At 68.4% G+C, this 55,324-nt stretch carries 53 protein-coding genes, 2 tRNA genes and 2 pseudogenes; 30 read left to right on the top strand and 27 right to left on the bottom strand.

What is annotated here, in order from left to right; genetic code table 11:
- A complete protein-coding gene (locus tag AC07U4_RS01835) occupies nt 1-495 on the bottom strand; it encodes a hypothetical protein (protein WP_495194231.1) in 495 nt (164 codons plus the stop codon).
- A complete protein-coding gene (hisI, locus tag AC07U4_RS01830; protein WP_038659086.1) occupies nt 492-851 on the bottom strand; it encodes a phosphoribosyl-AMP cyclohydrolase in 360 nt (119 codons plus the stop codon). Before hisI ends, AC07U4_RS01835 begins: the two co-directional genes overlap by 4 nt.
- A gap of 107 nt (nt 852-958) precedes the next feature.
- Here hisI and AC07U4_RS01825 point away from each other — a divergent pair, with 107 nt between their 5' ends.
- The 3 genes from AC07U4_RS01825 to AC07U4_RS01815 are packed head-to-tail and all read left to right on the top strand — an operon-like array spanning nt 959 to nt 4,535.
- On the top strand, nt 959-2,233 hold the full coding sequence (locus tag AC07U4_RS01825) for an MFS transporter (protein ID WP_038659083.1): 1,275 nt from the start codon (nt 959-961) through the stop codon (nt 2,231-2,233).
- Complete coding sequence (gene cysK / locus AC07U4_RS01820) at nt 2,230-3,150, top strand: cysteine synthase A (protein ID WP_038659080.1); 921 nt, start codon at nt 2,230-2,232, stop codon at nt 3,148-3,150. Before AC07U4_RS01825 ends, cysK begins: the two co-directional genes overlap by 4 nt.
- Nucleotides 3,151-3,176: 26 nt before the next feature.
- Nucleotides 3,177-4,535 (top strand): cell wall hydrolase, encoded by a 1,359-nt coding sequence (locus tag AC07U4_RS01815; protein ID WP_495194995.1) that lies wholly within the window; start codon nt 3,177-3,179, stop codon nt 4,533-4,535.
- A 166-nt stretch (nt 4,536-4,701) separates the two neighbouring features.
- Here the strand turns inward: AC07U4_RS01815 and AC07U4_RS01810 are convergent, their stop codons facing one another.
- Nucleotides 4,702-4,953, bottom strand: a complete 252-nt coding sequence (locus tag AC07U4_RS01810) for a DUF7218 family protein (RefSeq protein WP_495194230.1) — start codon at nt 4,951-4,953, stop codon at nt 4,702-4,704.
- 125 nt (nt 4,954-5,078) lie between these two features.
- Here AC07U4_RS01810 and purF point away from each other — a divergent pair, with 125 nt between their 5' ends.
- Together purF and AC07U4_RS01800 are read left to right on the top strand one after the other, a co-directional pair.
- Nucleotides 5,079-6,536, top strand: a complete 1,458-nt coding sequence (gene purF, locus AC07U4_RS01805) for an amidophosphoribosyltransferase (RefSeq protein ID WP_038659073.1) — start codon at nt 5,079-5,081, stop codon at nt 6,534-6,536.
- A 3-nt stretch (nt 6,537-6,539) separates the two neighbouring features.
- Nucleotides 6,540-7,247 carry an SDR family NAD(P)-dependent oxidoreductase gene (locus AC07U4_RS01800; protein ID WP_495194229.1) on the top strand — a complete coding sequence of 236 codons (708 nt, stop codon included), beginning with the start codon at nt 6,540-6,542 and terminating at the stop codon, nt 7,245-7,247.
- A gap of 146 nt (nt 7,248-7,393) precedes the next feature.
- On the opposite strand, the gene AC07U4_RS01795 is transcribed toward AC07U4_RS01800, so the two are convergent.
- Both AC07U4_RS01795 and AC07U4_RS01790 read right to left on the bottom strand, forming a co-directional pair.
- Nucleotides 7,394-8,599 (bottom strand): class I SAM-dependent methyltransferase, encoded by a 1,206-nt coding sequence (locus AC07U4_RS01795; RefSeq protein WP_495194228.1) that lies wholly within the window; start codon nt 8,597-8,599, stop codon nt 7,394-7,396.
- 27 nt (nt 8,600-8,626) lie between these two features.
- A complete protein-coding gene (locus tag AC07U4_RS01790) occupies nt 8,627-9,523 on the bottom strand; it encodes a histone deacetylase family protein (RefSeq protein ID WP_495194227.1) in 897 nt (298 codons plus the stop codon).
- 54 nt (nt 9,524-9,577) lie between these two features.
- Here AC07U4_RS01790 and AC07U4_RS01785 point away from each other — a divergent pair, with 54 nt between their 5' ends.
- The 10 genes from AC07U4_RS01785 (at nt 9,578) to AC07U4_RS01740 (ending at nt 18,656) form a co-directional block, all read left to right on the top strand.
- The gene (locus tag AC07U4_RS01785) at nt 9,578-9,742 is read left to right on the top strand and encodes a hypothetical protein (protein WP_156143762.1); all 165 of its coding nucleotides are present in this window, start codon (nt 9,578-9,580) and stop codon (nt 9,740-9,742) included.
- The gene (locus tag AC07U4_RS01780; protein ID WP_495194226.1) at nt 9,739-10,239 is read left to right on the top strand and encodes an RNA pyrophosphohydrolase; all 501 of its coding nucleotides are present in this window, start codon (nt 9,739-9,741) and stop codon (nt 10,237-10,239) included. The genes AC07U4_RS01785 and AC07U4_RS01780 overlap by 4 nt, the downstream gene beginning before the upstream one ends.
- A 49-nt stretch (nt 10,240-10,288) precedes the next feature.
- Nucleotides 10,289-11,221 carry a DUF481 domain-containing protein gene (locus AC07U4_RS01775; protein ID WP_495194225.1) on the top strand — a complete coding sequence of 311 codons (933 nt, stop codon included), beginning with the start codon at nt 10,289-10,291 and terminating at the stop codon, nt 11,219-11,221.
- A 54-nt stretch (nt 11,222-11,275) separates the two neighbouring features.
- Nucleotides 11,276-12,481 carry a hydrolase gene (locus AC07U4_RS01770; RefSeq protein WP_495194224.1) on the top strand — a complete coding sequence of 402 codons (1,206 nt, stop codon included), beginning with the start codon at nt 11,276-11,278 and terminating at the stop codon, nt 12,479-12,481.
- On the top strand, nt 12,478-13,494 hold the full coding sequence (locus AC07U4_RS01765; protein WP_495194223.1) for an arginine N-succinyltransferase: 1,017 nt from the start codon (nt 12,478-12,480) through the stop codon (nt 13,492-13,494). Before AC07U4_RS01770 ends, AC07U4_RS01765 begins: the two co-directional genes overlap by 4 nt.
- Nucleotides 13,488-14,726 (top strand): N-succinylarginine dihydrolase, encoded by a 1,239-nt coding sequence (locus tag AC07U4_RS01760; protein WP_495194222.1) that lies wholly within the window; start codon nt 13,488-13,490, stop codon nt 14,724-14,726. Before AC07U4_RS01765 ends, AC07U4_RS01760 begins: the two co-directional genes overlap by 7 nt.
- 94 nt (nt 14,727-14,820) lie before the next feature.
- On the top strand, nt 14,821-15,039 hold the full coding sequence (locus tag AC07U4_RS01755; protein WP_495194221.1) for a hypothetical protein: 219 nt from the start codon (nt 14,821-14,823) through the stop codon (nt 15,037-15,039).
- A gap of 58 nt (nt 15,040-15,097) precedes the next feature.
- The gene (gene cysD / locus AC07U4_RS01750; RefSeq protein WP_495194220.1) at nt 15,098-15,997 is read left to right on the top strand and encodes a sulfate adenylyltransferase subunit CysD; all 900 of its coding nucleotides are present in this window, start codon (nt 15,098-15,100) and stop codon (nt 15,995-15,997) included.
- Nucleotides 15,997-17,910 (top strand): sulfate adenylyltransferase subunit CysN, encoded by a 1,914-nt coding sequence (gene cysN, locus AC07U4_RS01745; RefSeq protein ID WP_495194219.1) that lies wholly within the window; start codon nt 15,997-15,999, stop codon nt 17,908-17,910. Before cysD ends, cysN begins: the two co-directional genes overlap by 1 nt.
- Nucleotides 17,907-18,656 (top strand): 3'(2'),5'-bisphosphate nucleotidase CysQ, encoded by a 750-nt coding sequence (locus tag AC07U4_RS01740; RefSeq protein ID WP_038659040.1) that lies wholly within the window; start codon nt 17,907-17,909, stop codon nt 18,654-18,656. The genes cysN and AC07U4_RS01740 overlap by 4 nt, the downstream gene beginning before the upstream one ends.
- On the opposite strand, the gene AC07U4_RS01735 is transcribed toward AC07U4_RS01740, so the two are convergent.
- A complete protein-coding gene (locus AC07U4_RS01735; protein ID WP_495194218.1) occupies nt 18,646-19,641 on the bottom strand; it encodes a bile acid:sodium symporter family protein in 996 nt (331 codons plus the stop codon). The two genes, AC07U4_RS01740 and AC07U4_RS01735, sit on opposite strands and share 11 nt — an antisense overlap.
- Nucleotides 19,642-19,743: 102 nt before the next feature.
- Nucleotides 19,744-19,820: transfer RNA gene (locus tag AC07U4_RS01730), tRNA-Arg, on the bottom strand.
- 82 nt (nt 19,821-19,902) lie between these two features.
- Between AC07U4_RS01730 and AC07U4_RS01725 the strand changes: the two genes are divergently transcribed.
- Entirely contained in the window at nt 19,903-20,406 is a 504-nt protein-coding gene (locus tag AC07U4_RS01725) for a hypothetical protein (RefSeq protein ID WP_495194217.1), read from the top strand.
- Here AC07U4_RS01725 and AC07U4_RS01720 read toward each other — a convergent pair.
- Nucleotides 20,403-22,613 carry a hypothetical protein gene (locus tag AC07U4_RS01720; protein WP_495194216.1) on the bottom strand — a complete coding sequence of 737 codons (2,211 nt, stop codon included), beginning with the start codon at nt 22,611-22,613 and terminating at the stop codon, nt 20,403-20,405. The two genes, AC07U4_RS01725 and AC07U4_RS01720, sit on opposite strands and share 4 nt — an antisense overlap.
- Nucleotides 22,606-23,598, bottom strand: a complete 993-nt coding sequence (hemB, locus tag AC07U4_RS01715; RefSeq protein WP_038659025.1) for a porphobilinogen synthase — start codon at nt 23,596-23,598, stop codon at nt 22,606-22,608. Before hemB ends, AC07U4_RS01720 begins: the two co-directional genes overlap by 8 nt.
- A gap of 88 nt (nt 23,599-23,686) precedes the next feature.
- Between hemB and AC07U4_RS01710 the strand changes: the two genes are divergently transcribed.
- On the top strand, nt 23,687-24,571 hold the full coding sequence (locus AC07U4_RS01710) for a diacylglycerol/lipid kinase family protein (protein WP_495194215.1): 885 nt from the start codon (nt 23,687-23,689) through the stop codon (nt 24,569-24,571).
- Between the two features lie 121 nt (nt 24,572-24,692).
- Here AC07U4_RS01710 and AC07U4_RS01705 read toward each other — a convergent pair whose 3' ends face one another.
- The 8 genes from AC07U4_RS01705 to AC07U4_RS01670 form a co-directional block, all read right to left on the bottom strand.
- Complete coding sequence (locus tag AC07U4_RS01705) at nt 24,693-26,126, bottom strand: MATE family efflux transporter (protein ID WP_495194214.1); 1,434 nt, start codon at nt 26,124-26,126, stop codon at nt 24,693-24,695.
- Nucleotides 26,127-26,371: 245 nt separating this feature from the next.
- Nucleotides 26,372-29,062 carry a valine--tRNA ligase gene (locus AC07U4_RS01700; protein WP_495194213.1) on the bottom strand — a complete coding sequence of 897 codons (2,691 nt, stop codon included), beginning with the start codon at nt 29,060-29,062 and terminating at the stop codon, nt 26,372-26,374.
- 22 nt (nt 29,063-29,084) lie between these two features.
- Nucleotides 29,085-29,696: an ATPase gene (locus AC07U4_RS01695; protein ID WP_495194212.1), complete on the bottom strand. Its 612-nt coding sequence runs from the start codon at nt 29,694-29,696 to the stop codon at nt 29,085-29,087.
- Nucleotides 29,693-29,902, bottom strand: a complete 210-nt coding sequence (locus AC07U4_RS01690) for a hypothetical protein (protein ID WP_495194211.1) — start codon at nt 29,900-29,902, stop codon at nt 29,693-29,695. Before AC07U4_RS01690 ends, AC07U4_RS01695 begins: the two co-directional genes overlap by 4 nt.
- Nucleotides 29,903-29,952: 50 nt before the next feature.
- Nucleotides 29,953-31,989 (bottom strand): prolyl oligopeptidase family serine peptidase, encoded by a 2,037-nt coding sequence (locus tag AC07U4_RS01685; protein ID WP_495194210.1) that lies wholly within the window; start codon nt 31,987-31,989, stop codon nt 29,953-29,955.
- Between the two features lie 118 nt (nt 31,990-32,107).
- Nucleotides 32,108-32,653: a DUF2497 domain-containing protein gene (locus tag AC07U4_RS01680; RefSeq protein WP_495194994.1), complete on the bottom strand. Its 546-nt coding sequence runs from the start codon at nt 32,651-32,653 to the stop codon at nt 32,108-32,110.
- 40 nt (nt 32,654-32,693) lie between these two features.
- Entirely contained in the window at nt 32,694-34,199 is a 1,506-nt protein-coding gene (locus tag AC07U4_RS01675; protein WP_495194209.1) for a TolC family outer membrane protein, read from the bottom strand.
- Between the two features lie 18 nt (nt 34,200-34,217).
- Nucleotides 34,218-34,898: a protein-L-isoaspartate O-methyltransferase family protein gene (locus tag AC07U4_RS01670; protein ID WP_495194208.1), complete on the bottom strand. Its 681-nt coding sequence runs from the start codon at nt 34,896-34,898 to the stop codon at nt 34,218-34,220.
- Between the two features lie 156 nt (nt 34,899-35,054).
- On the opposite strand from AC07U4_RS01670, the gene AC07U4_RS01665 reads away from it, so the two are divergent.
- A complete protein-coding gene (locus AC07U4_RS01665; protein WP_137897860.1) occupies nt 35,055-35,399 on the top strand; it encodes a hypothetical protein in 345 nt (114 codons plus the stop codon).
- Nucleotides 35,400-35,406: 7 nt separating this feature from the next.
- Here the strand turns inward: AC07U4_RS01665 and AC07U4_RS01660 are convergent.
- Nucleotides 35,407-35,480 (bottom strand) — tRNA-Cys (locus AC07U4_RS01660).
- A 42-nt stretch (nt 35,481-35,522) separates the two neighbouring features.
- Nucleotides 35,523-35,969 carry a (deoxy)nucleoside triphosphate pyrophosphohydrolase gene (locus tag AC07U4_RS01655; protein WP_495194207.1) on the bottom strand — a complete coding sequence of 149 codons (447 nt, stop codon included), beginning with the start codon at nt 35,967-35,969 and terminating at the stop codon, nt 35,523-35,525.
- Between the two features lie 31 nt (nt 35,970-36,000).
- Here AC07U4_RS01655 and AC07U4_RS01650 point away from each other — a divergent pair, with 31 nt between their 5' ends.
- Both AC07U4_RS01650 and AC07U4_RS01645 read left to right on the top strand, forming a co-directional pair.
- Nucleotides 36,001-36,201 carry a Flp family type IVb pilin gene (locus tag AC07U4_RS01650; protein ID WP_495194206.1) on the top strand — a complete coding sequence of 67 codons (201 nt, stop codon included), beginning with the start codon at nt 36,001-36,003 and terminating at the stop codon, nt 36,199-36,201.
- A gap of 123 nt (nt 36,202-36,324) precedes the next feature.
- Complete coding sequence (locus tag AC07U4_RS01645; RefSeq protein WP_038666264.1) at nt 36,325-36,492, top strand: Flp family type IVb pilin; 168 nt, start codon at nt 36,325-36,327, stop codon at nt 36,490-36,492.
- A gap of 71 nt (nt 36,493-36,563) precedes the next feature.
- Here the strand turns inward: AC07U4_RS01645 and AC07U4_RS01640 are convergent, their stop codons facing one another.
- The 4 genes from AC07U4_RS01640 to AC07U4_RS01625 all read right to left on the bottom strand — a co-directional run bounded on the left by AC07U4_RS01640 (nt 36,564) and on the right by AC07U4_RS01625 (nt 40,571).
- Nucleotides 36,564-37,511: an acetyl-CoA carboxylase carboxyltransferase subunit alpha gene (locus tag AC07U4_RS01640; protein WP_495194993.1), complete on the bottom strand. Its 948-nt coding sequence runs from the start codon at nt 37,509-37,511 to the stop codon at nt 36,564-36,566.
- Nucleotides 37,512-37,521: 10 nt separating this feature from the next.
- The gene (locus AC07U4_RS01635; RefSeq protein WP_495194205.1) at nt 37,522-38,439 is read right to left on the bottom strand and encodes a tyrosine-type recombinase/integrase; all 918 of its coding nucleotides are present in this window, start codon (nt 38,437-38,439) and stop codon (nt 37,522-37,524) included.
- A complete protein-coding gene (locus AC07U4_RS01630; RefSeq protein WP_495194204.1) occupies nt 38,436-40,298 on the bottom strand; it encodes a hypothetical protein in 1,863 nt (620 codons plus the stop codon). The genes AC07U4_RS01635 and AC07U4_RS01630 overlap by 4 nt, the downstream gene beginning before the upstream one ends.
- Before the next feature lie 138 nt (nt 40,299-40,436).
- Nucleotides 40,437-40,571 (bottom strand): hypothetical protein, encoded by a 135-nt coding sequence (locus tag AC07U4_RS01625; protein ID WP_281177479.1) that lies wholly within the window; start codon nt 40,569-40,571, stop codon nt 40,437-40,439.
- A gap of 76 nt (nt 40,572-40,647) precedes the next feature.
- On the opposite strand from AC07U4_RS01625, the gene AC07U4_RS01620 reads away from it, so the two are divergent.
- The 3 genes from AC07U4_RS01620 to AC07U4_RS01610 are packed head-to-tail and all read left to right on the top strand — an operon-like array spanning nt 40,648 to nt 42,454.
- The gene (locus AC07U4_RS01620) at nt 40,648-41,217 is read left to right on the top strand and encodes a shikimate kinase (RefSeq protein WP_081974304.1); all 570 of its coding nucleotides are present in this window, start codon (nt 40,648-40,650) and stop codon (nt 41,215-41,217) included.
- Entirely contained in the window at nt 41,214-42,314 is a 1,101-nt protein-coding gene (gene aroB / locus AC07U4_RS01615) for a 3-dehydroquinate synthase (protein ID WP_495194203.1), read from the top strand. Before AC07U4_RS01620 ends, aroB begins: the two co-directional genes overlap by 4 nt.
- On the top strand, nt 42,314-42,454 hold the full coding sequence (locus AC07U4_RS01610; protein ID WP_495180340.1) for a DUF2256 domain-containing protein: 141 nt from the start codon (nt 42,314-42,316) through the stop codon (nt 42,452-42,454). Before aroB ends, AC07U4_RS01610 begins: the two co-directional genes overlap by 1 nt.
- Nucleotides 42,455-42,530: 76 nt before the next feature.
- Here AC07U4_RS01610 and AC07U4_RS01605 read toward each other — a convergent pair whose 3' ends face one another.
- Both AC07U4_RS01605 and AC07U4_RS01600 read right to left on the bottom strand, forming a co-directional pair.
- Nucleotides 42,531-42,881, bottom strand: coding sequence for a hypothetical protein (locus AC07U4_RS01605; protein ID WP_495194202.1), 351 nt, complete (start codon nt 42,879-42,881; stop codon nt 42,531-42,533).
- Nucleotides 42,882-42,976: 95 nt separating this feature from the next.
- Nucleotides 42,977-45,031 carry a putative bifunctional diguanylate cyclase/phosphodiesterase gene (locus AC07U4_RS01600; protein WP_495194992.1) on the bottom strand — a complete coding sequence of 685 codons (2,055 nt, stop codon included), beginning with the start codon at nt 45,029-45,031 and terminating at the stop codon, nt 42,977-42,979.
- On the opposite strand from AC07U4_RS01600, the pseudogene AC07U4_RS01595 reads away from it, so the two are divergent.
- Nucleotides 45,016-45,135: pseudogene (locus tag AC07U4_RS01595) on the top strand (hypothetical protein); the annotation flags it as partial. The gene AC07U4_RS01600 and the pseudogene AC07U4_RS01595 overlap by 16 nt on opposite strands.
- Here the strand turns inward: AC07U4_RS01595 and AC07U4_RS01590 are convergent.
- Nucleotides 45,079-45,537 (bottom strand): annotated as a pseudogene (locus AC07U4_RS01590) (GAF domain-containing protein); the annotation flags it as partial. The pseudogenes AC07U4_RS01595 and AC07U4_RS01590 sit on opposite strands and share 57 nt — an antisense overlap.
- A 248-nt stretch (nt 45,538-45,785) precedes the next feature.
- Between AC07U4_RS01590 and AC07U4_RS01585 the strand changes: the two are divergent.
- The 3 genes from AC07U4_RS01585 to AC07U4_RS01575 all read left to right on the top strand — a co-directional run bounded on the left by AC07U4_RS01585 (nt 45,786) and on the right by AC07U4_RS01575 (nt 48,073).
- Nucleotides 45,786-47,006, top strand: a complete 1,221-nt coding sequence (locus AC07U4_RS01585) for an alginate export family protein (protein ID WP_495194201.1) — start codon at nt 45,786-45,788, stop codon at nt 47,004-47,006.
- A gap of 24 nt (nt 47,007-47,030) precedes the next feature.
- Nucleotides 47,031-47,660 carry a LysE family translocator gene (locus AC07U4_RS01580; protein ID WP_038658979.1) on the top strand — a complete coding sequence of 210 codons (630 nt, stop codon included), beginning with the start codon at nt 47,031-47,033 and terminating at the stop codon, nt 47,658-47,660.
- A gap of 122 nt (nt 47,661-47,782) precedes the next feature.
- Nucleotides 47,783-48,073 (top strand): hypothetical protein, encoded by a 291-nt coding sequence (locus tag AC07U4_RS01575; protein ID WP_495180343.1) that lies wholly within the window; start codon nt 47,783-47,785, stop codon nt 48,071-48,073.
- A gap of 139 nt (nt 48,074-48,212) precedes the next feature.
- Here AC07U4_RS01575 and AC07U4_RS01570 read toward each other — a convergent pair whose 3' ends face one another.
- Nucleotides 48,213-50,387 carry a TonB-dependent siderophore receptor gene (locus AC07U4_RS01570; RefSeq protein WP_495194200.1) on the bottom strand — a complete coding sequence of 725 codons (2,175 nt, stop codon included), beginning with the start codon at nt 50,385-50,387 and terminating at the stop codon, nt 48,213-48,215.
- Nucleotides 50,388-50,606: 219 nt separating this feature from the next.
- On the opposite strand from AC07U4_RS01570, the gene AC07U4_RS01565 reads away from it, so the two are divergent.
- Genes AC07U4_RS01565 through AC07U4_RS01555 form a run of 3 tightly spaced genes read left to right on the top strand, consistent with a single transcriptional unit; the run spans nt 50,607 to nt 55,274 of the window.
- Nucleotides 50,607-53,138 (top strand): TonB-dependent receptor, encoded by a 2,532-nt coding sequence (locus tag AC07U4_RS01565; protein WP_495194199.1) that lies wholly within the window; start codon nt 50,607-50,609, stop codon nt 53,136-53,138.
- Between the two features lie 2 nt (nt 53,139-53,140).
- Nucleotides 53,141-54,283: a YdcF family protein gene (locus tag AC07U4_RS01560; protein ID WP_495194991.1), complete on the top strand. Its 1,143-nt coding sequence runs from the start codon at nt 53,141-53,143 to the stop codon at nt 54,281-54,283.
- A gap of 16 nt (nt 54,284-54,299) precedes the next feature.
- Nucleotides 54,300-55,274: a phospholipase C/P1 nuclease family protein gene (locus tag AC07U4_RS01555; RefSeq protein ID WP_495194198.1), complete on the top strand. Its 975-nt coding sequence runs from the start codon at nt 54,300-54,302 to the stop codon at nt 55,272-55,274.
- The last annotated feature ends 50 nt before the right edge of the window (nt 55,275-55,324 follow it).

Genomic DNA, 55,324 nt, shown 5'->3' with positions numbered 1-55,324 from the left:
CTACTCACCCGCACTGCATAGCCGTTTTCCAGACGGCGCGCGCAGCGTCGCCGCCTCGGCCACCGCGCCGCTGAGCCGCTCGACGGTCAGCGAATCGAGCGAGGCGCGGCCGGTGCAGTACCGATCGCAATCGGCGGGCATTGCGGCGGGGAAGACGATGCGTTCACCGTCGAAATGCGCATCGAAGCGGCAGGGGCCGAAGGCGACCGCGACGGTCTCGCCGCGCCGGCGGGCGGTGCCGGCAGCGGCGCAGCCCTGCCCCTCGCCGTAATCGATCAATGCGCCGATCCGGAAGAGGTCGCGGCCGGCGGGGACGATGCAGAGCCGGTCGGTGTCGGCGGCCCACGATCCGGCGAGGCCGGCGCGCGCGGGATCGCCGACGAGGCCGGCACGCAGCGCCGCGCGCTCCAACCGGCTGCCCGGCGTATCCTGCGGCGCCGGCGGCGGCGATCCGCAGCCGGCGAGCAGCAGCGCCGCGAGCAGCGCGCGCCTCATCCGATCGCCTGCAACCGATCGCCGTCGACGCGGCGGTAGAAACAGCTCGCCGCGCCGGTATGGCAGGCGGGCCCGGCGGGATCGGCGATGATCCACAGCGCATCCTGATCGCAGTCGATGCGCATCTCGACGACGCGCAGCACGTTGCCCGACGTCTCGCCCTTCTTCCACAGCCGCGCGCGGCTGCGCGACCAGAAGGTCGCCTCGCCGCTCGCCTGCGTCGCGGCGAGCGCCTCGGCATTCATGTGCGCGACCATCAGCAGCGCGCCGTCGCGGGTGGTGACGACCGCGGTGATCAGCCCGGCGGCGTCGTATTTGGGATCGAGGACGAGTTCGGTTTCGCGGGGATCGGCCATGCCAGCGTCTATAGCGGGTGCGGAGGCGGCGTCATCCTCCCGTGCATCCGCTGAAAAGCGCAACTATGTTGCCCTTCGGTTGCGCACGCGGCAAAGCTGCGCGCCAGATGGCAACCCACCCCTTCCGCATCGCCAATTTTCGCAGCTATTGGCTGTCGCGCCTGTCCGGCACGATCGCGCAGACCGCCTTGGCGATCGTCATCGGCTGGCAGGTCTATGGCCTCGCCCGCGAAACCATGGACGTGCGGCAGGCGGCGTTCCTGCTCGGCATGATCGGCGCGGCGCAGTTCGTGCCTTTGTTCCTGCTCACCCCCGTCACCGGCCTTGTCGCCGACAGCGTCGACCGGCGCTGGATCGTCCGCGCGACGACGGCGGTGATCGCGCTGGTCGCGGCGTTTCTCGGGGTGCTGACCTGGCTCGGCGAGCTGACGCTGCCGGCCTTGTTTTTCGCGGCAGTGGTGATCGGCGTCGTGCGTGCCTTCACCGGCCCGGCCTATTCGGCGCTCGCCCCCAATCTGGTGCCGCGCGAGAGCCTGCCGACCGCGATCGCGATCTCGTCGATCGCGTGGCAGGTCGGCTCGATCGCCGGGCCGAGCGTCGGCGGGCTGCTTTATGCGATCCATCCCGACGTCGCCTATGCGACGATCACCGGACTGTTCGTTCTGGCGCTGGCGACCATGTTCCTGATCGGCCCCGTGCCGCAACCGCCGGCGCAGACCGACAAACACCCGCTCACCCGCATCCTCGACGGTTTCCAGTACGTCCGCAACAACCGGCTGGTGCTCGCCACGATCACGCTCGACCTGTTCGTCGTGCTGCTCGCCGGCGCGACCGCGCTGCTGCCGATCTACGCACGCGATATCCTGCACGTCGGCGCGCAGGGGCTGGGCGTGCTCGCCGCCGGCATGGGGATCGGCGCGGCGGTGACCGCGGTATGGTTCTCGGTGCGGCCGATGGACAGCAACGTCGGCACCAAGATGCTGATCGCGGTGGTCGTCTTCGCCGTGGCGGTGCTGACCTTCGGCCTGTCGACCTCCTTCCCGCTCAGCCTCGCCGCGCTCATCGTCGCGGGCGGCGCCGACATGGTGTCGGTCTACGTCCGCCAGTCGCTGATCCAGCTTCACACGCCCGACGAGATGCGCGGCCGGGTGAGCGCGGTGTCGCAGCTCACCATCTCGGCATCGAACGAACTGGGCGAGGCGGAAAGCGGGCTGATGGCGTCGCTGCTCGGTCCGGTCGGCGCGGTCGCGTTCGGCGGGATCGCGGCGATCGTCGTCACGTTGCTCTGGGCGCGGCTGTTCCCCGAACTGCGCGCCGCACGGACCTTCGACCCGCCAGACATGTTACAGATCGAACCGCAGCACGGAGAAGCCAAGCCATGAAGGCCAACACCATCCTGGAAACGATCGGCAACACGCCGCACATCCGCGTCGCCAAGCTGTTTCCCGATTCGGAAGTCTGGATCAAATCCGAACGCTCCAATCCGGGCGGCTCGATCAAGGATCGCATCGCGCTGGCGATGATCGAGGCGGCGGAAGCCAATGGCGATCTCAAGCCCGGCGGCACGATCATCGAGCCGACCAGCGGCAACACCGGCGTCGGCCTGGCGATGGTCGCCGCGGTGAAGGGCTACAAGCTCGTCCTCGTCATGCCCGAATCGATGTCGCTCGAGCGGCGGCGGCTGATGCTCGCTTATGGCGCGACCTTCGACCTGACCCCGCGCGAGAAGGGGATGAAGGGGGCGATCGAGCGCGCGATCGAGCTGGTCCATGCGACGCCGGGCGCGTGGATGCCGCAGCAATTCGAAAACGGCGCCAACATCGATGTCCACACCCGCACGACGGCGCAGGAGATCCTCAACGATTTCCGCGACTCGCCGATCGACGTCATCATCACCGGCGTCGGCACCGGCGGCCATATCACCGGCGTCGCCGAGACGCTGAAGAAGCATTGGCCGAACCTCAAGGTCTTCGCGGTCGAACCCGCCGCCTCGCCGGTCATCGCCGGCGGCCAGCCGGGGCCGCATCCGATCCAGGGGATCGGCGCCGGCTTCATCCCGCGCAACCTGCACACGCAGGCGCTCGACGGGGTGATCGAGGTCGACGCCGCGGTCGCCAAGGACATGGCGCGCCGCTCGGCGACCGAAGAGGGTATCCTCGTTGGTATCTCGTCGGGTGCGACGCTCGCCGCGATCCTCCAGAAGCTGCCCGATCTGCCGGACGGCGTCCGCGTGCTCGGCTTCAACTATGACACGGGCGAGCGCTATCTGTCGGTGCCGGACTTCCTGCCCGAACAGTGACGGTTCCTTCCCAAGCGCGCAGCCCGATGTGGCTGCGCGCGGTGCTGGCGGCGACTGCGATCGTCGCGGTCGCCGTCCCCGCCCTCGTCGTCACCCATCCGCCCGCGATGCCGCAGCCGCACAAGCGTGTCGTGCTGCAACGGCGGGTCGTGCCGCCCGCCGAACTGCCGCCGGTCGAACCGGTGACGTTCATCGATCTGACGCCGGAGGACGCCAAGGCGTTCAACGCCGGCGTACCCTTCTCCGATTTGCCCAATCCGGCGGCGCGGCCGTTCCGCTTCGCCGGCGGCGCGGAGGATCGCGCGCGGGCGACCGACTGTATGGCGGCGGGCGTGCTCTACGAGGCGGGCGACGATACCGAAGGCGAGCGCGCGGTCGCGCAGGTGGTGCTCAACCGGCTGCGCCATCCCGCCTTCCCCAAGACCGTCTGCGGCGTGATCTTCGAGGGGCAGGAGCGCAGCACAGGCTGCCAGTTCAGCTTCGCCTGCGACCATGCGCTGACCCGCTGGACGCCGACCGCCGACGCCTGGCGGCGGGCACGCGAGGTGGCGACGATGGCGCTGGGCGGCGCGGTCTATCGCCCGGTCGGCTATGCGACGCATTACCACACCGACTGGGTGGTGCCCTATTGGCAGGCGAGCCTCGACAAGGTCGTCGCGGTGCACAGCCATCTGTTCTTCCGCTGGACCGGCTGGTGGGGGACGCCGCCCGCGTTCAACCGGCAGGTGAGTTCGAGCGAGCCGGTGATCGCGCAGCTCGCGCCGATCTCCGACGCGCACAAGATGGGCGGCGCGCTCGCCGAGGCGGATGCGGCATTGCTCGAGGCGTCGGCGGCACTCGGACTGATCGCGCCGGACGGCGTGGCGGGCGAGACGGCGCCGTTCACCGCCTCGGCGGCCGATGGCGACAGTTTTTTCGTGACCTTGCCGTGGGGGGTACAGCCCGAATTGTATCCGACGATCGCCGCCAAGGCGTGCGGCGACCGCAAGGCGTGCCGCTTCTCGGCGTGGAGCGACGCGGCAAAGACGCCGATCGCCGCGCCCCTGACCGCCGATCAGGTCGCGGCGATGGCGTTCAGCTATATCCGCGACCGCGATGCCGGGCTGGAGAGGACGCTATGGAATTGCGCCAAATACCCGCGGCCCGACCGGCGGCAGTGCATGAAGCAGCAGGTGTTGCTGACCGTCGTGCCGGTCGCGGCAGCGACGCCGACGCTGACGCCCGTCGCAGCGCCGTTAGCGGAGCTGGGCGGCGTACGGCGCAAGGGGGATACGATAGCCCGCGGTATCGAGGTGCAGGAAGCCACCGGCGCAAAACGGCCAGCGTCCGCCTTCCCGTCGGCTTCGTCTTCCGCGCGTCGCCTTCCGATGACGAGCGAGCGGTAAGCGCCGTCGACGTCCTGCCAGCCACCCCGTCACCCCGGACTTGTTCCGGGGTCCACTCCGCGGCGAGGGGCGCGGCTTGAGGGGATATCGTTCCCCGTCGGCCCGGTGGATCCCGGAACAAGTCCGGGGTGACAGGTGGTTGACGCGCCGTTCCGCGCCACGACGCTTATTTATGCCCGCGGATCGCCTTCACCAGCGCCGCCTTGTCCATCTTCGAACGGCCCTCGATGCCGATCTCGCGTGCTTCCTTCAGCAGGTCGGCCTTGCTGCGCTCCTCCAGCGTGCCGCCGGGATGGTCGAGCGTGTCGGCCGCCTTCGCATTGGCGATCCGCGCCGCCTTCTCCTTGGAATTGCCCTGTTTCAGCAGTTCCTCGTAGAGCGCGTCATCCTTGATCTGCGCGCCGTGGTCCTTGGCCATCACCCTCTCCTTCCGCGCCCGAAACGCGCATCGCGACAATCGGTTCGTTTTGCGAATTACAAATACGCGACAAACGCGGAATGCGCTCCTATATGGCCACCCGCACGATGTGAGCCCCCGCCACCATGCTGACGACCCATCCGTTTGAAGACGACAAGCTGCGCGAAGAGTGCGGCGTATTTGGTGTATCCGGCAGCGACAGCGCCGCGGCGCTCGTTGCGCTCGGTCTGCACGCGCTGCAGCACCGCGGCCAGGAGGCGGCTGGCATCAGCAGCTTCGACGGCCATCACTTCCACACCCATCGCGCGATGGGCCATGTCGCCGGCAATTTCGACCGCGACGACGTGATCCGCGCGCTGCCCGGCGATTATGCGGTCGGCCACGTCCGCTATTCGACGACCGGCGAGACGGCGCTGCGCAACGTCCAGCCGCTCTATGCCGAACTCGCCAGCGGCGGCTTCGCCGTCGCGCATAACGGCAATATTTCCAACGCGATGAAGCTGCGACGCGAGCTGATCCGGCGCGGCTCGATCTTCCAGTCGACCAGCGACACCGAGACGATCATCCATCTCGTCGCGACCTCCAACTATCGCACCCTGCTCGACCGCTTCATCGATGCGCTCAAGCAGATCGAAGGCGCCTACAGCCTCGTCGTGATGACACCCGAGGGGATGATCGCCTGCCGCGACCCGCTCGGCATCCGGCCGCTGGTGATGGGCAAGCTCGACGGCGCGGTGATCTTCGCCTCCGAAACGGTGGCGCTCGACGTCTGCGGCGCGACCTTCGAACGGCAGGTCGAGCCGGGCGAGCTGGTGATCGTCCAGAACGGCGAGATTCGGTCGATTCGCCCGTTCGCGCCGATGGCGCCGCGGCCGTGCATCTTCGAATGGGTCTATTTCAGCCGCCCCGATTCGATCGCCGGCGACCAGTCGGTCTATACGGTGCGCAAGGAGATCGGCGCACAGCTCGCGATCGAGACGCCGGTCGAGGCCGACCTCGTCATTCCGGTGCCCGATTCGGGCGTGCCGGCGGCGATCGGCTATGCGCAGCAATCGGGCATTCCGTTCGAGCTCGGCATCATCCGCTCGCATTACGTCGGCCGCACCTTCATCCAGCCGGGCGACAAGGTCCGCCACCTCGGCGTCAAGCTCAAGCACAACGCGAATCGCGCGCTAATCAAGGGCAAACGGATCATCCTCGTCGACGATTCGATCGTCCGCGGCACCACCAGCCTCAAGATCGTGCAGATGATGCGCGATGCCGGCGCGGCCGAGGTGCATATGCGCATCGCCAGCCCGCCGACGCGGCATAGCTGCTTCTACGGCGTCGACACGCCCGAGCGTGCCAAATTGCTCGCCGCCAAGCTCGACCTCGGCGGGATGACCGACTTTATCCATGCCGACAGCCTGTCGTTCGTCTCGATCGACGGTCTCTACAAGGCGCTCGGCGAGGCGAAGCGCGCCGACATCCGGCCGAAATATTGCGACGCCTGCTTCACCGGCGACTATCCGACGACGCTGACCGACCAGGATGACAGCGTCGCGGTCGACCAGTTCGCGATGCTGGCGGAGCGGGTCAACTAAGGCATGGCCAGACCGCTTGCGAATCAACTCGCGCTGGTCACCGGCGCGAGCCGCGGCATCGGCGCCGCCACCGCGATCGCGCTGGGTGCGGCGGGCGCGCATGTCGTGCTGACCGCGCGCACCGCCAAGGATCTGGAGGCGGTCGAGGAAACGATCTTCGACGCCGGCGGCTCGGCGACGATCGCACCGCTCGACCTGACGCAGACCGACAGTATCGCGCGGCTCGCCGCGGCGGTCGGGGAGCGCTGGCAGGCGCTCGACGTGCTGGTGCTCAATGCGGCGATGCTCGGCAGCCTCGCCGCGGTGCCGGCGATCGACGCCAAGGAACTGGCGCAGGTGCTGACGCTCAACGTCAGCGCGCAGGTGGCGATGATCCAGGCGTTCGACCCGATGCTGCGCAAGGCGGCGGCGGGCAAGGTGATCGGGCTGACCTCCAGCGTCGGTCGCAATCCGCGTGCCTATTGGGGAGCCTATGGCGCGTCGAAGGCGGCGTTCGAGACGATGCTCGGCGCCTATGGCGACGAGACCGCCGACATCAGCCAGATCCGCACCGCGATCGTCGACCCCGGCGCGACCCGGACCAGGATGCGCGCGCGCGCCTATCCGGGCGAGGCGCCCGAGTCGGTCAAGCCGCCCGAGACGGTGGCGGACCGGATCGTCGCGCTGGCCGTGGCGGGCTTCGAGGCCGGACACCGCGAACGCGTGGGGTGACCCCAAGTCCTCCCCCGCAAGGGGGAGGTGGCAGGCCGAAGGCCTGACGGAGGGGGAGGATACGGTAAGGTCCGTATTCGTGGAAACGCCCCCTCCACCATTCGCTTCGCGAACGGTCCCCCTCCCCCGCTAAAGCGAGGGAGGAATTAGGTACGCTTCATCAGCGTCACCTGCGCGACGTCGATGCCGCGGCCGCGGAAGCCGCCCTCGCAATACATCAGATAATAGCGCCACAGATCGCGGAAGCGCGCGTCGAGCCGTTCGGGCAGGCGGCCGGCCTTGTCGGCATTCTCAAACCGCTCGCGCCAATGGCGTAGCGTCTGGGCGTAATCGAGGCCGAAGCTATAGGGGGCGGTCCACGCCAGTCCCCGCGCCTCGCATAGCGTGCGAAAGCGGCTTTCGGACAGCAGCATGCCGCCGGGGAAGATGTAGCGCTGGATGAAATCGACGCTGGCCGCATAGCGGTCGAACACGTCGTCGGCGATGCTGATATATTGCAGCGCCGCGCGCCCGCCAGGCTTGAGCACCCGCGCCAGCGTGTCGCAATAGGCCGGCCAGTAATCCTGGCCGACCGCCTCGACCATCTCGATGCTCGCCACCGCGTCGAACTGGCCCGTGACGTCGCGATAGTCGGTCAGGGCTACCGTCACCCCCGGCAGGTTCCGCGCATCGACCGCCGCCTTCTGCTCGGTCGAGAGCGTCAGCGCATGGACGCGCCGCCCGCCCGCCGCCGCGGTCGCGGCGAACGAACCCCAGCCGCAGCCGATCTCGAGGATCGTGTCGCCCGGCGCGGTGCCGGTGCGGTCGAGGATCGCGGCGAGCTTGCGGTCCTGCGCGCGCTCGAGCGTGTCACCGCTCGCAAAGATCCCGCTCGAATAGGTCAGGCTGGCATCGAGCCATTCGCGATAGAAATCGTTCCCGAGGTCGTAATGGTCGGCGATGTTACGACGCGAACCCTGCTTGTCGTTGCGACGAAGGCGGTGCCACAGGCGTAGCAACAGCTTCGATCCGCCGCCGGCTCGCGCGACGTCGGCAAGCTCGACCCGATTGCGCATGAAGAGATCGAATAGCGGCACCGGGTCGGGGCTCGACCAGTCGCCGTCGCGCCACGCGCGATACCAGCCGACCGAACCGCCCGTCGCCAGCCGGACCAGCGCGCGCCAGCGGTGAAGGGTGACGATCGGCACCGGCCCCGGCTTGCGTCCGCCGAGCAGCCGGTGGGTGCCGTCGGGCAGCCGCGCCTCGATCCCGCCGCTCGCCAGCCCGGCGTCGATCCGGTCGAGAAAGCGGTGGAAGATCGGGGCGAGCGCGCGTATCTGAAATGTGTCCGCAGCCATGTCGCGGGCGCTCATGCCGCAGCTTGGCCGATCAGGAAAGGGTCAGCGCGCCGCAACCGCCTCGCCGAGCGTCAGGATCGCGGCGACATGCCGTCGCGCGATCTCCAGCGCGTCGTCGCCATAGCCGCCGCCGACGGTGCTCGCGAGCGGGATGCCGCGGGTCAGCCGCGCGATCAGCCGCTCGCGCCGCGCCAGTCCGTCGAGCGTCAGCGACAGCCGCCCGAGCCGGTCGCCGGCGAAGGGATCGACGCCCGCCTGATACAGGATCAGCTGTGGCCGATGCTCGGCGAGGAAGGGCGTGAGCGTTGCCGCCAGCGTCGCCAGATAGGCGTCGTCGCCGACCCCGTCGGCCAGTGCCACGTCGAGCGTCGAACGCGCCTTGCGCGCCGGGAAGTTCTTTTCGGCATGGATCGAATAGGTCGCGATCTCCGGCCGCCCGGCGAGCAGCGCGGCGGTGCCGTCGCCCTGATGGACGTCGCAATCGACCACCGCCAGCCGGTCGACCGTCCCCTCCTCGATCAGCCGCACCGCGGCGAGTGCGAGGTCGTTGAACACGCAATAGCCTGCGCCGGTGTCGGCGAGCGCATGATGGCTGCCGCCCGCGGTGTTTGCCGCGAAGCCGTAATCGAGCGCGAGATGCGCCGCCAGCCACGTGCCCCCCGGCACCGCCTGCGCGCGCGCCGCGACCTCGGGCGTGATCGGGAAGCCGATCCGTCGGGTCTTTAGATACGGCACGTCGGCGGCCAGCACCTCGGCGACGTAGCCGGGGTCGTGCACCGCCTCCAGCCAATGCAGCGGCATCGGTTCGGGGGCGTGCCACGCCACCCGCGGCCCCTCGGCCAGCAGGAGGTCACGGATCAGGCCGTTCTTGTTCCAGCGGTAGGTGGAGCGCGACGGCGCCGGCGCGACATAGGCGGGATGATGGACGATCGGGATCACGCCCGGTAGTTGGGGATGCGGTGGCCGTTCCCCAAGCCGCCTGCGGAGTGACGCATGACCGATACGCCCCCTGACGTCCGGAGTTTCCTCGACTATCTCAACGCCTTGCCCGGACCGGCGCGGCACGCGATGCCGCCCGCCGAGGCGCGCGAGGCGTTCCGCGCGACTCGCGCGCTCGCCGATCTGCCGGTCGGTGAGCCGGCGGCGGCCGGCCGATGAGCAACGACGCCAACGCCCGCCTGCCCTACCGTCCTTGCGCCGGCGTCATGCTGGTCAACCGCGACGGCAAGGTCTTCGTCGGCCAGCGCATCGATACGATCCTGGAGGCATGGCAGATGCCGCAGGGCGGGATCGATCCCGGCGAGGACGCCTATGCGGCGGCGGTCCGCGAGCTCGGCGAGGAGACGGGGATTTCGCCCGACAAGGTCGAATTGGTCGCCGAGGCACCGGACGACTTCTTCTACGACCTGCCCGACGACATGGTCGGCAAGGTGTGGAAGGGCAAATGGCGCGGCCAGCGCCAGCGCTGGTTCCTGTTCCGCTTCCTCGGCGAGGATGCTGACGTGCGGATCGACACGCCGCACCCCGAATTCCGCGCCTGGCGATGGAGTGATCCGGACGACCTGCCGACGCTGATCGTGCCGTTCAAACGCAATCTTTATACGGCCGTGCTCGCCGCGTTCCGGCCTCGGCTCGGCGCAGACCAAACGGGGTGAGCGGATTTTGGGGGTTTCCTCTACGGACTCAACGGGTAGAGCGCGCGATGTGCGCGCTACCCTGCTGTCCCCGATCCTCGTTCTGATCCTCGCCCCGCTGCTGCTCGCCAACGCGCCGGCGGATGGCGAGCCGGACGACAGCAAGGTGCCGATCCCCGCCGCGATCCGCTCGATGCTCGATGCGGCGATCGAGAGCGGCAACGACGGCGACGTGTCGGTGGTGGTCAAATATGCCCGGCTCGCCGATCCGGCGAGCGCCGATGCGGTGCTGGCGATCGCGCAGAAATGGCGCAGCGACCGCGCGCAGGCGCGGCAGACGACGATCCGGCAGGCGAGCATGTTCGACCTGTGGAGCGGCCGCGCCGAACTCGGCGGCTACATCACCACCGGCAACACCGACAGCAAGGGCGGTTCGGCGGTGCTCGACCTGACCCGCGAAGGCCTGCAATGGCGGCACAAGTTCCACATCCAGGCGGATTATCAGGAAAACGCCGGAATCACGACGCGCGAACATTATCTCGCCAGCTACGAGCCGAACTACAAGATCAAGGATCGCGTCTACCTCTACGGCGCCGCGCAATATGAGGAGGACCGGTTCCTCGGCTTCTATCACCGCTATTCCGCCTCGACCGGCGTCGGCTACAGCGCGATCAAGACCTCGGCGATCCGGCTCGACATCGAGCTCGGCCCGGCGTTCCGCCAGACGGCGTTCACCGACCAGACCGACCAGAGCAACATCGCCGGTCGCGGCACCCTGGCGTTCAACTGGCGGCTGCTGCCCGGCCTGTCGGTGACGCAGAACGCGTCGGCCTACGTGCAAAGCTCGAATTCGACGCTGAGCGGCACGACCTCGGTCAACGCCAAGCTGATCGGGCCGCTGTCGGCGGCGCTGTCGTACAACGTCCAATATGAAAGCATGCCGCCGGTGGGGTCGCTGTCGACGGACACGACCAGCCGCGCGTCGCTGGTATACAGCTTCTAGGCTCACGCGCAGCGGCCGGTTCCCCCCGCCGCGTCCATCGGCTAACGTCCCCGGATGAGAGGATTGCCGGACGACGAAGACGCACTGGTCGCGACGATCGACCAGGCCGCGATGCTGGATCAGGTCGAGCGCTGGGCGGCGGTAAACAGCGGGACGCGCCATCTCGCCGGGGTCGGGCGGATGGCGGCGCTGCTCGCCGACGCCTTCGCGGTGCTGCCGGGGGAGATCATGCTGGTCGAACCCGAACCGGCCGAAGCGGTCGCCGCCGACGGCAGCGTCGCGGGCATCGCCCACGGCCGCCACCTCCACCTGCGGGTGCGGCCCGACGCGCCGGTGCAGATGCTGTTCACCGGCCATATGGATACCGTCTATCCCGCCGATCATCCTTTCCAGACGCTGACCCGCCGCGCCGACGGCACGATCAACGGCCCCGGCACGGCCGATATGAAGGGCGGCCTCGCGGTAATGCTCGCGGCGCTCCGGGCGGTCGAGGCGGCGGGCGCGGCGCAGCTCGGATATGAGGTGGTGATCAACTCCGACGAGGAGACCGGATCGTTGTCCTCGGCCGCGTTGCTGGCGCGGGCCGCGCGCGGCAAGGTCGCGGCGCTGACCTACGAACCGGCGCTGCCCGACGGAACGCTTGCCGGTGCGCGCGGCGGCACGGGCAATTTCTCGATCGTGGTGCGCGGACGCAGCGCGCACGCCGGCCGCAATCCCGAAGACGGCCGCAACGCGATCGTCGCCGCCGCGGCGCTGGCGGTGCGGCTCGCCGAGGCGCACGCACCGGGCCTCGCGGTCAATCCGGCGCGGATCGACGGCGGCGGCCCGAACAACGTCGTCCCCGATCTCGCCGTGCTGCGCGTCAACTTCCGCCCCGCCGCCGCCGCCGAGATCGCCCGCGCCCGCGCCGCGATCGACGCAGCGGTCGCAGAGGTCGCCGCGGCGCATGACGTCGCGATCGCGGTCCATGGCGGCTTCAACCGCCCGCCCAAGCCGCTCGACACCGGCGCGGAGGCGCTGTTCGGGCTCGTCGCCGCCGTCGGTGCCGATCTCGGCATTCCGATCGCGTGGCGCGCCACCGGTGGGGTGTGCGACGGCAACAACATCGCCGCCGCCGGCGTCCCCGTCGTCGACACGATGGGCGTGCGCGGCGGGGCGATCCATTCGTCGGACGAGTTCATGATCGTCGACAGCCTCGCCGAGCGGGCGGCGCTGTCGGCGCTCACCATCCACCGCATCCTGCGAAAGGGGCATGCATGACCTTCCGGATCAGGGCGGCGCGTGCCGACGACCTGCAGCATCTCTACGAAATGGCCAAGCTGACCGGCGGCGGCTTCACCAATTTGCCACCCGACCGCACCGCGCTGCGCGGCAAGCTCGAGCGCGCCGGCGCCGCCTTCGCGCGGCAGGACGGCGCGGTCACCGACGAATTGTTCGTGCTGATGCTGGAGAATGTCGCGACCGGCGAGGTGCGCGGCACCTGCCAGCTGTTCACGCAAGTCGGGCAGCAGCATCCCTTCTACAGCTACCGCCTCGGCACGCTGACCCAGCACAGCAAGGAGCTGGCGCGCACCTTCCGTGCCGAGATGCTGGCGCTGACCACCGATCTGGAAGGATCGTGCGAGGTCGGCGGGCTGTTCCTCCACCCCGGCGAACGCGCCGGCGGGCTTGGCCTGCTGCTCGCGCGCAGCCGCTATCTGTTCATCCGCGCGCACCGCGCCCGCTTCGCCGGCCGTATCCTCGCCGAATTGCGCGGGGTGATCGACGAGGCGGGCGGCTCGCCGTTCTGGGACGGGCTGGCGGGGCGGTTCTTCGGGATGAACTTCCAGGACGCCGATCAATTCAACGCGATCAACGGCCATCAGATGATCGCCGACCTGATGCCCAAACACCCCATCTATACCGCAATGCTGTCCGAGGCGGCGCGGTCGGCGATCGGCCTGCCGCATCCCAGCGGTCGCGCGGCGATGCGGATGCTGGAGAACGAAGGCTTCAGCTACGAACATTATGTCGACATCTTCGACGGCGGCCCGACGATGACCGCGCGGACCGACCGGGTGAAGACGATCGAACAGGCACGCGAGCGGCGGATCGTCACGATCGACGACGTCGACGGCGACGAATCCCTGATCTCGGTCGGCCGGCTGGCGGACTTCCGATGCGCTTATGGGATGATCCGCCACGATGACGGCGGCATCGCCCTGTCGCGCGACTGCGCGGAGGCGCTCGGCGTCGGTCCCGGCGATGACGTGTTGCAGGTGCCGCGGTGGTGATCGAGATCAATTTCGACGGCATCGTCGGCCCCAGCCACAATTATGCCGGCCTTTCGCCGGGCAATCTCGCCGCGACCGCGCATGCCGGGCAGCTGTCGCAGCCGCGCGCGGCGGCGTTGCAGGGGCTCGACAAGATGCGCGCCAATCTCGCGCTCGGGCTGACGCAGGGCGTGCTGCTGCCGCACCGGCGGCCGGACCGGGCGTGGCTCGATGCGCTGTCGACCCGCTACGAAGACGCGCCGCCGTTGTTGCAGGCGCAAGCCATGTCCGCCTCGGCGATGTGGGCCGCCAATGCCGCGACCGTTTCGCCGGCGCCGGATACGGCGGACGGCCGCTGCCATCTCACCGTCGCCAATCTTATGACGATGCCGCATCGCAGTCACGAATGGCCCGAGACGCTGGCGCAGCTCCGCACCGCCTTTGCGAAAGACGCCTTCGCCGTCCACGGGCCGATCCCCGCCCCGTTCGGCGACGAGGGCGCGGCCAACCACATGCGGCTCGCCGCGGCGCATGATGCGCCGGGGGTCGAGCTGTTCGTCTACACCGTCGCTGGCGGCCATTTCCCGGCCCGGCAGCACCTGCAGGCGAGCGCCGCGATCGCGCGCGCGCATCGGCTCGATCCGGCACGGACGCTGTTCGTCCAGCAGTCGGAGGAGGCGGTCGCCGCCGGTGCCTTCCACAACGACGTCGTCGCGGTCGCCAACGAACGCGTGCTGTTCGCGCACGAGCGCGCCTTCGCCGACAAGGACCGGCTCTACGCCGACCTGCGCCGCCTGCTGCCCGAAGTCGAGATCGTCGAGGTGCCGGAGAGCGAGGTCAGCCTCGCCGACGCGATCGCCTCCTATCTGTTCAATGCGCAGCTCGTGACGACCGCGCACGGGCCGACGCTGGTCGTGCCGATGGAGGCCAGGGCCAATAGCGCGGTCTGGGGCTGGCTCGAACGCCATCGGGCCGGCAACGGCCCGATCCGCCGGGTCGAGACGGTCGACGTCACCCAGTCGATGGCCAATGGCGGCGGTCCCGCCTGCCTGCGCCTGCGCGTCGTCGGCGATCCCGCGACGATCGATCCGCGCTTCCTCGTCGATGCGGCGAAGCTCGATGCGATCGGCGCGATCGTCCGCCGCTGGTGGCCCGAGACGATCGACCCCGACGCACTCGGCGACGCCGCCCTCATCCGGGACATCGAAACCGCGCACGGCCGGCTGCGGGGGGCGCTGAACCTGTCGGGTTAGCTGAACCTGTCGGGTTAATTGACAATTAACCTAACGCCGCCCGCGGCAAATCGCGGTTTTCCGCCACTGGCCCGCTGCTTGCGTGGGGCAGCGCATGTGGACACGGATCAAACGCCTCTTCACCATCAAGACGAAATTCGAGGCGTTCCTCGTCATCTATGGGCTCGGCCTCGGCGCGGTCGAGCGCGGCATCCATTATCTCCAGCAATATTCGGGCTATGGCGGTTGGTTGCTGTTCGCCTGCTGTCCGATCGCGGTGTTCATGGTCGGCGGCGTGCTGCTCGATTCGGTCGAGCGGCGGCAGTCGGACTAGGGCCGCCCGATAGGATAAGTTCGTCGCTTCGTCGCGCAGGATGCTTATCTGGACGCTGATGAGCGGGCTAACCCATTTACAACGGCTTGAAGCCGAAAGCATCCACATCATGCGCGAAGTCGTCGCCGAGGCGGAACGGCCGGTGATGCTCTATTCGGTCGGCAAGGATTCGGCGGTCATGCTGCATCTTGCGCGCAAGGCCTTCTTCCCCGCACGCCCCCCCTTCCCGCTGCTGCACGTCGATACGACGTGGAAATTCCGCGCGATGTACGACCTGCGCGACAAGGCCGCGGCGAATGCCGGGATGGAACTGATCGTCCACACCAATCCCGATGCGGTCGCCGCGGGGATCAACCCCTTCGATCACGGCAGCCGCCACACCGATCTGTGGAAGACCGAGGGGCTCAAACAGGCGCTGAAGGCGGGCGGCTACGACGTCGCCTTCGGCGGCGCGCGCCGCGACGAAGAGAAGAGCCGCGCCAAGGAGCGGATCTTCTCGTTCCGCTCGGCGAGCCAGGGCTGGGACCCCAAGGCGCAGCGACCCGAATTGTGGAGCCTCTACAATGCGCGCATCCACCGCGGCGAGAGCATCCGGGTGTTCCCGCTGTCGAACTGGACCGAGCTCGATATCTGGCAATATATCCTCGATCAGGAGATCGAGATCGTGCCGCTGTATTTCGCCGCGCCGCGCCCGACGGTGGAGCGCGATGGCATGCTGCTGATGGTCGACGACGATCGCTTTCGGCTGCATCCCGGGGAAGTGCCGGTCGAACGCTCGATCCGCTTCCGCACGCTTGGCTGCTATCCGCTGACCGGGGCGGTGGAGAGCGCGGCGGCGACCCTGCCCGACGTGATCCAGGAGATGCTGCTCACCACCACCTCCGAACGGCAGGGCCGCGCGATCGACCACGATCAGGCCGCCAGCATGGAGAAGAAGAAGCGCGAGGGGTATTTCTGATGACCGCCTATACGCCCGACGCGCTGATCGCCGCGGACATCCATGCCTATCTCGACGGCCACGCGCATAAGTCGATGCTGCGCTTCATCACCTGCGGGTCGGTGGACGACGGCAAGTCGACGCTGATCGGCCGGCTGCTCTACGATTCGAAGACGATCTTCGAGGATCAGCTCAGCCAGCTCGAGGCGGACAGCAAGCGGCTCGGCACGCAGGGGCAGAATATCGATTTCGCCCTGCTCGTCGACGGGCTTGCCGCCGAGCGCGAGCAGGGCATCACGATCGACGTCGCCTATCGCTTCTTCGCCCCCGACAGGCGCAAGTTCATCGTCGCCGACACGCCCGGCCACGAACAATATACCCGCAACATGGTGACCGGCGCCTCGACCGCCGACCTCGCGGTGATCCTGATCGACGCGCGCAAGGGCGTGCTGACCCAGACGCGGCGCCATTCCTTCCTCGCCCATCTGATCGGCATCCGCCACATCGTGCTTGCGGTGAACAAGATGGATCTGGTCGATCACGATCAGAAGCGGTTCGAGCAGATCGTTGCCGATTACGAAGCGTTCGCGGACAGTATCGGCATCGCCGGCTTCACCGCCATCCCGCTCTCCGGCCTGACCGGCGCCAACATACTGGCGCGCTCCGACGCCATGCCCTGGTACGAGGGGCCGGCGCTGCTGCCGCATCTCGAGACCGTGCCGATCGAGGCCGATCGGACGACCGCCGCACCGTTCCGGCTGCCGGTCCAATGGGTCAACCGGCCCGATCTCGATTTCCGCGGCTTCGCCGGCACGATCGCCGCCGGCCGCATCCGCACCGGCGATCCCATCCGGATCGTCCCGTCGGGCAAGACGAGCAAGGTCGCGCGGATCGTCACCTATGACGGCGATCGCGACACGGCCGGCGCCGGCGAAGCGGTGACGCTGGTGCTCGCCGACGAGGTCGATTGCTCGCGCGGCGACGTGATCGCCGCCGCCGAGGCGCCGCCCGAGGCCGCCAACCAGTTCGAGGCGACGCTCGTCTGGCTCGCCGATACCGCGCTCGTTCCCGGTCGCGGCTATTGGCTCAAGCTCGGCACCCGCACCGTCGGCGCCACGGTGCAGCCGCCCGCGCATGTCGTCGACGTCAACACGCAGGCGCATCTTTCGGCCAAGACGCTGGCGCTCAACGATATCGGCGTGGCGGAGGTGTTCACCGACGCGCCGCTGGTCTTCCAGCCCTATGCCGACAGCCACGAGCTGGGCGGCTTCATCCTGATCGATCGCGAGACCAATGCGACGGTCGCCGCCGGGATGATCCACCACGCGCTGCGCCGCGCGCAGAACGTCCATTGGCAATCGGTCGACATCACCCGCGAGGCGCATGCCCGGCAGAAGGGCCAGTCGCCGCGGCTGCTGTGGTTCACCGGCCTGTCGGGATCGGGCAAGTCGACGATCGCCAATCTGGTCGAGAAGAAGCTGCATGCGCTCGGCCGCCACAGCTTCCTGCTCGACGGCGACAACGTCCGCCACGGGCTCAACAAGGATCTCGGCTTCAGCGATGCCGACCGGATCGAGAACATCCGCCGCGTTGGCGAGGTCGCCAAACTGATGACCGATGCCGGGCTGATCGTGCTGACCGCCTTCATCTCGCCGTTCCGTGCCGAGCGCGATCTGGTGCGCGGTTTGCTGCCCGCCGGCGAGTTCGTCGAGATCTTCGTCGACACGCCGCTGGCGGAGGCGGAGGCGCGCGACCCCAAGGGCCTCTACGCCAAGGCGCGGGCCGGTGAGATCGCGCATTTCACCGGTATCTCCAGCCCCTACGAACCGCCGGAGCGGCCCGATATCCATATCGACACGCGTCGCGAAAGCGCCGAGGCTGCCGCCGAACGGATCGTCGAGCATGTGCTCGGCGTGTGGAGTTTCGAACTGTGACGGCTGCGGCCACCGACGTCGAACTGGCGCGCAGCGTCGCCGTAGAGGCCGGCGCGCTGCTGCTCGCGATCCGCGACCGTGGCGACGCGCACGGCAAGGCGCTCGGCGACGCCGGCGATCGCGAGGCGAACACGCTGATCCTCGATCGCCTGCGCGCCGCGCGTCCCGACGACTTCATCCTGTCGGAGGAATCGATCGACGACCGCGCCCGCTGTGCGGCGGAGCGGGTATGGATCGTCGACCCGCTCGACGGCACCCGCGACTATGCGGAGGGGCTCGACGATTGGGCGGTGCACATCGGCCTCGCGATCGGCGGCCGTCCGACGGTGGGCGCGGTGGCGGTGCCGACCACCGGCCGCGTCTACACCACCGCCGAGGCGCGCTGCACGCACCTGCGCAGCGCCGCCGCCCCGCGCATGGTGGTCAGCCGCACCCGCATGACCGACATGGTCGCGCGGGTCAGCGAGGCGCTGGCGACGACACGGGTCGGCATGGGGTCGGCGGGGGTCAAGGCGATGGCGGTGGTCGACGGCCGCGCCGATATCTACCTGCACGATGGCGGCCAGTATGAATGGGACAATTGCGCGCCCGCCGCGGTGGCGCTGGCGGCGGGCCTCCATGCCTCGCGCATCGACGGCAGCCCACTGGTCTACAATTGCGCCAATCCGCTGCTCCCCGACCTGCTGATCTGCCGCCCTGAACTGGCGGATCAGGTGCTGGCGGCGGTCGCTGCGGCTACGCGCTGACCTCCGCTTCGTTGACGCCCGCCGCATCGGCATAGCGCCGCGCGATCACCGCGCAGGCGATCAGCTGGAGCTGGTGGAACAGCATCACCGGCAACAGCACCGCGCCGACCTGCGCCGCGGGAAACAGCACGCCCGCCATCGGCACGCCGGCGGCGAGGCTCTTCTTGGAGCCGCAGAACAGCAGCACGATTGCATCCTCGCGGGGCAAGCCGAGCAGCCGCCCGGCCAGCCAGGTGAACGCCAGCACCGCGGCGAGCAGCACCGAACAGAAGAGGCCGATCAGCATCAGGTCCTCCGGGGATACGCGGTGCCACAGGCCCTCGACCACCGCCGCCCCGAAGGCGCTGTAGACGACGAGCAGGATCGAGCCGCGATCGACGATCATCAGCACCCGCTTCTGCCGCGCGACGAAGCCGCCGATCCACGGCCGCAGTAGATGGCCGGCGACGAACGGGAGCAGCAACTGCGCGACGATCGCCTCGACCGCCGACAGCGAAACGCCGCTCCCCTGCCCGCCGACGCCGCTGCCGATCAGCAGCGCGACCAGCGCCGGGGTCAGCACGATGCCGACCAGATTGGAGAAGGAGGCGCTGCACACCGCCGCGGCGACGTTGCCGCGCGCGATCGCGGTGAAGGCGATCGACGATTGCACCGTCGACGGGAGCAAGGTGAGGAACAGCATCCCCGTCGCCACCGCGCCGGTGAGACCGGGCAACCGGCCGAGCGCGAGGCCGAACAGCGGGAAGACGAGGAAGGTGGTGGCGACGACGGTGAGATGCAGTCGCCAGTTGCGCGCCCCCTCCCAGATCGCGGCGCGTGACAATTTGGCGCCGTGCAGGAAGAAGAGCAGCACGATGCCGACATCCGCGGCGCCGGCGACGATATCCGCATAGACCCCTCGCGCCGGCACCAGACTGGCGATCACCACCGTGCCGAGCAGCATCAGGATGAAGGGTTCGAAGAAGGAGAGGATCGCGCGCAGCATGGCCAGCGCTTAGGCCGTCATCCGCCGCACGGCCACCCCGCGATCGCCGACGGGGGATATGAAAACCCCCGCCGAACCATCTCTGGTCCGCGGGGGAGATCCTGGTGCGCCCGGAACGATTCGAACGTCCGACCCTCAGATTCGTAGTCTGATGCTCTATCCAGCTGAGCTACGGGCGCACATCGGAGGCGCGCTGATAGCAGACGTTTCGCCCGGCGCAAGTGCGTTGCGCCATTTTCTGTGCGCGCATAGACCGATGGCATGAAAACCGCCCCCCTGCTCGCATCCGTGCTCGTCCTCCTCCCGCTCGCCGGCTGCGCGCATGATGCGACGCCCTATCCCTCGCTGGCCCCGCGTGCAGTGGAGAAACTGGGCTTCGCCGAGCCGGCGGTCGCGATCGTCGAAGCCAAGCCCGATCCGGCGCTCGATGCGAAGATCGCCGACTGGCAGCGCACGCTCGATACGATCGCCAAGGGGTACGGCAGCGATGCCGCCAAGGCCGACGCCGCCGCCGGCCGCGCGCGGGGCAAAGGCGTCGGCAGCGACGCCTGGCTCGATGCGCAATCGGCGCTGGCCGGACTGGACGACTGGCGGGCGCAGACCTCGTCGCTGCTCACCGATCTGGACCGGGCGGCGACCGACCGTGCCGCGGCGCTCGCCCCCGCCTATCCCGCACTCGCCACGCTGCGCGAACGGATCGTCGCCGAGGCGGATCGACAGAGTTCCACGATCGACCGGCTGCAGGCGATGCTGCCCGCCGCCTAGCGACGCCACTTGAGCAGCGGCAGGATCGTCGAATAATCGTCGGTCCAAGCGACGAAGCCGGTGCGCGGGGTGAGCGGCACCCAGCTCGCATCCGCCTTGCCCAGCGCGCGCATCGTCGCCGGGTCCCGCGATAGCGCGATCCACTGGCTCGGCGAGGCGACGGGGGTGGGCTGCTCGGGTTGATAATAGAGCTTGGCGGCCTGCCAGCCGCCCGCCTGCGCCGCGGCGGCGACGACCGGCTCGAGATCGAGGAAGCGGTTGGAGATATGGACGAGCAGCAGCCCCTTGGGTTGCAGCACCCGCGCATAATCGGCGAACGCCTCGCGCGTCATCAGATGCATCGGGATCGCGTCGGACGAGAAGGCGTCGAGCGCGAGCAGGTCGAGGCTCGCCGGCCGATCCGCCTCGATGCTGATCCTGGCGTCGCCGATACGGATGTCGGGGCGCGGCAGGCAGTTCCTGAGATAGGTGAACTGGCCGGTGTCGCGCGCGATCCGCACCACCGCCGGATCGATCTCGTAGAAGCGCCAGCGCTGCGCCGGCTGCGCATAGCAGGCGAGCGTCCCGGTCCCCAGTCCGACCACCCCGACCCGCGTCGCCGGGCCGTACAGTCCGTCGAGTGCCTCCATCGCGCGGCCGATGCCGGAGGGTGGCGCGTAATAGGTCGTCGGCAGCCGTTCGAGGACGGGACTGCCGGTGAACTGGATACCGTGCACCGTCGTGCCATGGTCGAGCTCGCGTACGCCGCGCCCGTCGCGGATCGTGTAGACGCCGAAATAGCTGCGCGTCCGCGCGCCCTGTTCGAGCGACAGCTCCACCGCGCGCCAGCCGCCGAAGATCACCAGCGTCACCGCCAGGATCATCGCATAGGACAGGCGCGCACCGACTGAGATCACCCCGATCAGCGCGATGCCGATGAAGGTCAGCCCCTGATGCCCCTCGCCGAACAGCGCCGCCGGCCCGCGGAAGGTCAGCGCCGTGAGCAGCACCAGCATCGCCCCCACGCCGGCATAAGCGAGGCGGCGCTTCGCCGGCGTCGTCCACAGGCTGCGGATGCGGTGCGTCAGGAACACCTGCGGCACGAGCAGCCCGGCCGCGAAGATCAGGATCGGATATTCATAGGTCCAGTCGAACACCACCGGCGCGATCAGCCCGGCGAACACGCCGCCGAGCGCGCCGCCGAACGCCATTGCGAGGTAGAATCCGGTCAGCCGGTCTGGCTCGGGCCGCAGCCGGTACATCTGGGTGTGCAGCGCGACCGACGCCATGAACAACAACGTCAGCGCGATGGTAAGATTGACCAGCGGCGATTCGTTGAAGCCGCCGATCATCACCCCGCCGAACATCAGGATGGTGATCGGCGCGATCCGGGTGAGCAGGTCGGCGATCTCGCGGTTGGCGGCGAAGGCGATCGTGAAGCTGAGCAGATAGAGGCCGAGCGGCAGCACCCACAGCAACGGCATCGCGACGATATCGGTGGTGATATAGGTCGAGGTCGCGAGCATCAGCCCCGACGGCACCAGCGCCAGCGCGACCCAGTGCATTATCCGTCGCCGCGTCGCCGGTGCGCTGGTCGGCCGCGCGACATCGGCGCTCGCCCCGCGCGGCAGGCGGAACGCGCAGGCGATCACCAGCACGATCAACAGCACATAGCCGCCGCTCCATAGCCAGCTCTGCTGGCGCAGCGAGAGCAACGGCTCGACGAGCAGAGGATAAGCGATCAGCCCGCCGAAACTGCCGAGGTTGGACGCCGCATAGAGCGCATAGGGATCGCCCTCGCGGCTCGCGATGCTGAACCAACGTTGCACCAGCGGCGCCTGCGCGGAGACGGCGAAGAACAATGGTCCGATCGATGCACCGAGCAGCCACGGCACCCACAGCGCCGGGGTGACGCCCGCCGGGCTGCCGGTCAACGCGAGCCCGATCGGCAACCATGCCGCGCCGACCAGCAGCACCCCGAGGTGGATGAGCACCTGCAACCCCGGCCGGACCCGCGCCAGCGCGTGCGCATAGGCGTACCCCCCAAGCAGGAGCGTCTGATAGACGAGCATCGCCGAATTCCACACGGCGGGCGCGCCCCCGAGCCGCGGCAGCGCCATCCGCGCGACCATCGGCTGGACGAGGAACAGCAGGAACGATCCGGTGAGGATCGTGACCACGAAGGTGATGCGGCAGGCGCGCATGGCGCCCTCCGTTGGCTCAGCCATTCAGCAGTCGCGCCGCATGCGCTGCGTGATAGGTCAGCACGCCCGAACAGCCGGCGCGCTTGAACGCCATCAGCGTCTCCAGCACCAGTGCGTCGCGCTCGCCCGCGCCGGCGGCGACCGAGGCCTCGAGCATCGCATATTCGCCCGACACCTGATAGGCGAACACCGGCACCTCGAAGCGCGTCTTCACCCGCACGATGATGTCGAGATAGGGCAGGCCGGGTTTGACCATCACGCTGTCCGCGCCCTCGGCAAGGTCGAGCGCGACCTCGCGCAGCGCCTCTTCCGCGTTCGAGGCGTCCATCTGATAGGTCTTCTTGTCGCCCTTGAGCAGTCCGCGGCTGCCGACCGCGTCGCGGAACGGGCCGTAGAAGCCGCTCGCATATTTGGCGGCATAGCTCATGATCTGGACGTTGTGGGCACCCTCGCCCTCAAGCGCGCTGCGGATCATGCCGATGCGGCCGTCCATCATGTCGGACGGCGCGATGATGTCGGCACCGGCGCGCGCCTGGTTGAGCGCCTGCTGGATCAGCAGGTCCGCGGTCGAATCGTTGACGACATAACCCGCCGCGTCGACCAGCCCGTCATGGCCGTGACTGGTATAGGGGTCGAGCGCGACGTCGGTCAGCACGCCGACCTCGGGCACCGCATCTTTGATCGCGCGGATCGCACGGCACATCAGATTGTCCGGGTTGAGCGCCTCGCGCCCGTCGTCGGTCTTGAGCTCCGCCGGCGTGAACGGAAACAGCGCGACGCAGGGGATGCCGAGATCGTGCGCTTCCTTCGCCCGCGCGACGATGCCGTCGACCGACCAGCGCGACACGCCGGGCAGGCTGTCGATCGGCTGTTCGACGCCCTCGCCCCCGACGATGAACATCGGCCAGATCAGATCGGCCGGGGTCAGCACGGTTTCGGCATGGAGGCGGCGGCTCCAGCCGCTCGAACGGGTACGGCGCAGACGGAGCGCGGGATAGGCAGCGGTCATGACGCATCCTGCTTGACGGGTTAGGCTGGCTTTGAGGGATCGCGGCGCACTTGCCAAGCGTTGCGCGCCCGTAACCGATCGGAACCCCATGACCCAGTTCACGTCCGCCGCTCTGATCGTCAACGCCAAGTCGCGAAAGGGCCAGGCCCTGTTCGAACGGGCATGCAAGGCGTTGAGCGGACTACCTTATCCCGTCGATGCCCATGCCGTGGAAAATCCCGACGACCTCGTCGAGACGGTGCGCAACGCGCTCGCCAAGAAACCGCAGCTCGTCATCCTCGGCGGCGGCGACGGCACGATCAGCGGGCTGGTCGACCTGCTCGTCGGCCACGACGTGGTGCTCGGCGTTCTGCCGCTCGGGACCGCCAACAGTTTCGCGCGTACGCTCGGCCTGCCGATGGACGTCGAGGGCGCGATCGAGGCGATCCGCACCGGCGTGCGCAAGCGCATCGACCTCGGCCGCATCGACGGCGACTATTTCGCCAATTGCGCGGCGATGGGGATCAGCCCCCAGATCGCCGAGACGGTGCCGCACGGCCTCAAGAAGGTGCTCGGCCGGATCGGCTATCTCGGCTGGGCGAGCTGGCAGTTCGCGCGGTTCAAGCCGTTCATCCTGACCGTCGACGACGGCAACGAGACCAAGACGATGCGTGTCGTCGAGGTGCGCATCTCCAACGGGCCGTATCACGGCGGCACCTGGCTGGTCGACGAAGCCTCGGTCAATTCGGGCGAGATCGTCGTGCAGGCGGTCACCGGCCGCTACAAGCGGACGCTGGTGAAGAACTGGGCGGCGAGCTTCTTCGGCCACGAATCGCGGCATCAGGATACGGTGAGCTTCTCGGGCAAGTCGCTGCGCATCGACACCAAGCCGTCGCTGCCGATCTCGATCGACGGCGAGGTGCTGGCACATACGCCGGTGATGGCGGAGGTCGCCCCCGGGGTGATCGAGGTGATGGTACCGGCCTCAGGGTGATCTGCTGCGAACGCGGGGAACGGGCTTCGCTCTAAGGCGCCGAGACGCGGGGGCTGTGCCAAGCGATGCGAACCCCCCCCGTTTACCCTGAGCCTGCCCCCTTCGCGTCTTCGCGCGCAAATCACCCCACCGGCATCTGCTTGGCGGTCGGTTCGGTGGCGGCCTTGGCGTGCTCCTCGCCCTCGACCGCGGGTAGCAATTGCCCCTTACGCCAGCTGCCGTAGCGGTAATAAGCGATCGTCATCACCATCGATGCCGCCGAGCCGGCCGGGAAGCTCCACCAGATCGCGTCGGCGCCCCAGCTCGGTTGCAGGGCATAAGCCAGGCCGAGCCGGATCGGGAAGAGCGCGACCGCCAGGATCAGCAGCGGCCCGACCACCGCCCCATTGGCGCGCACCGTCGCCGACAGTACCATCGAGACGCCGAACAGCAGGAAGCTCGCCGAGCCGATGATGTTGATATGCGCCGCGAGATCGATCGAGCCGGCATCGCTGCCGAGGAACAGCCCCAGCGCGGCGCGGTCCAGCACCGCCACCGCGACGATCAATGCCGCGGTCATCGCGAGGTTGAGCAGCAGTCCCGATCGCGTGATCCGCGCCACCCGGTCCCAGCGGCCCGCGCCGATATTCTGTGCGACCATCGCGCTCACCGCCGCGCCGACCGACATCGCCGGCATCTGGATATAGGTCCAGAGCTGGCTCGCCGCGCCGTAAGCGGCGGTGGTCGTCGTGCCGTAACCGTTGACCAGCCCGATCATCGCCAGCGCCGATCCGGTCGCGACCAGCATCTGCAACCCCATCGGCACGCCCTTGGTGACGATCGGCCGCAGCAGCGCCGGATCGGGGATCAGATAGCGCCACTCCGCGCCGCGTAGCCGCACGACGAGATCGCGGCGGTAGACATAGGCGAGCAGCGCCGCGAACGACACGGTATTGGCGATGAAGGTCGCCGTCGCCGACCCGGCGATGCCGAGTGCGGGGATCGGCCCCGCCCCGCGGATCAGCAGCGGATTGAGCAGCACGTCGACCAGCGAGCCCAGCGCCATGAACTTGAGCGGCGTTACCGAATCGCCTGCCCCGCGCAACACCATGCTGAGCAGCACCGCCAGAAAGCTGGTCGGCATCGCGACGAAGATCACCCGGAGATAGGAAAGTGCCAGCGGATAGGCGTCGGCCGGGGTGCGCAGCGCGGTGAGGATCGCCGGCGCGGTCATCCAGCCGGCCGCGACGACGAGCAGCGACAGGATCGCGAACAGCCCGTGGGCGGTGCCGACCACGCGGCGGACGCCGTCGATATCGCGCCGGCCCATCGCCTGCCCGATCAGGATCGTCGCCGCCATGCCGAAGCCGAACACCGCCGACACCAGCAGGAACATGACCAGCCCGGCATTGGTCGTCGCCGCCAGCGCGCGCTCGCCGAGCAGCTGGCCGATCCAGATTGCGTTGATCGAGCCGTTGATCGACTGGAGCACGCTCGACCCCAGAGTGGGGAGCGCGAAGAACAGGAGCGTCTTGCCGATCGGCCCGGACGTCAGGTCGCGTTGCGGTCTCGCCATTCGTGATGCCCCCTCCTGCACTCGCATCTGCGAGCGCGCGGCTTTACGCGATAACCGCGTCGCCGCGAAGACGCGGCGATCGTTCAGTCGGGTCGAGCCCTCTCACGAACGATTCGTCACCCCGGACTCGTTCCGGGGTCCACTCTGCGGCTGGGAGAACGGCCGAAATTAAGCGCGCGCCTGTGGCCCGGTGGACCCCGGAACGAGTCCGGGGTGACGGGGAGAGGGAGGCGCCGTTCCGACTCCTACCCCAGCCGCGCAAGCGCCGCCGACAGCCGCTCGGCCTCCGCCGCCTTGTCGGCATGGTCGGCCTTGGCCTTCTCCACCGCCTCGGGCTTGGCGCGCTCGACGAAGCTCGGATTGCCGAGCCGTCCCGCCAGCGCGTCGCGCTCCTTCGCCGCCGCGGCGATCGCCTTGGTCAGGCGGGCGCGCTCGGCGTCGAGATCGATGATGCCGTCGAGCGGGATGACATAGGTCGCCTCGTCGACGACCAACTGGATCGCCGCTCCCGCCGGCGCAGGCGCGAACGACACCTCCTGCAATCGCGCGAGCTTGCGCAGCGCGGTATAGGCGCCGTCGACGCGCCGCTGCGTCGTCGCGTCGGCCTCGCGGACATAGGCGGTGAGCTGCGTGCCCGGCGCGATGCCGAGCTCGTTCTTGGCGGTGCGCACCTCACCGATCAGGCGGATGCGCCACGCGATATCCGCCATCGCCTCGGCATCGATATGCTCGCCGTCGACCAGCGGCCATTGCGCGACGATCAGATCATGCTCGCGCGGCGCCATCGCATGCCACAGCTCTTCGGTGATGAACGGCATGAACGGGTGCAGCAGGACGAGGATCTGGTCGAGCACCCAGCCCGCCACCGCGCGCGTCTCGACGGCATGCTCCGGATACGTCACCCCATCCTCGCCGAGCGTCGGCTTGATAAGCTCGAGATACCAGTCGCAGAAGCGGTTCCAGACGAACTGGTAGATCGCCTCCGCCGCCGCGTCGAAGCGCAGGTCGGCGAGCGCGAGGTCCATCGCCTGCACCGTCGCGATCGTCTCGCCGATGATCCACTGGTTGACCGCCAGCGTCGCCGCGGGCGCCTTGCCCGGTGTCGAGCCGCCGATGCCGTTCGCCTGCGCGAAGCGGCTGGCGTTCCACAGCTTGGTCGCGAAGTTGCGATAGCCCTCGACGCGCTTCTCATCCATCTTGATGTCGCGGCCCTGGCTCTCCATCGCCGCCATGAAGAAGCGCAAGGCATCGGCGCCGTACCTGTCGATCAGGCCGAGCGGATCGACGGTATTGCCCTTCGACTTGGACATCTTGGCGCCATCGGCGGCACGGACCAGCCCATGCAGATACAGCGTCTTGAACGGCACTTCCTGCATGAAGTGCAGGCCCTGCATCATCATCCGCGCATCCCAGAAGAACAGGATGTCGAAGCCCGAGATCAGTACGTCATTGGGGTAACGCCCGCCGAGCGTCGGGTCGTCGGTCTCCGGCCAGCCGAGCGTCGCGAACGGCCACAGCGCGGAGGAGAACCACGTGTCGAGCACATCGGGATCGCGGGTCAGCGCGACGCCCGCCCCGGCCTGCGCCTGCGCGGCCTCCTCGGTCTCGGCAACATAGGCCTTGCCGTCGGCGTCGAACCACGCCGGGATCTGATGCCCCCACCAGAGCTGGCGCGAGACGCACCACGGCTGGATATTGTCCATCCAGTTGAAGAACGTCTTTTCCCAGCTCTTCGGCACCATTTTGATCGCGCCGGACTTCACCGCCTCGATCGCCGGCTGCGCCAGCGTCTTGGCGTCGACATACCATTGGTCGGTCAGCCACGGCTCGATCACCACGCCGGACCGGTCGCCGTACGGCGTCTGGATTGTGCGCGGCTCGGCGTCGTGCTCGACGCCCTCCTTGTCGACGTGCGCGATCAACACGCCCTCGGCCTTGAGCCGTTCGACGATCGCCGTGCGCGCCGCGAACCGGTCGAGCCCGATCAGCTCGGCCGGGATAAGCCCGTCTGCGGTCTGGCAGACCTGCGCCTTGGCATCGAGCATATTGAGCATGTCGCGCGCCTCGATCCCGGCGCGACGGCCGACCTCGAAGTCGTTGAAGTCATGCCCCGGCGTGATCTTGACCGCGCCAGACCCGAGCGCCGGATCGGCATGGTCGTCGGCGACGATCGGGATCAGCCGGCCGGTGATCGGCAGCTTCACCTGCTTGCCGACCAAGGCGGTATAGCGCGCATCCTCGGGGTTCACCGCCACCGCCATGTCGGCGAGCATCGTCTCGGGCCGCGTCGTCGCGACCTCGATGAAACCCGAGCCGTCGGCGAGCGGGTAGCGCAGATGCCAGAATTTGCCCGCGATCTCCTTGGTCTCGACCTCGAGATCGCTGATCGCGGTGCCGAGGCCGGGGTCCCAGTTGACCAGCCGCTTGTCGCGATAGAGCAGGCCCTGCCGATGCAGCTCGACGAACACCTTGAGCACGGCCTTCGAAAAGCCCTCGTCCATCGTAAAGCGTTCGTTGGCCCAGTCCATCGAACAGCCGAGCCGGCGCAGCTGGCGGGTGATCTCGCCGCCGCTCTCCGCCTTCCAGTCCCAGACCTTGGCGACGAAGTCCTCGCGGCTGAAGTCGGTACGTTTCTCGCTTTTGGCGGCCATCTGCCGCTCGACGACCATCTGCGTCGCGATGCCGGCATGGTCGGTGCCGACCACCCACAGCGCGTCCTTGCCCTTGAGCCGCGCATGCCGCGTCAGGATGTCCTGCAGCGTATTGTCGAGCGCATGGCCGATATGCAGCGAGCCGGTGACGTTGGGCGGCGGGTTGACGATCGTCCACGGCTCGGCGTTCGGCCGGTCGGGGCGGAACAGGCCGTTCGCCTCCCAATGCTGATACCAGCGGGTCTCGATGGCGGCGGGGTCGAAGGTCTTGGAAAGCTCGGTCATGCCGGGGCTGTAGCCTCAAGGATCAGGCCTGAGAAGTCAGCCGTTCCATGATCTCCGCGGGTACGGCGTCGCTGAGTTGCAGCAGTTCGCCCCGTTTGCGGCCGACCAGCTTCGGCTCGGCGCCCGAATTGTCGAACAGCCAGGCGGCATCCGCCGCACGAAGGAACCAGCCGAGTTGCTCGAACGATCGCGTGCGACGTTCGCGGACCTTCGCTTCGGGAACGTCATGCCCGCCTTTGGCGACCCGCAGAGCGATCCGCTCCATCTGGATCTCCGCCGAGGACACGAACACATAGATCAGGCGTATCTTGAAACCGCGAGCCCGCGCCTTATCGACCAGCCGGCGATATTTGGGCGTCGATAGAACGGTCTCCACGCCGATCGTCTGATAGGCGTCGATCGAGGCATCCAGCCATTGTTCGATCCGCGTCACCGCCGCGAGATTGGCCTCAGCGGATGGCAGCTCCTCGACGGCGACGATGCGTGCGGTCAGCAGATCGGGGTTGATGATCCACACCGATCCCCCAAATTCCTCGACATCGCTGCGATCATAGGCGGAACTCTTGCCGCACCCGTTCGGGCCGGCAACGATCCACAGTCGGGGCCGCAGGGCAGCCCTGACCGTCCCGCTCATTCGGCGGCGAGGTCCAATGCCCGGCCGTCACGGCGGATGCGGCGGACGTTCGCGCGAAACGCCGCCTGAAAGTCCGCCGCGAAGCTCGGGCTATCGGCATCGATCACGCGAACACGCATCGGCGCGCCGTCCGCCTCCACTGTGCGATAGCGGGCCTTGCCCGGCTGGCCCGCATCGATGCCATCCTTGACGATCTCGACCTTCATACCGCGCCTCCGTTGCTGTCAATATAGGTCCGCAGCCGCGCCACCGCCAGTTACTTCGCCGTCCAGCGGTCCATCCAGCCGAGCACCTCGCGATACCATTGCCGCGAATTGTTGGGCTTCAGCACCCAATGGTTCTCGTTCGGATTGACCAGCAGGCGCGACGGGATGCCGCGGCGCTGGAGCGCGGTGAAGGCGGCGATCCCCTGCGTATAGGGAATGCGGAAGTCCTTCTCGCCGGTGATGACGAGCTGCGGCGTCTTCCAGTTCTGGACGTAATTGACCGGGTTCCATTTCTCGAATGCGGCGGGGTCCTCGTAATAGGCCTTGCCGCCGTGTTCCCATTCGTCGAACCACAATTCCTCGGTCTCATAGGCCATGGCGCGCGCATCGAAGACGCCGTCGTGCTGGACGATACACTTGAAGCGATCGGGCCACTGGCCCTCGATCCAGTTCATCATATAGCCGCCGTACGACGCGCCGAGCGCGCAGGCCCGGTCGCCGTCGAGCCAGTCGAATTTGCCGGTCGCGGCCTCGAGCCCCGCCTTGAGATCGTCGAGCGGCCAGCCGCCCCAATTGTTGCTGATTGCGTCGGTGAACGCCTGGCCGTAACCGGTGCTGCCGTGGAAATCGACCGCGACCAGCCCATAGCCGGCGCCGGCAAATACCGCCGGATTCCAGCGATACGACCAACTATTGTCGCTCGATCCCTGCGGGCCGCCGTGGACCATGAAGGCGACCGGCACCTTACCGGTGCTGCCCGCCGGCCTGACCGCATAGCCCCAGACCGTATCATTGTTCGCGCCGGTGAAGCTGAAGCGCGTCACGCCCGGCATATCGATGCCGGCGAGCTTTGCGGCGTTCACCTGGGTCAGTCGCGCGGGCTTGCCATTGCTGGCGACGGCGTAGAAATCGTCGGGTGCGGTCAGGCTGTTGAGCGCGACCACCGCGCCCTTCGGTGTCGCCGCCACCGCGGAGACATGGCCCTGCTGCGTCAGCCGCGTCACCTTGCCGCTCGCCGGGTCGACCGCGAACAGTGGGTTTTCCTGCGTGTCCTGCGCGGTGACGTAGATCCTCTTCGAATCCGGCGACCAGGCGATTGAGGATACCGACCGGTCCCAGCTTTCGGTCAGCGCACGCACCTGCCCGCTGGCGAGATCGCGCAGCATCAGCACCTGCCGGTCCGCCTCGAAGCCGGGCCGCTTCATCGCCACCCAGGCAAGACTGTGGCCGTCAGGCGAAACCGTCGGCAGCGTGTCGGTGGCGCGGTTGGCGGGGGTCAGATTGACCGGCGCGGCCGACCCGTCGGCGGGCGCAGACCAGATATCGAGATTGGTCGACAGCGGCTCGGTGGTGCCGGCAATGCGCAACGCGAAATAGACGGTCTTGCCGTCGGCACTCCACGACACTTCCTCGCCGCCGCCGAACGGGCGCGAGGGGGCGTCGCCATCGAGGCCGTGTTCGATCGCCACGCCGTCGCCCGGCGCGCCCGCGGCAGTCAATGGCAGGACGAAGAGCTGCGAATGGCTGCCGTCGACCCATGTATCCCAGTGCCGCACGAACAATTTGTCGTAGACGCGGCCCTCGCCAGCCTGCGGGTCCTTCTTCTCGATCGCCGGGGCGAGGCTCGGTGCATTGGGCTTGCGGTCCGCCCAGACGAGGATGCGATCCGCGGTCGGCGCGACCTTGAAGCCGCCGAACCCGCCCTGGAAGCCGGTCAGCTTGCGCGGCGCGCCGCCGGCAACCGGCACCGACCAGATCGCATCGTCGCCGCCCTTGTTGGAACTGAAATAGACGATGCCGCCGACGATCTGCGGATCGTTCTCGTTGACCTCGGGCTCGGCGACCAGCGGCTCGGGCTCGGCGCCCTTGCGCGACAGGTCGAGCCGCCAGAGGTCGTAGCGTCCGCGATTCGCGGCGAGATCGGTCTCGCGTTGCGCCCAGACCATCCATTTGCCATCCGCGGAAACGGTCGGCGCACCGATCCGGCTGAGCGAGGCGACATCGTCGATGGTGAGCTGGCGGGCGGCGGCGGGTGCGGCGATGACCGCGACGGTGGCGAGCAGGCTCGCGGCGAACAGGGTTCTCATGCGCGGCAGGTTAGGCAGAAGTCCGCGGCGGAGCAACGGGTCGTCGGCTACCGCCTATCCGCCATCAACCGTCATCCCCGCCAAAGCGGGGATGACGCATAGTGATCGAAGGGAACCCTCAGCGCATCTGCGAAGTGATCTTGGCGATCTCGCGCGCGACCATCGTTTCGACCATCTCGGGCAGATGCGCGTCGAGCCACTCGCGCAGCATCGGGCGCAGCATCTCGCGTACCAGACCCTCCAGCGTGCCTTCGCTTTCGGGCTCGGGCTTGACGAGCAGTTTGCTCAGCGTTTCCAGCGAGCCAAGGCTGGCGGCGGCGGCACGGTTGGACAGGATCGGTTCCTCGGACATCGGCGTCTGAACGGCTGCGGCGCGCGTCGGTTGCGGCGAAGGGGCGGGTTGCGGTTGTGCCTGGGCACGCGGGGCGGGCACCGGCTCGACGTCGGGCTCGGGTTCGAAATGCGGCTGCGGCTGCGGCTCCGGGATCGGCGCATGTAGCGACGGCATCGGATCGCTCAGCTCGAGCACTTCTGCCGCTTCCGACTCGATCGGCTGGGGCTGCGTGCGGGTCCGGCGCGAGCGCGCCTGCGTCCCCTCGCCTTCCTCGGCGATGATCCGTTTGATCGACGACAGGATCTCTTCCATCGACGGCTCCGCGCTCATATCCCCCATGATCCTGACGTCCCTACCCTTTTCGACGCCGTTATTGGCGGCTTGGCGATGCAGCACCTGTCGTCAGACCGGGGCTCCTGTCAACCGGCGTGTTGAGCAAAGGGTCGCTCGGCTTCGCAACGGCAGCATTTTGTGCCGGCGTCTGCGCGGTCGATACCCCCACCGGAACCGGCTCGCCGTCGCTGCCGTAGTCGCTGATCCGGTTGCGCACGCGCTTGTAGTTGACGGTCGGATCGTACAGCGCGCCCCCGTCGAGGCCGAGGTCGCGCGCCTCGGCATTGCCCATCGCGGCGAGCAGCGCGAAGCCGGCGACATAGGCGTCGCGGCGTGCGCTCACCAGCGTCACCTGGCTGTTGAGCAACTCCTGTTCGGCGTTGAGGATGTCGAGGATCGTGCGCGTGCCGACGCTGTTCTCGGCGCGCACGCCTTCGAGGCTCAACTTGTTGGCATTCACCGCCGTCTCCGACGAGGCGATCACCTGCTGCGACGATTGCCAGACCGCATAGGCCGACCGCACCTGCGAGATCACCGCGCGCTCGGTCGCGGTGACGTTCTCCAGCGACTGGCCGCGCAGTGCCTCGGCCTGACGGATCTGCGCCGCGGGGCGCCCGCCCTGGAACAGCGGCAGCGTGACCTGGAGACCTGCTGATGCGGCGGTGCCCGAATTGGGCAAGCCCGAACCGGCGGGAAGCGTCTGGAGATAGTTGAAATAGTTCGGCCCCGCGACGACCGACAGGCGCGGCAGCCGGTTGGCGCGCGCGACGTTCACGTCATAGCGCGTCGCATCCGCCTGACGCCGCGCGGCGATCAGGTTGGGATTGTTGTTGAGCGCGACGCTCATCGCCGCATCGGGTGCAGTGGGCAGATTGGGCAGCGCCGGCGGCTCTTCGAGCGCGACCGGTGGCGTGCCGACGATCTGGATATAGGTCTCGCGGCTGGAGATCAGCTGCGCCTCCGCCTGCTGCAATTGTGCGCGGGCCAGCGCCAGCCGCGCCTCGGACTGGGCGACATCGGTGCGCGTCAGGTCGCCGACCTGGAAGCGGTCGCGGCTCGCGCGCAAATTGACCTCGAGCACCCGCACGTTCTGCTGGTTGAGCGAGGTGATCGCCTCGTCGCGGATCACGTTCATATAGGCCGCGACGACGTTGGTGAAGGTGCTCGCCTCGGTACCGCGCAGCGTCGCGCGGCCGGCATCGACACGCGTCTCGGCGGCGCGCACCGCGTTCTTCACGGCACCGCCCTGAAAGATCGGCACCGACAAATTGAGCGATCCCGCCGCGGTCCGCTCCGGATTGGCGAAGTTGTTGTTCGCCTGCAGGAAATTGTCGGTGAGCGACCCGGACACGTTGACGCCCGGGATACCGTTCGACCGGGCGATCGGCACGTTTTCGTCGGTCGCGCGCTGCGCGGCGCGCTGCCCGGTCAGCGTCGGGTTCGATGCATAGGCCTTGGCCAGCGCCTCGCGCAGCGTCTCCGCGCTCGCCGGCGCGGCAACCCCCAGCAGCGCCGCGCCCCCCAGCAACAATCCCCGCATCATCCCCCCGTTTATCATTGTCTAGAACTTGAAACCCTGCGGCGTCGCGAAGCCGGGCAGCACGACGCAATCGCAGTCGAGGAACGGCGACAGTCCGAACCCGCCTTCGGTCTTGCGACCGCTGGCGAGCCGGATCACGCCATGTTCGGTCAGCCCGGTGACGACGCGGCCGCCCGTCTTGATCTGATCGACCAGCGCCTCGGGCAGATGCTCGACCGCGCCGTCGACGATCAGCACGTCATACGGCGCGCCGTCGGAATGGCCGGCGGTGAGCGGTCCCTCGACGAGGGTGACGTTCGGCGTTCCGGCCAGCCCTTCGCGGGCCAGCGCGACGAGCGCCGGGTCCTGCTCGACCGCGATCACCTCGGCGACGATCTGCGCGAGCAGCGCCGCGGTATAGCCGCCCGCCGCGCCGATCAGCAGCACGCGGTCGCCCTTCTCCAGATAGGCTTCGGTCAGCAGCCGCCCGGTGACCATCGGCAGGTTGATCGCACGGCCGCCGCCGACCGGCAGCGCGGTGTCGCGATAGGCGAGACGGCGCGATTCGGCGGGGACGAACATTTCGCGCGGCACGGTGTTCATCGCCACCAGCACGCGCTGGTCGCTGACCGCGTTGGTGCGCAGCTGGCTGGCGACCATCGCCTGCCGCATCACCGCCAGATCGGTGGAATCGTGCTGGATGGTGTCGACGCTGATATTCATGCTGATCCCTCTCGCACAACCGTATTAGCTGCGCAATACACTTCGTGATAGACCGGCTTGTATCGCGCGCGATGCGTCGCGCCAAGCGGACGCAGGCGTATTGCCGTGCGGCGGAACGGATGGCCAGCATCGGGCACAGTCCGTATGAGGCGCCGTATGCTTCCTGCGACCTATCACAAATTCATCGACTGGATCGGCGATGGCACCGGCCTTCCCGATACGATCCTCCACATCCACGCCGGTATGGCGGTGCTGATGATCGCCCGGCTGCTCACCCGCCGCTCGCTCGGCAGCTTCGTGCCCTGGTCGTTCGTCGTCCTCGCCGAGGCGTTCAACGAGGTGATGGACCGACTGAACTTCGGCTCGTGGCGCTGGGAGGATACGACCTCGGACGTCCTCAACACGCTCTTCTGGCCGACGGTGATCTGCCTCGGCCTGCGGATGCGGCCGATGCTGCTGCCGCGCGATGCGGCGCGGGTGAAGATGTCGGAAACCGCATAACGGAGATTGGAGGCCCGACCGGGAATCGAACCCGGGTGCAAGGATTTGCAGTCCTCTGCGTCACCACTCCGCCATCGGGCCTCGACGCGGGAGGGCGGCTGATGATCGGTTTTGGCCGGACCGTCAACCGCCGATTTGCAGGAAACGCTCCAGCATCGCCACCAGCGGCACGTCGGCGGGCGGCATCGCCAGCGACCGCATCGCCGCGGGCTTGACCCAGGCGAGCGCCGTCGCCTCCAGCGCCTGCGGAACGCCCTGCCAGCGGCGTACGACGTAGAGCAGCAAGAGCAGGTGCCGCTCGCCGAGCCCGGCGCTGGCGAAGGTCAGCGGCACCAGCGCCGCCGGATCGACGGTGATCGCCAATTCCTCGTCCAGCTCGCGGACGAGTGCGGCCTCGGGCGCCTCGCCGGGCTCGATCTTGCCGCCGGGAAACTCCCACAGGTCCGCCATCTGCTTGCCGGGCGGCCGGCGCTGGAGCAACACCCGACCGTCGGCGTCGATCAACGCCGCCGCGACGACCGGCATCAGTCGCACCGGCATCGGCGTCGTTTCGGACCTGTCGTCAGCCATTCCTTAAATCTCTCCAGATAGTTGATCGGCCATGTCAGGCCATACGCCCCCTCGCCGCCGACGCCGTGCGGCGGCCGATTTCCGGCGCGATTCGCGGGGCGCCACCGCCGTAGAATACGGCCTGATCGTCGCGCTGATCGTCATCGTCATGGTCGTCGCGCTCAAACAGGTCGCCCGGGCCAATACCGATGTCTGGCAGCAGGTCAGCACCAAAGTGGTCAACGCCGGCTGACCCGGCCCTCGAAAAAGCTAAACTGGTTTAAACGTTTAGCAACCTTGCGCCGGTTATGTCCGCCCTGCTGCTCCGGTTCACCGGTTCAGCCGGGTGACTGAAGTGTCGATTATGGAGACCGGAATGCAGACGATTCGCAAGTTCATCAAGAACAGCAAGGGCGCGACCGCCATCGAATACGGCCTGATCGCAGCGCTGATCGCCGTCGCCGCGATCGCCGCGATGCAGGGCCTCGGCAACAAGCTGAAGACCACGTTCAACAACGTGTCGACGAACATGTCGGCGACCTGATCCCACCTTCGGGTAGGATCGATGCGAAGGGCGGCGGAACTCCGGTTCCGCCGCCCTTTTTCTCGTGAGGCTTACAGGCGGCCCATCGCCAGGAACTTCTCGCGCCGGTCCTGCCGCAACGTCGCGGCGTCGCGGTGATCGAGAGCCGCCAGTGCCTCATCGAGCGCATCGCCCAGGGCACGAATCGCTTCGGCGGGATCGCGATGTGCGCCGCCGAGCGGTTCGGGGACGATCGTGTCGATCACGCCGAACGTCTTGAGGTCCTGCGCGGTGACGCGCATCGCCTCGGCCGCGTCCGCCGCCTTGTCGGCGGTGCGCCACAGGATCGAGGCGCAGCCTTCGGGGCTGATGACCGAATAGATGGCATGTTCGAACATCAGCACGCGATTGCCCGCCGCCAGCGCCACCGCGCCGCCCGAGCCGCCCTCGCCGACGATCGCCGCGACCACCGGTACGCCCGCCGCCAGACACGCCTCGGTCGAGCGCGCGATCGCCTCGGCCTGGCCGCGCTCCTCCGCCTCGATGCCGGGGAAGGCACCCATCGTGTCGACCAGCGTCACCACCGGCAGGCCGAATCGGCTCGCCATCTCGACCAGCCGGATCGCCTTGCGATAGCCCTCGGGCTTGCCCATGCCGAAATTGTGGCGCAGCCGCGTCGCGGTGTCCGAGCCCTTCTCATGGCCCAGCACCATCACCTTGCGGCCGCGGAAGCTGGCGAAGCCGCCCATGATCGCCTGATCGTCCGAAAAGGCGCGGTCGCCCGCCAGCGGCACGAACTCATCGAACAGCCCGGCGACATAGTCCTTGAAATGCGGTCGTTCGGGATGCCGCGCGACCTGCGTCTTCTGCCACGGGGTCAGCTTGGCGAAGGTATCGCGCAACAGCTTGTCCGACTTGGCCTGCAGCCGCGCCAGATCGGCCGCGATGTCGATCGTGCCGTCCGCCGCGGTCGCGCGGAGTTCGTCGATCCGCCCCTGCAGCTCGGCAATCGGTTTTTCAAATTCGAGGAAGCTCGCCATGGAACGCCGGTTACGGGCGACGCGCGCGTCCGTCAACGCGCCCGGGATCGCCGAGCGGATGGCGCGCATTGACCAGCTCGACCAGCCGGCTCGCATCGACATGCGTGTAGATCTCGGTCGTCGCGATATCGGCATGGCCAAGCATCGACTGCAAGGCGCGCAAATCGGCGCCGCCGGCAAGCAGATGCGTCGCGAAAGCGTGGCGCAGCACGTGCGGGCTCACCCGGTCGGGCGCGATGCCCGCCTCCGCCGCCAGCGCCTTGACGAGCTGGTAGAGGCGGATGCGCGAGAGATGCCCCTTGCCCGACGGGAAGAGCCACGGCGTCTCGACCGCGACATGCCCGCGCCACGCCGCCACCGCCGCGCGGGCGCGGTCGGACAGCGGCACCAGCCGCTCGCGCCCGCCCTTGCCCTTGAGGATCAGATAGGGCCGGTCGGGATGGACGGCATTGCGCGGCAGGCTGACCAGCTCTGTCGCGCGCAGCCCCGATCCGTAGAGCAGCTCGACCAGCGCCGCGAGACGCAGGTCGTTGGGCAGCGGCCGTTCCACCCCGATGCGCGCAGCGATCGCCGCGAACAGCCGTTCGACATCGCCATGGCCCAGCACCTTTGGCAGCGGTCGCGCCGCGCCGGGACGCGGCAGCGCCTTGCCCGGATCGTCGGCGCGATGCCCCTCGTCGACAAGGAAGGCGTAGAAACGCCGCAACGCCGCCGACTTGCGCGCGACGGTGCTCCGCGCCAGCGCACGCCAGTCCTCCGCCAGCACCTGCAACCGTGCATCATCCGCCGCGACGAGCCCGCCCGGCACCGAAGCCGAGGCGAGCGTCAGGTCGCTGCGATAGGCGGCGATCGTATTCGCCGCAGCGCCGGCCTCGGCGGCGAGCATCTCGAGGAACCGCTCGATCAGCGCGCGGTCGCCGCTACTCACACCCGCGCGAGCGCCTCGGCGGCGATCATCCGCGCCTCGCCCTCCAGCCCGACCGCACGCAGCGCGCTGACGATCCGGTAGAGCATCGCCGGCGGCACGCCGCGCCATTGCGGCGTCTGCATGCCGATCGCGGCGAGCAGCACCACCGTCCCCGGCTGGCCATCGGATGCGGCACGATCGATCGCACGCGTCCAGCTGTTCTCGGCGCCGATCTTCACGTCGAGCGCCGCGGCGGCGCGTTCGGTGTCCTCCTGCGTCAGCCGGCCGAGCCCGGCGAGGCCGGCGAAAAACAGCCGCTGCTTGAGCGCGGCATTGCCGGTGCCCGCATAGGACGACAATTGCCGGTAGCTCAGCCGCCCGCCGCTGTCCGGGTCGGCGAGCGCGATCATCGCCCAGGCGTCGCTGCCCTCGTCGACCGCGGCCCGCCAGCGCGCCGCGCTGCGATCGAGCCCCGCGGTCAACATCGACGCGACGAGCTGCGGCGCGTCGGCGATCCCGGTCCGTACCGGCAGCCGCGCCGCGGCGCGCGCGGTCAGCACCAGCCGCGGATAGGCGGGCGTGGTGCCCCACAGCGCGCGCAACGCGGTCAGCCGCGTGTCCATGTCGCCGCCGATATACGCGGTGCGCAGGTCGTTGATCGACGCGGCCACCGGCGCCGGCGTGTCGTTGGCCGCATCGAGCGCGCCGTACAGGTCGACCAGCGCCGCGGCGGACAGCACCCCCTGCCCCGCCGCTGCCTCCGCCGATGTCAGTCGCTCGGCCATCGGGATCCCCGGCGCGAGCGCATACCAATAGCGCGCCTGCGGCCCCGCGGTCGCGAACACGTCGGCTGGAATCGTGACTCCGGTCGCCGCGGCGAGGCCGAACCGCCAGGCGGTCAGCGCGTCGACGCCCGCCCATTCGATCGTCACCGCCTGTCCGCCACCGGGACCGGCACCGACCACCTTCTGTGCCAGTTGCAGGTCGATCCCGGTCGCGACGTTGCGCTTGCGCGCGGCGGTGACGAGCGCCTTGGCGCGCGCCGGTTCGCCGGCAAGCCCGGCGCACATCGCCTGCGCCAGCGTCCAGCCGCGCTCGCGGGTCGCCGCGAAGCCGGCATCGGCGATCGAGCACAATTCCGCCGGATCGCCCGTCGCCAGCGCGGCGTTCATCGCGACCTGGTATAGTTTGGGCGTATAGCCGGCATTGTCGACGCTCTGCACCACCGCACGCGCGCCGACCGCCTCGCCCATGCGCAGCAGCAGCCACGCACGCTCGGCGGCGAAATCGGCGCCATGGACCTGCGCCGGCGTATCGAGCTGCGCGACCAATGTCCGCCGCAGCAGGATCGACAGCCAGCGCGACGGCAGCGGCGCGGCGACGCGGCGCATCAGGCCTTCGAGATAGCGCCCGTCCGCCTCCCCGAACGCATCCGCGGCGAGTGCGCCCTCGCGCTCCCCCGCCGGCCCGACCCGATCGAGCGACCGGCGCGCCGAGAGCGGCATCTCATATTGGGCGAGCACCGCCGGATCGACGGTTGGCGTCGGGCTCGGCGTGGCGCTCGCTACCGGTGCCGGCAGGTCGAGCGGCAGCGGCTGGACGAGCCCGGTGGCGGCGGGCGCTGGCGCGGCGATCGTGCCCGTCGGCGTGGTACGGGGCGTTGACGCGGTTGCGCGTGCCGAGGGTGCGGGAGCCGGCGCCGGTTCGCCGAAGCCGGGCGGCAGGATCGATTCGGGCCGCTCCTGCGCATAAGCGGCGACGGCGGCGGCGGTGATCGCGACCGCGGCGACGCCGCGCGTCAGTCGACGCAAGCCTGAGCGCCGCTTGTGTCCTGAAACCGCTGCCAAGATTCCCCCGTCATGCCGGACTTGTTCCGGCATCCACCGTTCCGCAGGCGACTGATCCGTTGCTCCTGCGGCACCGTGGACCCCGGAACAAGTCCGGGGTGACGGCGTGGATGGGGCAGCCGGATCGCTCATCGCCAAGCCACTGTCCAGGCGACACGCACAGCGTACGCCCTAGCTGAGGTTGGCAAGCGTCACGGCCTTTTCGACATGCGTCTGCGGCCGCTCCGAAGCGCGGCCGGCGAGCAGGAACAGGCCGCCGCCCACCACGACGAGGAGCACGATGACGGAGAGGACCAAGCGAGACATACCGTACCTTAGGACACGTAAAAGACGGATGCGGAGCTTTTGCCCCGTCCGGACCCGCTGTATAGCGCTCCATTCCATGTTGCAAAGCGCTCATCCCCCGGCTGCCGCCCCTGCCCGCCACGATCCCGCTCGGCCGATCGTGCTGGTGGGGCTGATGGGCGTCGGCAAGTCGACCGTCGGCCGCCGGCTGGCGAACCGAATGCGCCTGCCTTTCGTCGACGCCGACACCGCGATCGAACAGGCCGCCGGCATGACCGTCGCGGAGATCTTCGCGCGCTTCGGCGAACCCTATTTCCGCGACGGCGAACGCCGCGTCATCCAGCGGCTGATGGACGGCACGCCCAAGGTGATCGCCACCGGCGGCGGCGCCTTCATCAACGACGAGACGCGCGCGCTGATCCTAGCCGAGGCGACCGCGATCTGGCTGCGCGCGCATCCCGACGTGCTCGCCGAACGCGTCGGCCGCCGCGACACCCGCCCGCTGCTGCGCGGCAAGGACCCGCGCAAGGTCCTCGCCGAGCTCGCCGCCATCCGCAACCCGATCTACGCCGAGGCGCATATCCACATCACCAGCAACGCCGCCCCGCACGAGACCACGGTCAATGCGATCCTGAAAGCGATCGGCCACGGGCGGCACGCGGCATGACGACCGTCACCGTCGAGCTCGGCGACCGCCGCTATCCGATCCATATCGCGGCCGGGCTGCTCGCAAGCGCCGCCGACCATCTCGCCCCGCTCGCGCGCGGCCGCACGATGGCGATCGTCACCGACGAGAACGTCCGCCCCCATGCCGACACGTTGCAGGCGGTGCTCGCCGCCGCCGGAGTGCGGAGCGAGGCGATCGTCCTGCCGCCCGGCGAGAAGACCAAGAGCTGGGAGCATCTCGTCGGCCTGTGCGACCGGCTGCTCGACCTCGGCGTCGAGCGCGGCGACCATGTCGTCGCGCTGGGCGGCGGGGTGATCGGCGACCTGGTCGGCTTCGCCTGTGCGATCCTCAAGCGCGGCTGCCACTTCGTCCAGATCCCCACCACCCTGCTCGCGCAGGTCGACAGTTCGGTCGGCGGCAAGACCGCGATCAACACCCGCGCCGGCAAGAATTTAATCGGCGCCTTCCACCAGCCGTCGCTGGTGCTGATCGACCCGTCGCTGCTCGACACGTTGCCGCTGCGCGAAGTCCGCGCCGGTTACGCCGAAGTCGTCAAATACGGCCTGATCGACGATCCCGCCTTCTTCGAATGGTGCGAGGCGAACGGCGCGGCGCTGCTCGCCGGCGATCCGGCGGCGCGCGACCATGCGATCGCGCATGCCGTCGCCGCCAAGGCGCGCATCGTCGCCGCCGACGAGCATGAGACCAACGGCACGCGCGCGTTGCTCAACCTCGGCCACACCTTCGGCCATGCGCTGGAGGCCGAAGCGGGCTTCTCGCAGAAACTGATCCACGGCGAGGGCGTCGCGGCGGGCTGTTCGCTCGCCTTCGCCTTCTCCGCCGCGCAGGGTATCGGTTCCGGACAGGACGCGGGCCGCGTCGCCGGGCATTTTCGCAGCGTCGGCCTGCCCGACGGTCTCGCCGCCGCCGGCATCGCCGCAAGCGGCGCGACGCTGGTCGACCATATGCGCCACGACAAGAAGATGGCGGCCGGCACGCTCCCCTTCCTGCTCGCCCGCGGCATCGGTCGGACCTATCTCGACAAATCGGTGGATCTTGCGGATGTAGCCACGTTCCTCGACGCGCAGCCACGCTGATGCCCAACGGCATCGCCAAGGGCAATCTGCCGACCAAGATCTGCCCGGCGTGCGAGCGCCCCTTCGCGTGGCGCAAGAAATGGGCGCGCGACTGGGATTCGGTGGTCTATTGCTCGGACGCCTGCCGCAAGAAACGGTAGGCGTCCGAAAGGATAACGATCGGGTCGCCGCATGGATCTGGTGGACCGGGCGATTGCAACGCCAGACTGCGAACGTTCAGGACGTCCGTATCCGCATCGCAACCCGACCGGCAATGAATGAGACCGCGGCGGCTGGAACTGCCAGGATGCACAGGAAGAGCAATCCTGCCGCGAGCAACGGGCCTGTTCCGGCGTTGATCCACATCACTGGCAGCTGCGAGAACGTGATGATGACTCCAGCCAGCCACCCGTGGCTTCTTAGGAAATACCCGGCGACCGCTGCCAATGCGATGGTTATTGGATACCAGAGTATCCAATAACCATCGCTATCCCAGGGCTCCTGCGCTCCCGTCACCTCACAAACCAGCTGCCAGTACAATCCGCTGGCGAGCAGCAGGGCAAAAAGCTTCATCAATCGCGCACGCATGCCCGGTTGTTCTCACATCGGCGCTTGGGTGCCAACCTGTGGAGAGGCCTTCGATGTCCGCCCGTGATCGCTCGCCCGGCGATGCCAACGCCTCCTCACCCCGTCGCGGCAATCCCCGGCACCAGCGATCGCGGCTTGAGCAGCATCGCCTGCCGCACCTCGCCGGGGTCGGCGAGCGCGCGCGCGGGCTTGCCGATCAGATAGCCCTGGATCGCCGAACAACCCTCGCGCGTCACGATCGACAGTTGCGCAGGCTGCTCGATCCCCTCGGCGAGCACCGACATGCCGAGCGTCCGGCCGAGCGCCGCCACCGAACGCAGGATCGACACCGCCTGGTCGTCATGGTCGATCGCCGACACGAACGAGGCGTCGAGCTTGATCCGGTCGAACGGGAACGAGCGGAGCACGTCGAGCGACGAATAGCCGACGCCGAAATCGTCGAGCGCGATGCCGATTCCCATCGCCTTCAGCGCCTGCAACTGGTCGAGTGCGAAGTTGCGATCGTGGATGATCGCGCTCTCGGTCAGTTCGAGCACCAGCCGTTCGGGCGGCAGGCCGCTGTCGGCGAGCGCCGCCGCCACCGTCTCGACCAGCCGCGGGTCGGCGAGATGCTTGGGCGACAGATTGACCGCGACGACGTGCCGGTTGGTCCACAAGGCCGCCTCGAAACACGCCTGACGCAGGATCCAGATGCTCAGCGGCACGATCTCGCCGCTTTCCTCCGCCAGCGGGATGAACACCAATGGCGCGATCCGCCCCCGGGTCGGGTGGTTCCAGCGGACCAACGCCTCATAGCCGGTGATCTCGCCGGTTTCGACCGACGCCTGCACCTGGTAATGGAGTTCGAACGCCTCCGCCTCGACCGCGGCGCGCAGGTCGGTGACCAATTCGCGGCGCGCGCGTACCGCCTCGTCCATCTGCGCATCGTAGAAACACGGTTCCGGCGAGCGCGCCGCCTTGGCGCGGCTCATCGCCAAATCGGCCTTGGCGAGCAGCGCATCGGGATCAAAGCCGTCGTGATGCGCCAACGCAACGCCGATATTGGCGTCGATCGTTGCGGTGAAGCGGTCGAACACGAACGGCGTGGCGAACGCCGCGCGCAGCCGCAGCAGGAAGGCATCGAGCTCCTCGCCGGCGTCATAGGAGATGATCGCGGCGAATTCGTCGCCGCCCAGCCGCGCGATACATTCGCCCGGACGCAGGCGTGCAGTCAGCCGCGCCGCCAGCGCCATCAGCAACTGGTCGCCGGCCTGATGGCCATAGGTGTCGTTGACCACCTTGAACCGCGACAGGTCGAGCATCACCGCGGCAAGCTTGTGGTAGCCGCCATCGATGCGGAAGCGCCGCTCCAGCTCCTCGGTGAAATGCATCCGGTTGGGCAGGTCGGTCAGCGCATCGTGCAGCGCCATGCGCCGCAGCCGCCGATACGATTCGCCCTGCGTATGGCCGTCGATCAGCGCGCTCACCGCGGCGCCGCCGATGACGATCATCGCCGCGATTGCGGTGGTGATCGCCAGCGTCGTCATCGTGACGTCGGACAACCCCTCGCCCAGCGTCAGCGCGGTGATCGACAGCGCCGCCATGCCGGTGAAATGGAGCGTCGCCACCGCCAGCGCGAGCGTCGCCGCCGCACCGACGTTGCGCCAGCCGCGGCGGCGCCTGAACAGCGCGAACGCGGCACCCGACAGCAGCATCGCGCAGACCAGCGAGGCGGCGACGAAACGCGCGTCCCAATGGACGATGCCGTCGACGCGATAGGCAGCCATGCCTAGATAATGCATGATCGTCATCGCCATCCCGACGATCGCGCCACCGCCGAAGCGCGCCGCGAGCGGCCGGCGCGCCGCGATCGCCAGCCCCGGCGCGGCCAGGACGATCACCGCGAGCAGCGAGGCGAGCGTCAGCAGCGGATCGAGCACCACCGGCGCGCTGGCGCGATAGGCCATCATCGCGACGAAATGCGTCGCCCACACCATCGTGCCGATGCCGACCGCGGTGAGCCCGATCCAGCCGGTGCGGCTGGGGCCGGGTGCCAGCGCAATGCGGCGGAAGGTCTGCAACGTCGCCAGCGAGCCGAGCAGCGCCACCGCCAGCGCCAAGGCGACGAGCCGCAGGTCATGATCGTGTGCGATACATGCCACCACCCGCATCATGCGGCGTAGCCGAGGATATCGAGCCGCGCCTCGAGCGCCTGCGACGCCTGACGTGCGAGCCCGAGCAGATAGGCTTTCTGATCGGTCGAGGCGGGCGGACGCTCAACGGTATCGACGACGCACAGGGCGCCGACATCGACCCCGCTCAGCAGCCGTAGCGGCGCGCCGATATAATAACGGATGTGCGGCTCGCCGACCACGCCGGGCAGCTTGGCGAAACGCGGATCGTCGAGCGCGGCGCAGCATTCCAGTACGCCGCCCCGGTCGAGTGCGAAGCTGCAGAACCCGGCCTGTCGCGGCATGCAATGCAACGCGATACCCCGCGCCGCCTTGATCGCCTGCACGTCGTCATGGATCAGCGACAGCGCCGCGATCGGCGCATGGAAGGCCGCAGCGGCGGCACCGACGAAACGATCGAACGCCGGCTCCGCCGACGCCTCAATGTGGGCAAGCCCATGCACGGCTATCGAGCGGCGACGCTCGCGCAACAGGCTCTTGAACATCCCCGACCCACTATCATCCCGACGAGTATCGACCTTGGCCGTAAGACGTTAACAAATGTTGCAAATCTAGCGACGGGAAGCCGTACTGCCGGGCAAAGGCACGATCAGGCGATCGTCTCGCCTGCGCGGTGGTTAGGCCACTTTCTTCGCTGGCTTTTCGCGATTTTCTATTGCGCGTGGCGGAGGGACGCTAGGAGGGAGGTGGAAGGCACGCCGGGGGGCGTCGCCGAGGGGGTTCCAATCAGACGATGCGCCTGATCTTCAATCTGTCGCTGCTGTCCGTCGCCGTCATCGCCGCCGGTCCGGCCGCAGCCCAGACGCTGACGCCGCTGGCGGAGGCGCGCCTGCGCCACGAACATGTCGAGCAGGACGGCCTGCCCGAGCAGGCGGACGCGGTCACCGTTCGCGTCCGCGCCGGGTTGCAGGCCCGCGAGGGGCATTGGACCGCGCTGGCGGAGGCGCAGGGGAATCTGGCGATCGTCGGCGATTATTACGACGGGCTTGCCGGGCCGGCGACCGTGCGCCCGCAGATCAGCGACCCGCAGAACGTCGCGCTCTATCGCGCGCAGCTGCAATATCGCAGCGACGCGTTGACCGTCACCGCCGGCCGCCAGCGCATCCAGCTCGACGACGAGCGCTTCGTCGGCGCCGCCGCGATCCGCAACAACGGCCAGACCTTCGATGCGGTGCGCACCGAGCTGACCCCGGTCAAGGGCGTCAAGGCCGACGTCACCTATGCCTGGGGCGTGCGGACGGTGTGGGGGATCGACGGCGCGGGCGCGCGGCAGCAGGCGATCGGCGGCAACAACGTCTTCGCGACCTTGGGGGTGACGACACCGGTCGGTACGCTGGCCGGCTTCGCCTATCTGGTCGATCAGGGCGAGGCGATCGTCCAGGGCTATCGCCTGTCGAGCCAGACCTATGGCGCACGGCTGGCAGGATCGCGCGGCTTCGGCAAGACGAAGCTGGCGTGGACCGCGAGCCATGCGCGCCAGTCCGACTACCATCGCAACCCCAACGATTATGCCGCCGATTATTGGCTGGCGGACATCGGCCTCGACCTCGCCGGTCCGAAGGTGGGCGCCGGCTATGAGGTGCTCGGCGCGGGGCGCGGGCGCAGCCGCGGCGCCACGCTGGCGAGCTTCCAGACGCCGCTCGCCTCGATCTTCAAATTCCAGGGCTGGGCCGACAAACTGACCACCACGCCCGCCGACGGCATCCGCGATCTTTACGGCAGCGCCGGCTGGGGCTGGCCGCAGCTCGGCGCGCTCAAGGCGGTGAGCGTGCAGGCGGTCTACCACCGCTTCGAGAGCGACCGGCTGGTGCGGCACTACGGCAACGAGATCGACCTGCTCGCGCAGGCGCGCATCGGGCGCACCGTCGCCAGCCTGCGCTACGCCGACTATCGCGCCGACCGCTTCGCCACCGACACGCGCAAAGTGTGGTTGCAGATGGACTGGACGCTGTAGCGATCGGCGAAAGAGGAGGATGACGTGACGCTTCATGGCTGGTGGCTGTTCGTCGGCGCGGTGTTCCTGCTGTGCGGAACGCCGGGACCGAACATGCTCCACATCCTGTCGCGCAGCGTTGCGCTCGGCGCGCGGCGCAGCGTCGCGGCGATGGCGGGATGCCTGACCGCGCTGGTGCTGGTGCTCGCCGCCTCCGCCGCGGGGCTCACCACGCTCCTGCTCGCGCTGCCCGGGGCGTTCGAGGTGCTGCGCTATGCCGGCGTCGCCTATCTGATCGTCCTCGGCGTCAAGGCGTGGCGGGCCGACGTCGCGCCGATCGACGTCGGCGCGGGCACGCTGCCGCGCACGGTCTCGCTCGCCGCGCTGTTCCGCGGCGGCTTCGCGATCGGCATCAGCAATCCCAAGCTGCTGCTGTTCGCCGCGGCCTTCCTGCCGCAGTTCGTGACGCCGACGGCACCGCAGGGGCCGCAATTCGCGATACTGGTGGTGACCTTCGCGGCGCTCGAATGCTTCTGGTACGGCGTCTATGCGATGGGCGGCCGCTCGCTGTCGGCGCATCTCGCCCGGCCGACGGTGAAGCGCGCGTTCAACCGTCTCACCGGCATCATCTTCATCGGCTTCGGCGCGGCGCTGCTCCGCGCCAAATCCGCCTGAGCGTCATCCGCCCGCATCCGTATGGAATAGTCCGAAACGGTAATGAACCGAACGACGGGCGCGGAGTTGATGCGGGTCGGCCGGCCCCGCGCGGGTGCCGGACGCATTCGGAAGGACATGAGATGACACGCAAGCATATCGCCGTCGCCGCCGCCCTCAGCTTCGCCCTCACCTGCGGCGCCCCGGCCATGGCGCAGACCGTCCGCGAGACGAAGGTCGATCACGACACCAAGGTGCATGACGGCGTCGCCACCACCACGACCAAGGTGACCGAAACCAGCAAGCGCAAGACGCACCGTCCCAAGAAGGTGCTCGGCGTCAAGGTCGGCCACAAGACGGTCAAGCACAAGGTCGTGCGCGAAACCTCGGTCAGCTCGAACGGCGACCGCAAGGTCGCGGTGAAGACCAACTGATCCGTCGTCTGTAAGAAGCCCGGCGGCAAGTTGTAGCTACCACCCATCACCCCGGACTGGTTCCGGGGTGACGGTTTTCTTGAGGCGATCGACGAAGCCTCGTGAACGCCTCGGTCGTCGCCGGCGACTCACCGCGACGTCACAGCGCGAACCGGATAGTGCCGACCGCGCGGCGCGGATCGCCGATCGCCACCCCATAGGCATTGACCGCCGACGTATAATACGTGCGGTCGAAGACGTTCTTGAGATTGAACTGCAACGCCACCGTCCGCCCGGCGAGCGTCGTGTCGTAGCTGACGAAGCCGTCGACGACGGTATAAGCGGGCAGCCAGAAGCTATTGGCATTGTCCCCGGGACGCCGCCCGACATAGCGCCCGCCGCCGCCGAAGCGCAGCCGGTCGTCTCCCGCCAGCGCCCCGACGTCATAGGCGAAGAACAGCGAGCCGGTATCGCGCGCGACGTTGGCGAGCGACCGGCCGGCAAACACCGGATCCTCCGTCGTCCGCGCATCGGTATAGGCATAGCTGCCGATCAGGCTGAGCGTCCGCGTCACCTGCCCTGCGAGATCGAGCTCGACGCCGCGCGAGGCGGCGCGACCCGCGGTGCGATAGACGTTGAGCGCGGTCTTCGCATCGAACTGCCGGACCAGCACGTTGCGCTTGTCGATGTCGTACAGCGCCAGTGTCGCGGTGATGCCGTCGGGCAGATCGAGCTTCGCGCCCACCTCGTAGGAGCGGCCGCGCTCGGGCGGCATGGCGGAGGTGATGACGGCACCGCCGTCGAGCGGCGCGACGGTGGAATTGGGCTTCAGCGAGCGCGTGTAGCTCGCGTAGATCGAAACGACGTCCGCCGCCTTCCACACCAGCCCCGCCTGCGGGACGAACGACCAGCCATCGAGATCGGTGTTGGTGACGAACGGCCGCCCCTTCCCCGCCTGCTGCCGGAAGCCGATCAGCCGGCCGCCGGCGGTGACGATCCAGTGGTCGCCGAGATGGATCGCGTCCTGCCCGAACAGCGAAACGTTGTGGAGCCGGTCGGTCTGGTCGCTGTCCGTCGGCGAGACCGCGGTCGGGAACGGTTCGCGACCGTAGATCGGCCGCAGAACATTGAAGCCGTAACGCACCTTCTGCCGGATGAGGTCGCGGCGATAATAGCGCCGTTGTTCGCCCTCGACGCCGAGGATGACGTGGTGCTCCGCGCCGAAGAGACCGAAACTGCCGTCGGCATAGGCCTGGACATAGGCGTCGGTGCCGAGCGATCCGCGGGTGGCATCGTTGCTGCGGGTCAGCGTCCCCCTGGCGGTGTCGATCCCGGTGACGCGCAACTGGCCGGCATCATAGCTTTCGCTGTTGAAGCTGGCGGCGAGATGCGCGGCCCAGCCGTCGCCGAACTGATGGTCGACCGCGAGCTGGACGAGATGGCTGTCGCCCCACATCCGGTTGACGGGATCGTCGAGCCGCCGGCGGCGCGGGATCGCCAGCGGCGTCAGTGTGCGCGGATCGAGCGCGATGCCGCGGTCGAACGGATAGGAGAAGCGGCGATATTCGTACCACAGCACCGCCTGCGTCGTGGCGCCGTACCAGCCGAGCGACGGCGCGACGAGCGTGTCGCGGCGGGTACCGAAGACGCGCCAATAATCCTCGTCCTGATGATCGAGCACGATCCGGCCGGCGAGCGCGCCGGCGATCGGCCCGGTCAGATCGACGGTCGCCTGCAGCCCGGCGCGGCCCGCGGCATAGCTCGATCCGGTCAATGCCACCGAGCCGCTCGTCGCGAGGAGCGGCTTGCGGCTGACGATGTTGATGACGCCGCCGGGGTCCATGATGCCGTAGAGCAGCGAACTCGGCCCCTTGAGCACTTCGACGCTCTGTGCGGCGGCGTTGAAGCCGCGGCCCTGCACCAGCGGCATGCCGTTGTGCATCACCGATCCGTCGCGATTGCCGCCGAAGCCGCGCTTGAGGACGGTATCCTGCGTCGCGGCGAGCGTATTGCCCTGGGTGATACCGCTGACGTTGGCGAGCACCTCGTCGAGATAGCGCGGATGCTGATCGCGGATCACCTGCGCAGGGACGATGTTGACCGCCTGCGGCGTGTCGAGCGTCGTCGCGGCGGAGCGCAACGTCGAGGCGTCGGGGGTCGGCTGGTAGCGGTCGTCGGCGCCTTTCGGTGCGGGCGAGGCACGGCCGGTGACGACGATATCCTGCCCCAATCCGGTCGGCGGCGGGCGGTCGTCCGCCGCCGATGCTGGTGCCGCGACGGCGGGCGTCGCCGCCGCCAGGCCCGCGGCCAACAGGCCGCTGCTCCAGATGTTCATGATTGCCGTTCCCCCTTCGAACGGCGCCCCGTAATCAAACGCTAAGCGTTCGCAATAGCGCCGCCGACCGTTTCAACGGGTGATCCGCTCAACCTCCGCTCCCGGCTCGAAAGTTTTTTCGCGGTTTAAGCGGGAATGTCACAATCCTTGACCAAGGGGACGCGGCACGCCGCAACGACGGCAGCGATCAGCACATCGAACGATCAACAGTGGGGCCTCATGTTCAAATCCGTTCTCGCCACCAGCACCGCGCTCGTCTCGCTCTGCACGATCCTCGCCGCGCCGGCCTCCGCCCAGACCGCGGCGCCCCAGCCGGATGCACCCCAGACGGCCGACGCCGCGACGGCGCCCGAACAGACCGGTGCCACCACGCCCGAGCCGGCGGATCGCGACATCATCGTCACCGGATCGACGCGCGCGCAGCGCCGCTTCGACGCCTCCTATGCGATCAACACGGTGACGCAGGCGGACATCGAGAAGATCGCGCCGGTCAATTTCGCCGACCTCATCGGCCAGCTTCCCGGCTTCCAGACCGAGATCACCGGCGGCGAGGTGCAGAACATCTACCGCATCCGCGGCCTGCCCAACGACGGCGGCTTCGTCAGCTTCCAGCAGGACGGCCTGCCGCTGTTTCACGAGAATGACGGCGTCTTCTTCCGCGGCGACGCGATCCTCAAGCCCGACCTGATGACCGAGCGCGTCGAGGTGGTCCGCGGCGGCCCGGCACCGGTCTATGCCAGCTATTCGGGCGCGATCGTCAACGCGATCGAGGTCACCGGCCGCGACACGGTGCGCGGCAAGGCGCAGCTGACGCTCGGCGATACCGGCCTGTACCGCGGTGATTTCGTCCAGTCGGGGCCGCTCGGCGACCGGACCTATTATGCGGTCGGCGGCTTCGTCCGCTATCACGACGGCTATCGTGACAACGGCTTCCCCAACGACAAGGGCGGCCAGTTCCGCGCCAACATCAAGCACGACCTCAACAACGGTTCGCTGCGGGTGAGCGTCAACTACGTCAACGATCACAACGTCTTCTACCTGCCGATCCCGACCGCCGACCCGCGCAATCCGTCGGTGTCGCTCGACCGATACATCGATTATTTCAGCGGCACGCTGAACTCGCCGGCGTTGCGCAACGTCGACCTGCGCTACCGCAATGGCGCCGGCGTCGTGCAGAACGAGGCGAGCGATCTGGGCGACGGACGCCACATGCGGATGGTCAACGTCGGCGCGCAATATGACGCCGAATTCGACGGCTGGCTGGTCTCCGCCAAGGCCGGCTTCACGATGGGCAAACTCGACTTCACCGCCTTTTATTCGACGACCAATCCCTCCGATGCGAATGCCTTCGCCAGCGGCTATCAGGCGCGGGCGACGACCGCATTCGGCCCCGTCACGTCGCTGGGCTACGTGCTGGCGGGCACGAACACGGTCTACGATCCTTATGGCGCGTCCGGGCTGGTCATGCAGGGCCAGTATCGCGACATTCATTCGAAATTCTATTCGAACCAGATCAATCTGTCGGTCGCCAAGAAGTTCGAGACCGGCTTCGGCAGCCACGACCTCAAGCTCGGCCTGTACGGCAGTCTGTATGGCGAGGACAGCCGGACGATCTACCAGAACTATCTGATCGAGGTCGCGAGCCGGCCCCGCACGCTCGATCTCGTCGCCTACAATGCCGCCGGTACGCGGATCGGCCGGGTCACCGACAATGGCGCGCTCAGCTACGCCGCGACGCTGACCAAGGGCGATTCCGACGCGCAGATGATCGCGGTCTTCGCCAACGATACGTGGGAGATCGTGCCGGGACTGCGCATCGATGCGGGCATCCGTCACGAACGCTATAGCTACAACGGCTATGCCTTGCTCACCGGTGCGGCGAACCTCGGCGATCCCACCACGCTGGCCGACGACGCGACCCGCGCCTTCACCGGCGGCATCATCAACCAGCGGCTGAAGACGCATGCCACCAACTGGACAATCGGCGCCAACTACGACTTCAACACGCATATCGGCGTCTACGGCCGCGCCGCGCATCTCGAAACGCCGCCGAGCGTGCAGACGGTGATGAGCATCAATCCGACGATCATCACCACGATCGCCAACCAATATGAGGCCGGCCTCAAGCTCGCCGCCGGCCGTTCGTACCTCTACGTCACCGGCTTCTACACCAATTTCGATCCGCTCAACGCCTCGTTCCTCGCCTTCGACCCGACGACGGGGCGTAACGACGTCAACGTCCCCTTCATCGGCAAGGCCAAGGTCAAGGGCGTCGAATTCGACGGCGCGCTGGCGATCACGCCATGGTTCATGCTCAATGGCGCGCTGACGGTCAGCGACCCCAAATATCGCAACTTCCAGAACGCCAATGGCGCCGACCCGGCGCAGGCCGAGGGCAAACAGATCGTCCGCCAGCCGAAGATCTATGGCAACATCCGCCCCAGCTTCGACTTCGATCTGGGCGGCAATGCGATCTCGCTGTACGGTCGCTACACCTATATGGGGAAGCGCTATGTCGACTTCTACAATCGCACGGCGCTGCCCGCTTATGGCACGACGGGGGCGGGCGTGACGGTGCGGCACGGGAAGTGGCAGTTGCAGGTGGTCGGTGACAATCTGTTCAATGCGCACGGCCTGACCGAGGGCAATACGCGCACCGATCAGGTCAGCGGCCAAGGCAGCCCGGAGGCGATCTACGGCCGGCCGATCTTCGGCCGCAACGTCCGCCTCGTCGTCGGCAAATCGTGGTGAGGATGCGGCTGGCGGCGGCGGCGCTGATGCTGGCATGCGTGCCCGCCGCCGCCGCGCCGGCCGGCGACCGCGTCGTCGCCGCGCTGTCGCACCGACTGTTCCCGCTGCTCGACGCACTCGGCGGCGACCCGGTGGCGACCGCCCGGCTCGAGGCACAACCCGGCGTTGCGGCGATGCTCGCGGCACGCGCTGCGCGGCGCACGGCTTGCGCGCAGGATCTCGCCTGTCTCGCGCAGGCGATGGTGTGGACGCCCGAAGACGGCGCTGCGCTCACGGCGGCGGTGCCGGCGAACGCCAGCCGTGCCGATGACGGCGCACGCGCGCAGGCGGCGCGCGAGATCGAGGGGATCAACACGATCCTGCGCACCTATGCGCTCAATCAGGTGCCACGCTACCCGCAGATCGACGGCGCCGGCATACTCGATCCGCTTGAGCTGCGCGCGCGGGTGCAGGCGGCGGACTGGCTGGCGCGGACGCCGCGCGGCGGGTCGGCGCAGGCGCTCGACCCGAGCGTCGAATTCACGCTGGCGCTGCTCGACGTCAGCGACCGCACCGACGCGATCGGCTTCGAGCCGATCGCCGGCGGCTTCAACGCCCCCGCCGTCAGGCGCGCGCGCACGCTCGACTGGGCGCGCTGGCGGTATAGCGCGCTGATCCTCACCGGCGTCGGTCCGGAGACGCCGGACGCGGCGCTCAGCCCCTATGGCAAATATCACGTTCGCCTCGCTGCCGACCGGTTCGCGCGCGGCGATATCGCCTTCATTCTGCTGACGGGTGGCCGCGCCCATCCCCGCGCGACGCGCTTCACCGAGGCGGAGCAGATGCGCAGCGCGCTGATCGACCGCTACGGCATCCCCGCCGAGGCGATCCTGATCGAACCCTATGCGCGCCACACCACGACCAATTTGCGCAACGCGACACGGGTGCTCGCCGCGATCGGCGCGCCGCTCGACCGCGACACGCTGATCGTCTGCAATCCCGGCCAGAGCGAGACGATCGCCAGCCCGGCCTTCGCGCAACGCAACCGGACGGAACTTGGCTACGAGCCGGGCACGGTCGGCCGCCGCCTGTCGCCGACCGAGCTGGAATTCCGCCCGTCGCCCAAATCGCTGCGCATCGATCCGCGCGACCCGCTCGACCCCTGATCCGAAAGTCCCGCCGATGCGCCGCTTCCTCTTCGCCGCCCTCGCCCTGCTGCCGACGCCCGCGCTCGCCTGGGGCGGCACCGCGCATGCGGTGATCGACCGTGCCGCGATCGCGGCGATCCCCGACGATGGCCCGGTCTTCCTGCGCCGGCACGTCGACTATATCGCCAGCTCCGCCGCGCTTCCCGACGCGTGGCGCAACGCCGCGGAGAATTTCGCCAAGATCGAGGAAGACCCGAACCACGGCTGGTTCCGCGAGCAATTCGCTTTCCTGAAGCCGATCCCACGCTCGCGCTATGAGTTCGTCATCGCGCTGTTCAAACATTATGAAGCGATCAAGCGCAGCGATCCCGCCACCGCGGCGCGCACCAACGTCCGCTGGACGGGCACTCTCCCCTATGCGGCGATGGAGGCATATCAGCGGATCATCGTCTGCATGCGGCAGGTCCGCGCGGCGCAGGCGGCGCAGCACGATGCCGCCTTCGCCGAACAACATTGCGCCTTCGACGTCATCCGCCTCGGCCATTATATTGGCGACGGTGCGCAGCCGCTGCACGACTCGGTCAACAGTGACGGCTGGCGTGGCGCCAATCCGAAGGGCTATACGACCGATCGCTCGATCCACGGCCGCTTCGAGAGCGGCTTCGTCGACGGCATGCGGCTGACCGCCGCCGATCTCGCGCCGCGCATCGGTGCCCCGGGACGGCGCAGCGGCGACATGTTCGACGCGATCCTCGCTTTCCTCGATAACGCCGGCGACCGGATGGAGCGCGTCTACGTTCTCGAACGGCGCAACGGCTTTCGCGACTTCGCCGACAAGGACGTGCGCGCGCTGATCTACGAGCGGACCAGCGCCGGCGCGACGATGTTGCGCGACATGCTGTGCCGCGCCTGGGCGGAAAGCGCGGTGCCGCCGGCCGAGGTCAAGCCGTCACCGATCGACTTCGACAACCCCCGCTTCGATCCCGAGACGGGGTCCGCGCCGGGCTGAGACCGGTTTTCGGAAACGCTGCCATTCCGTGCGCAATCTTGTGACGGCTC

It is taken from the genome of Sphingomonas sp. GW821-FHT02B09 (genome assembly GCF_059421875.1).
The sequence above is the reverse complement of the archived record's forward strand: the minus strand, read 5'-3'. Positions and strand labels throughout refer to the sequence as shown.

Excerpts from the sequence above, each read along its gene's own strand:
- AC07U4_RS01610 (WP_495180340.1), top strand. The coding sequence starts at position 42,314 with ATGCCCAACGGCATCGCCAAGGGCAATCTGCCGACCAAGATCTGCCCG.
- hisI (WP_038659086.1), bottom strand. The coding sequence starts at position 851 with ATGGCCGATCCCCGCGAAACCGAACTCGTCCTCGATCCCAAATACGAC.
- AC07U4_RS01670 (WP_495194208.1), bottom strand. The coding sequence starts at position 34,898 with ATGAATATCAGCGTCGACACCATCCAGCACGATTCCACCGATCTGGCG.
- AC07U4_RS01780 (WP_495194226.1), top strand. The coding sequence starts at position 9,739 with ATGAGCAACGACGCCAACGCCCGCCTGCCCTACCGTCCTTGCGCCGGC.
- AC07U4_RS01735 (WP_495194218.1), bottom strand. The coding sequence starts at position 19,641 with ATGCTGCGCGCGATCCTCTCCTTCTTCGAACCCTTCATCCTGATGCTG.
- AC07U4_RS01810 (WP_495194230.1), bottom strand. The coding sequence starts at position 4,953 with ATGGCCAAGGACCACGGCGCGCAGATCAAGGATGACGCGCTCTACGAG.
- AC07U4_RS01645 (WP_038666264.1), top strand. The coding sequence starts at position 36,325 with ATGCAGACGATTCGCAAGTTCATCAAGAACAGCAAGGGCGCGACCGCC.
- AC07U4_RS01835 (WP_495194231.1), bottom strand. The coding sequence starts at position 495 with ATGAGGCGCGCGCTGCTCGCGGCGCTGCTGCTCGCCGGCTGCGGATCG.
- cysN (WP_495194219.1), top strand. The coding sequence starts at position 15,997 with ATGACCGCCTATACGCCCGACGCGCTGATCGCCGCGGACATCCATGCC.
- hemB (WP_038659025.1), bottom strand. The coding sequence starts at position 23,598 with ATGACCGCTGCCTATCCCGCGCTCCGTCTGCGCCGTACCCGTTCGAGC.
- AC07U4_RS01705 (WP_495194214.1), bottom strand. The coding sequence starts at position 26,126 with ATGGCGAGACCGCAACGCGACCTGACGTCCGGGCCGATCGGCAAGACG.
- AC07U4_RS01650 (WP_495194206.1), top strand. The coding sequence starts at position 36,001 with ATGTCAGGCCATACGCCCCCTCGCCGCCGACGCCGTGCGGCGGCCGAT.
- AC07U4_RS01640 (WP_495194993.1), bottom strand. The coding sequence starts at position 37,511 with ATGGCGAGCTTCCTCGAATTTGAAAAACCGATTGCCGAGCTGCAGGGG.
- AC07U4_RS01755 (WP_495194221.1), top strand. The coding sequence starts at position 14,821 with ATGTGGACACGGATCAAACGCCTCTTCACCATCAAGACGAAATTCGAG.
- AC07U4_RS01800 (WP_495194229.1), top strand. The coding sequence starts at position 6,540 with ATGGCCAGACCGCTTGCGAATCAACTCGCGCTGGTCACCGGCGCGAGC.
- AC07U4_RS01700 (WP_495194213.1), bottom strand. The coding sequence starts at position 29,062 with ATGACCGAGCTTTCCAAGACCTTCGACCCCGCCGCCATCGAGACCCGC.
- AC07U4_RS01555 (WP_495194198.1), top strand. The coding sequence starts at position 54,300 with ATGCGCCGCTTCCTCTTCGCCGCCCTCGCCCTGCTGCCGACGCCCGCG.
- AC07U4_RS01575 (WP_495180343.1), top strand. The coding sequence starts at position 47,783 with ATGACACGCAAGCATATCGCCGTCGCCGCCGCCCTCAGCTTCGCCCTC.
- AC07U4_RS01620 (WP_081974304.1), top strand. The coding sequence starts at position 40,648 with ATGTTGCAAAGCGCTCATCCCCCGGCTGCCGCCCCTGCCCGCCACGAT.
- cysK (WP_038659080.1), top strand. The coding sequence starts at position 2,230 with ATGAAGGCCAACACCATCCTGGAAACGATCGGCAACACGCCGCACATC.
- AC07U4_RS01570 (WP_495194200.1), bottom strand. The coding sequence starts at position 50,387 with ATGAACATCTGGAGCAGCGGCCTGTTGGCCGCGGGCCTGGCGGCGGCG.
- purF (WP_038659073.1), top strand. The coding sequence starts at position 5,079 with ATGCTGACGACCCATCCGTTTGAAGACGACAAGCTGCGCGAAGAGTGC.
- AC07U4_RS01695 (WP_495194212.1), bottom strand. The coding sequence starts at position 29,696 with ATGAGCGGGACGGTCAGGGCTGCCCTGCGGCCCCGACTGTGGATCGTT.
- AC07U4_RS01815 (WP_495194995.1), top strand. The coding sequence starts at position 3,177 with ATGTGGCTGCGCGCGGTGCTGGCGGCGACTGCGATCGTCGCGGTCGCC.
- AC07U4_RS01630 (WP_495194204.1), bottom strand. The coding sequence starts at position 40,298 with ATGCCGGAACAAGTCCGGCATGACGGGGGAATCTTGGCAGCGGTTTCA.
- AC07U4_RS01770 (WP_495194224.1), top strand. The coding sequence starts at position 11,276 with ATGAGAGGATTGCCGGACGACGAAGACGCACTGGTCGCGACGATCGAC.
- cysD (WP_495194220.1), top strand. The coding sequence starts at position 15,098 with ATGAGCGGGCTAACCCATTTACAACGGCTTGAAGCCGAAAGCATCCAC.
- AC07U4_RS01625 (WP_281177479.1), bottom strand. The coding sequence starts at position 40,571 with ATGTCTCGCTTGGTCCTCTCCGTCATCGTGCTCCTCGTCGTGGTGGGC.
- AC07U4_RS01785 (WP_156143762.1), top strand. The coding sequence starts at position 9,578 with ATGACCGATACGCCCCCTGACGTCCGGAGTTTCCTCGACTATCTCAAC.
- AC07U4_RS01710 (WP_495194215.1), top strand. The coding sequence starts at position 23,687 with ATGACCCAGTTCACGTCCGCCGCTCTGATCGTCAACGCCAAGTCGCGA.
- AC07U4_RS01720 (WP_495194216.1), bottom strand. The coding sequence starts at position 22,613 with ATGGCTGAGCCAACGGAGGGCGCCATGCGCGCCTGCCGCATCACCTTC.
- aroB (WP_495194203.1), top strand. The coding sequence starts at position 41,214 with ATGACGACCGTCACCGTCGAGCTCGGCGACCGCCGCTATCCGATCCAT.
- AC07U4_RS01655 (WP_495194207.1), bottom strand. The coding sequence starts at position 35,969 with ATGGCTGACGACAGGTCCGAAACGACGCCGATGCCGGTGCGACTGATG.
- AC07U4_RS01765 (WP_495194223.1), top strand. The coding sequence starts at position 12,478 with ATGACCTTCCGGATCAGGGCGGCGCGTGCCGACGACCTGCAGCATCTC.
- AC07U4_RS01665 (WP_137897860.1), top strand. The coding sequence starts at position 35,055 with ATGCTTCCTGCGACCTATCACAAATTCATCGACTGGATCGGCGATGGC.
- AC07U4_RS01600 (WP_495194992.1), bottom strand. The coding sequence starts at position 45,031 with ATGCGGGTGGTGGCATGTATCGCACACGATCATGACCTGCGGCTCGTC.
- AC07U4_RS01560 (WP_495194991.1), top strand. The coding sequence starts at position 53,141 with ATGCGGCTGGCGGCGGCGGCGCTGATGCTGGCATGCGTGCCCGCCGCC.
- AC07U4_RS01585 (WP_495194201.1), top strand. The coding sequence starts at position 45,786 with ATGCGCCTGATCTTCAATCTGTCGCTGCTGTCCGTCGCCGTCATCGCC.
- AC07U4_RS01825 (WP_038659083.1), top strand. The coding sequence starts at position 959 with ATGGCAACCCACCCCTTCCGCATCGCCAATTTTCGCAGCTATTGGCTG.
- AC07U4_RS01725 (WP_495194217.1), top strand. The coding sequence starts at position 19,903 with ATGAAAACCGCCCCCCTGCTCGCATCCGTGCTCGTCCTCCTCCCGCTC.
- AC07U4_RS01690 (WP_495194211.1), bottom strand. The coding sequence starts at position 29,902 with ATGAAGGTCGAGATCGTCAAGGATGGCATCGATGCGGGCCAGCCGGGC.
- AC07U4_RS01680 (WP_495194994.1), bottom strand. The coding sequence starts at position 32,653 with ATGAGCGCGGAGCCGTCGATGGAAGAGATCCTGTCGTCGATCAAACGG.
- AC07U4_RS01675 (WP_495194209.1), bottom strand. The coding sequence starts at position 34,199 with ATGATGCGGGGATTGTTGCTGGGGGGCGCGGCGCTGCTGGGGGTTGCC.
- AC07U4_RS01685 (WP_495194210.1), bottom strand. The coding sequence starts at position 31,989 with ATGAGAACCCTGTTCGCCGCGAGCCTGCTCGCCACCGTCGCGGTCATC.
- AC07U4_RS01795 (WP_495194228.1), bottom strand. The coding sequence starts at position 8,599 with ATGAGCGCCCGCGACATGGCTGCGGACACATTTCAGATACGCGCGCTC.
- AC07U4_RS01605 (WP_495194202.1), bottom strand. The coding sequence starts at position 42,881 with ATGCGTGCGCGATTGATGAAGCTTTTTGCCCTGCTGCTCGCCAGCGGA.
- AC07U4_RS01565 (WP_495194199.1), top strand. The coding sequence starts at position 50,607 with ATGTTCAAATCCGTTCTCGCCACCAGCACCGCGCTCGTCTCGCTCTGC.